Annotated in this window: 51 protein-coding genes and 1 pseudogene (2 of these 52 running past the window's edge); 20 read left to right on the top strand and 32 right to left on the bottom strand. The window is 64.8% G+C overall.

All coding sequences use genetic code 11. The features are described from left to right. The 3 genes in view from AB4Y36_RS15545 to AB4Y36_RS15535 are tightly spaced (at most 37 nt apart) and all read right to left on the bottom strand, a layout consistent with a single transcriptional unit that may run on beyond the window. Window positions 1-942, bottom strand: the 5' portion of a protein-coding gene (locus AB4Y36_RS15545; RefSeq protein ID WP_069265918.1) for an ABC transporter permease. Its footprint begins 39 nt before the window's first position; only the first 942 of its 981 coding nucleotides appear in the window; it begins with the start codon at window positions 940-942; its stop codon lies off the left edge, out of view. Continuing rightward, window positions 939-2,507, bottom strand: a complete 1,569-nt coding sequence (locus AB4Y36_RS15540; protein WP_368683462.1) for a sugar ABC transporter ATP-binding protein — start codon at window positions 2,505-2,507, stop codon at window positions 939-941. Before AB4Y36_RS15540 ends, AB4Y36_RS15545 begins: the two co-directional genes overlap by 4 nt. 37 nt (window positions 2,508-2,544) lie before the next feature. Further along, a complete protein-coding gene (locus tag AB4Y36_RS15535; RefSeq protein ID WP_368683461.1) occupies window positions 2,545-3,672 on the bottom strand; it encodes a sugar ABC transporter substrate-binding protein in 1,128 nt (375 codons plus the stop codon). A 389-nt stretch (window positions 3,673-4,061) separates the two neighbouring features. Here AB4Y36_RS15535 and AB4Y36_RS15530 point away from each other — a divergent pair, with 389 nt between their 5' ends. Next, window positions 4,062-4,805, top strand: coding sequence for a FadR/GntR family transcriptional regulator (locus AB4Y36_RS15530; protein WP_368683460.1), 744 nt, complete (start codon window positions 4,062-4,064; stop codon window positions 4,803-4,805). 4 nt (window positions 4,806-4,809) lie between these two features. Here AB4Y36_RS15530 and AB4Y36_RS15525 read toward each other — a convergent pair whose 3' ends face one another. Genes AB4Y36_RS15525 through AB4Y36_RS15515 form a run of 3 tightly spaced genes read right to left on the bottom strand, consistent with a single transcriptional unit; the run spans window position 4,810 to window position 9,358 of the window. After that, a complete protein-coding gene (locus AB4Y36_RS15525; protein ID WP_368683459.1) occupies window positions 4,810-6,444 on the bottom strand; it encodes a methyl-accepting chemotaxis protein in 1,635 nt (544 codons plus the stop codon). 15 nt (window positions 6,445-6,459) lie between these two features. Beyond that, the gene (locus AB4Y36_RS15520; protein ID WP_141710729.1) at window positions 6,460-6,768 is read right to left on the bottom strand and encodes a hypothetical protein; all 309 of its coding nucleotides are present in this window, start codon (window positions 6,766-6,768) and stop codon (window positions 6,460-6,462) included. Between the two features lie 46 nt (window positions 6,769-6,814). Continuing rightward, a complete protein-coding gene (locus AB4Y36_RS15515) occupies window positions 6,815-9,358 on the bottom strand; it encodes an EAL domain-containing protein (protein WP_368683458.1) in 2,544 nt (847 codons plus the stop codon). A 251-nt stretch (window positions 9,359-9,609) separates the two neighbouring features. On the opposite strand from AB4Y36_RS15515, the gene AB4Y36_RS15510 reads away from it, so the two are divergent. Both AB4Y36_RS15510 and AB4Y36_RS15505 read left to right on the top strand, forming a co-directional pair. Further along, complete coding sequence (locus AB4Y36_RS15510) at window positions 9,610-10,182, top strand: XRE family transcriptional regulator (protein WP_342948972.1); 573 nt, start codon at window positions 9,610-9,612, stop codon at window positions 10,180-10,182. Window positions 10,183-10,198: 16 nt separating this feature from the next. Beyond that, on the top strand, window positions 10,199-10,735 hold the full coding sequence (locus tag AB4Y36_RS15505) for an N-acetyltransferase family protein (RefSeq protein WP_368683457.1): 537 nt from the start codon (window positions 10,199-10,201) through the stop codon (window positions 10,733-10,735). 15 nt (window positions 10,736-10,750) lie between these two features. Here AB4Y36_RS15505 and AB4Y36_RS15500 read toward each other — a convergent pair whose 3' ends face one another. The 7 genes from AB4Y36_RS15500 to AB4Y36_RS15470 form a co-directional block, all read right to left on the bottom strand. Further along, on the bottom strand, window positions 10,751-11,533 hold the full coding sequence (locus AB4Y36_RS15500) for an alpha/beta fold hydrolase (RefSeq protein WP_368683456.1): 783 nt from the start codon (window positions 11,531-11,533) through the stop codon (window positions 10,751-10,753). Window positions 11,534-11,550: 17 nt separating this feature from the next. After that, window positions 11,551-12,567, bottom strand: coding sequence for a helix-turn-helix domain-containing protein (locus tag AB4Y36_RS15495; protein ID WP_368683455.1), 1,017 nt, complete (start codon window positions 12,565-12,567; stop codon window positions 11,551-11,553). A 218-nt stretch (window positions 12,568-12,785) separates the two neighbouring features. Beyond that, on the bottom strand, window positions 12,786-13,586 hold the full coding sequence (eutC, locus tag AB4Y36_RS15490) for an ethanolamine ammonia-lyase subunit EutC (RefSeq protein ID WP_368683454.1): 801 nt from the start codon (window positions 13,584-13,586) through the stop codon (window positions 12,786-12,788). Continuing rightward, window positions 13,583-14,980 carry an ethanolamine ammonia-lyase subunit EutB gene (locus AB4Y36_RS15485; protein WP_368683453.1) on the bottom strand — a complete coding sequence of 466 codons (1,398 nt, stop codon included), beginning with the start codon at window positions 14,978-14,980 and terminating at the stop codon, window positions 13,583-13,585. Before AB4Y36_RS15485 ends, eutC begins: the two co-directional genes overlap by 4 nt. Window positions 14,981-15,000: 20 nt before the next feature. Continuing rightward, entirely contained in the window at window positions 15,001-16,437 is a 1,437-nt protein-coding gene (gene eat, locus AB4Y36_RS15480) for an ethanolamine permease (protein ID WP_368683452.1), read from the bottom strand. Window positions 16,438-16,607: 170 nt separating this feature from the next. After that, complete coding sequence (locus tag AB4Y36_RS15475; RefSeq protein ID WP_368683451.1) at window positions 16,608-17,633, bottom strand: M23 family metallopeptidase; 1,026 nt, start codon at window positions 17,631-17,633, stop codon at window positions 16,608-16,610. Window positions 17,634-18,346: 713 nt separating this feature from the next. Then, window positions 18,347-18,475 (bottom strand): hypothetical protein, encoded by a 129-nt coding sequence (locus AB4Y36_RS15470; RefSeq protein ID WP_256094806.1) that lies wholly within the window; start codon window positions 18,473-18,475, stop codon window positions 18,347-18,349. Here AB4Y36_RS15470 and AB4Y36_RS15465 point away from each other — a divergent pair. The 6 genes from AB4Y36_RS15465 (at window position 18,474) to glgX (ending at window position 24,978) form a co-directional block, all read left to right on the top strand. Then, complete coding sequence (locus tag AB4Y36_RS15465; RefSeq protein ID WP_368683450.1) at window positions 18,474-19,190, top strand: ABC transporter permease; 717 nt, start codon at window positions 18,474-18,476, stop codon at window positions 19,188-19,190. The genes AB4Y36_RS15470 and AB4Y36_RS15465 overlap by 2 nt on opposite strands. Beyond that, complete coding sequence (locus AB4Y36_RS15460) at window positions 19,187-20,110, top strand: glycine betaine ABC transporter substrate-binding protein (RefSeq protein WP_256094805.1); 924 nt, start codon at window positions 19,187-19,189, stop codon at window positions 20,108-20,110. The genes AB4Y36_RS15465 and AB4Y36_RS15460 overlap by 4 nt, the downstream gene beginning before the upstream one ends. 15 nt (window positions 20,111-20,125) lie before the next feature. After that, window positions 20,126-20,779 carry an ABC transporter permease gene (locus tag AB4Y36_RS15455; RefSeq protein WP_069265903.1) on the top strand — a complete coding sequence of 218 codons (654 nt, stop codon included), beginning with the start codon at window positions 20,126-20,128 and terminating at the stop codon, window positions 20,777-20,779. Further along, entirely contained in the window at window positions 20,776-21,945 is a 1,170-nt protein-coding gene (locus AB4Y36_RS15450) for a betaine/proline/choline family ABC transporter ATP-binding protein (RefSeq protein WP_069265902.1), read from the top strand. The genes AB4Y36_RS15455 and AB4Y36_RS15450 overlap by 4 nt, the downstream gene beginning before the upstream one ends. A 304-nt stretch (window positions 21,946-22,249) precedes the next feature. Next, window positions 22,250-22,573: an antibiotic biosynthesis monooxygenase gene (locus tag AB4Y36_RS15445; protein ID WP_069265901.1), complete on the top strand. Its 324-nt coding sequence runs from the start codon at window positions 22,250-22,252 to the stop codon at window positions 22,571-22,573. Between the two features lie 227 nt (window positions 22,574-22,800). Continuing rightward, a complete protein-coding gene (glgX, locus tag AB4Y36_RS15440; RefSeq protein ID WP_069265900.1) occupies window positions 22,801-24,978 on the top strand; it encodes a glycogen debranching protein GlgX in 2,178 nt (725 codons plus the stop codon). A gap of 101 nt (window positions 24,979-25,079) precedes the next feature. Here the strand turns inward: glgX and AB4Y36_RS15435 are convergent, their stop codons facing one another. The 9 genes from AB4Y36_RS15435 to AB4Y36_RS15395 form a co-directional block, all read right to left on the bottom strand. Then, complete coding sequence (locus AB4Y36_RS15435) at window positions 25,080-25,913, bottom strand: M55 family metallopeptidase (RefSeq protein ID WP_368683449.1); 834 nt, start codon at window positions 25,911-25,913, stop codon at window positions 25,080-25,082. Beyond that, on the bottom strand, window positions 25,910-26,986 hold the full coding sequence (locus AB4Y36_RS15430) for a P1 family peptidase (protein WP_368683448.1): 1,077 nt from the start codon (window positions 26,984-26,986) through the stop codon (window positions 25,910-25,912). Before AB4Y36_RS15430 ends, AB4Y36_RS15435 begins: the two co-directional genes overlap by 4 nt. After that, window positions 26,983-27,876 (bottom strand): glutathione ABC transporter permease GsiD, encoded by an 894-nt coding sequence (gene gsiD, locus AB4Y36_RS15425; protein ID WP_342922102.1) that lies wholly within the window; start codon window positions 27,874-27,876, stop codon window positions 26,983-26,985. Before gsiD ends, AB4Y36_RS15430 begins: the two co-directional genes overlap by 4 nt. Window positions 27,877-27,883: 7 nt before the next feature. Continuing rightward, entirely contained in the window at window positions 27,884-28,804 is a 921-nt protein-coding gene (gene gsiC, locus AB4Y36_RS15420) for a glutathione ABC transporter permease GsiC (RefSeq protein ID WP_368683447.1), read from the bottom strand. A gap of 69 nt (window positions 28,805-28,873) precedes the next feature. Further along, a complete protein-coding gene (gene gsiB, locus AB4Y36_RS15415; protein WP_069265895.1) occupies window positions 28,874-30,418 on the bottom strand; it encodes a glutathione ABC transporter substrate-binding protein GsiB in 1,545 nt (514 codons plus the stop codon). 87 nt (window positions 30,419-30,505) lie between these two features. Then, window positions 30,506-32,407, bottom strand: a complete 1,902-nt coding sequence (locus tag AB4Y36_RS15410; protein ID WP_368683564.1) for a dipeptide ABC transporter ATP-binding protein — start codon at window positions 32,405-32,407, stop codon at window positions 30,506-30,508. Between the two features lie 47 nt (window positions 32,408-32,454). Further along, window positions 32,455-33,450 (bottom strand): isoaspartyl peptidase/L-asparaginase family protein, encoded by a 996-nt coding sequence (locus AB4Y36_RS15405; protein WP_368683446.1) that lies wholly within the window; start codon window positions 33,448-33,450, stop codon window positions 32,455-32,457. Continuing rightward, complete coding sequence (locus tag AB4Y36_RS15400) at window positions 33,447-34,388, bottom strand: MurR/RpiR family transcriptional regulator (protein ID WP_069265892.1); 942 nt, start codon at window positions 34,386-34,388, stop codon at window positions 33,447-33,449. The genes AB4Y36_RS15405 and AB4Y36_RS15400 overlap by 4 nt, the downstream gene beginning before the upstream one ends. A 342-nt stretch (window positions 34,389-34,730) precedes the next feature. Further along, window positions 34,731-36,638: a PAS domain S-box protein gene (locus tag AB4Y36_RS15395; RefSeq protein ID WP_368683445.1), complete on the bottom strand. Its 1,908-nt coding sequence runs from the start codon at window positions 36,636-36,638 to the stop codon at window positions 34,731-34,733. 282 nt (window positions 36,639-36,920) lie between these two features. On the opposite strand from AB4Y36_RS15395, the gene AB4Y36_RS15390 reads away from it, so the two are divergent. The 5 genes from AB4Y36_RS15390 (at window position 36,921) to AB4Y36_RS15370 (ending at window position 41,836) form a co-directional block, all read left to right on the top strand. Further along, window positions 36,921-37,307 (top strand): hypothetical protein, encoded by a 387-nt coding sequence (locus AB4Y36_RS15390; protein WP_368683444.1) that lies wholly within the window; start codon window positions 36,921-36,923, stop codon window positions 37,305-37,307. A 20-nt stretch (window positions 37,308-37,327) separates the two neighbouring features. Beyond that, window positions 37,328-39,280, top strand: coding sequence for a putative bifunctional diguanylate cyclase/phosphodiesterase (locus tag AB4Y36_RS15385; RefSeq protein ID WP_368683443.1), 1,953 nt, complete (start codon window positions 37,328-37,330; stop codon window positions 39,278-39,280). 43 nt (window positions 39,281-39,323) lie between these two features. Beyond that, complete coding sequence (gene motA / locus AB4Y36_RS15380; protein WP_069265888.1) at window positions 39,324-40,193, top strand: flagellar motor stator protein MotA; 870 nt, start codon at window positions 39,324-39,326, stop codon at window positions 40,191-40,193. Window positions 40,194-40,203: 10 nt separating this feature from the next. After that, window positions 40,204-41,142, top strand: coding sequence for a flagellar motor protein MotB (motB, locus tag AB4Y36_RS15375; protein ID WP_368683442.1), 939 nt, complete (start codon window positions 40,204-40,206; stop codon window positions 41,140-41,142). A gap of 235 nt (window positions 41,143-41,377) precedes the next feature. Continuing rightward, window positions 41,378-41,836, top strand: coding sequence for a PRC-barrel domain-containing protein (locus AB4Y36_RS15370; RefSeq protein WP_256094804.1), 459 nt, complete (start codon window positions 41,378-41,380; stop codon window positions 41,834-41,836). Between the two features lie 77 nt (window positions 41,837-41,913). Here the strand turns inward: AB4Y36_RS15370 and AB4Y36_RS15365 are convergent, their stop codons facing one another. Further along, window positions 41,914-42,300: a hypothetical protein gene (locus tag AB4Y36_RS15365; RefSeq protein ID WP_368683441.1), complete on the bottom strand. Its 387-nt coding sequence runs from the start codon at window positions 42,298-42,300 to the stop codon at window positions 41,914-41,916. Between the two features lie 135 nt (window positions 42,301-42,435). Between AB4Y36_RS15365 and AB4Y36_RS15360 the strand changes: the two genes are divergently transcribed. From AB4Y36_RS15360 to AB4Y36_RS15350, 3 genes are all read left to right on the top strand, one after another. Continuing rightward, window positions 42,436-43,287 carry an intradiol ring-cleavage dioxygenase gene (locus AB4Y36_RS15360; RefSeq protein WP_368683440.1) on the top strand — a complete coding sequence of 284 codons (852 nt, stop codon included), beginning with the start codon at window positions 42,436-42,438 and terminating at the stop codon, window positions 43,285-43,287. A 333-nt stretch (window positions 43,288-43,620) separates the two neighbouring features. Further along, window positions 43,621-43,890 carry a hypothetical protein gene (locus AB4Y36_RS15355; RefSeq protein WP_254315880.1) on the top strand — a complete coding sequence of 90 codons (270 nt, stop codon included), beginning with the start codon at window positions 43,621-43,623 and terminating at the stop codon, window positions 43,888-43,890. A gap of 404 nt (window positions 43,891-44,294) precedes the next feature. Then, window positions 44,295-45,842: a methyl-accepting chemotaxis protein gene (locus AB4Y36_RS15350; protein ID WP_368683439.1), complete on the top strand. Its 1,548-nt coding sequence runs from the start codon at window positions 44,295-44,297 to the stop codon at window positions 45,840-45,842. A 54-nt stretch (window positions 45,843-45,896) separates the two neighbouring features. Here AB4Y36_RS15350 and AB4Y36_RS15345 read toward each other — a convergent pair whose 3' ends face one another. From AB4Y36_RS15345 to AB4Y36_RS15315, 7 genes and pseudogenes are all read right to left on the bottom strand, one after another. Continuing rightward, window positions 45,897-47,444 carry a hypothetical protein gene (locus AB4Y36_RS15345; protein ID WP_368683438.1) on the bottom strand — a complete coding sequence of 516 codons (1,548 nt, stop codon included), beginning with the start codon at window positions 47,442-47,444 and terminating at the stop codon, window positions 45,897-45,899. A 181-nt stretch (window positions 47,445-47,625) separates the two neighbouring features. Beyond that, a complete protein-coding gene (locus tag AB4Y36_RS15340) occupies window positions 47,626-47,925 on the bottom strand; it encodes a hypothetical protein (protein ID WP_069265882.1) in 300 nt (99 codons plus the stop codon). 160 nt (window positions 47,926-48,085) lie between these two features. Then, the gene (locus AB4Y36_RS15335; RefSeq protein WP_368610295.1) at window positions 48,086-49,066 is read right to left on the bottom strand and encodes a helix-turn-helix domain-containing protein; all 981 of its coding nucleotides are present in this window, start codon (window positions 49,064-49,066) and stop codon (window positions 48,086-48,088) included. 400 nt (window positions 49,067-49,466) lie between these two features. Then, window positions 49,467-50,468 (bottom strand): NADP-dependent oxidoreductase, encoded by a 1,002-nt coding sequence (locus AB4Y36_RS15330; protein ID WP_368683563.1) that lies wholly within the window; start codon window positions 50,466-50,468, stop codon window positions 49,467-49,469. A gap of 43 nt (window positions 50,469-50,511) precedes the next feature. After that, a pseudogene (locus tag AB4Y36_RS15325) lies at window positions 50,512-50,715 on the bottom strand (short-chain dehydrogenase/reductase); the annotation flags it as partial. A gap of 80 nt (window positions 50,716-50,795) precedes the next feature. After that, on the bottom strand, window positions 50,796-51,404 hold the full coding sequence (locus tag AB4Y36_RS15320; RefSeq protein WP_368602417.1) for a TetR/AcrR family transcriptional regulator: 609 nt from the start codon (window positions 51,402-51,404) through the stop codon (window positions 50,796-50,798). Window positions 51,405-51,500: 96 nt separating this feature from the next. Continuing rightward, a complete protein-coding gene (locus AB4Y36_RS15315) occupies window positions 51,501-51,920 on the bottom strand; it encodes a helix-turn-helix domain-containing protein (RefSeq protein ID WP_069265879.1) in 420 nt (139 codons plus the stop codon). Between the two features lie 276 nt (window positions 51,921-52,196). Between AB4Y36_RS15315 and AB4Y36_RS15310 the strand changes: the two genes are divergently transcribed. Together AB4Y36_RS15310 and AB4Y36_RS15305 are read left to right on the top strand one after the other, a co-directional pair. Then, the gene (locus AB4Y36_RS15310; protein WP_368683437.1) at window positions 52,197-53,069 is read left to right on the top strand and encodes an NmrA family NAD(P)-binding protein; all 873 of its coding nucleotides are present in this window, start codon (window positions 52,197-52,199) and stop codon (window positions 53,067-53,069) included. A 90-nt stretch (window positions 53,070-53,159) separates the two neighbouring features. Further along, window positions 53,160-53,531, top strand: a complete 372-nt coding sequence (locus tag AB4Y36_RS15305; RefSeq protein ID WP_368683436.1) for a DoxX family protein — start codon at window positions 53,160-53,162, stop codon at window positions 53,529-53,531. Window positions 53,532-53,601: 70 nt separating this feature from the next. On the opposite strand, the gene AB4Y36_RS15300 is transcribed toward AB4Y36_RS15305, so the two are convergent. Further along, complete coding sequence (locus AB4Y36_RS15300; RefSeq protein WP_368683435.1) at window positions 53,602-54,702, bottom strand: YeiH family protein; 1,101 nt, start codon at window positions 54,700-54,702, stop codon at window positions 53,602-53,604. 294 nt (window positions 54,703-54,996) lie between these two features. Between AB4Y36_RS15300 and AB4Y36_RS15295 the strand changes: the two genes are divergently transcribed. Next, window positions 54,997-55,977, top strand: coding sequence for a LysR family transcriptional regulator (locus tag AB4Y36_RS15295; protein WP_368683434.1), 981 nt, complete (start codon window positions 54,997-54,999; stop codon window positions 55,975-55,977). Here the strand turns inward: AB4Y36_RS15295 and AB4Y36_RS15290 are convergent. Beyond that, window positions 55,954-56,863, bottom strand: partial view of a LysR family transcriptional regulator gene (locus tag AB4Y36_RS15290; RefSeq protein WP_368683433.1) — the 3' portion only. It continues 8 nt past the right edge of the window; the window shows 910 of its 918 coding nt (coding positions 9-918); its start codon lies off the right edge, out of view — the gene reads right to left on this strand; it ends in the stop codon at window positions 55,954-55,956. The genes AB4Y36_RS15295 and AB4Y36_RS15290 overlap by 24 nt on opposite strands.

Below are 56,863 nucleotides of genomic sequence, written 5' to 3'. Positions count from 1 at the left end.
CCCGCACGCGCCGATCGCGACGGCAAGCAGCAGAATCACGCCCTGGAATAGCGGCTGCCAGAGCGCATCGACGTTGAAGACGAACAGCAGGTCGCCGATGGAGCGGAACGCGAACGCGCCGAAGATCGCGCCGATCGCGCTGCCCTTGCCGCCGAGCAGCGACACGCCGCCGATCACCACGGCGGCAATCGAAAAGAGCGTGTACGAGTTCGCGCTGCCAAGGCTCGCTTCGCCGGTGTCGGTGAAGAAGGTCAGAAACAGGCCGCCGATTGCGGCGAGCAGGCCCGCCAGCGTATAGCTCGCGAACTTGGCGCGACGGATCGGCATGCCGGAGAGGAAGGCCGCGGGTTCGGAGGAGCCTGTCGCATACGCCGCGCGGCCCACCGCCGAGCGTTTGAAAGGAATCCAGACGATCACCACGGTCGCGATCAGGATCAGCAGACTCGCCGGCACGGCGCCCGCGACCTTGCCTGTCAGGGCGTCGGCGAGATCTTCGTTGATCGTGCCGCCGGGCACGGGGCGCAGCAGCAGCGCCAGCCCGTAAAACACGGCGCCGGTCGCGATCGTCGTCACGATCGGCTGCAGGCGGCCAAAAATGATGATCACGCCGTTGAGCGCGCCGCACAGCGCGCCCGCCGCGAGCACGCCGACGATACCGAGCGCGCTGTGCAGCGCGTCGCCCGTGACGATCCACGAGGCGATGCAATTCGTCAGCACGAGCATCATGCCGATCGAGAGGTCGATGCCGGCCGTGAGCACGACGAGCGCCTGCCCCATCGACACCAGCGCGAGCAGCACGGCCTTGTTCGCCGCGGTCTGAAACACGTTCGCCGATAAGCTCGACGGATAGTTGACGAGGTAAATCGCGAACATCAGCACGAACAGGCCGAACGCGAACACCGTTCCGCGATTTTCCGCATACCAGTAACGCAGCCCGCTCATGGCGCGACTCCCGTGGAAGGCGAATCCTGCGCAACCTGTCCGACTTGTCCAACCGGCAGGTCCAGTGCGCTCGCGATCAGGTTCTGTTCGGTGATCGCCGCCCCGGCGAGTTCCTTCTTGATCCTGCCTTCGTACAGCACGAGCACGCGGTCGCAGCAGCCGATCAGTTCGTCGTAGTCGGTCGAATAGAACAGGATCGCGGCGCCTTCGTCGGCGAGGCGCCTGAGCAGCTGATAAAGCTCCTGCTTGGTGCCCACGTCGATGCCGCGCGTCGGGTCGCTGAGGAGCAGGATTCTGGGCTTGCGCATCAGCCACTTCGCGATGACCACTTTCTGCTGATTGCCGCCCGATAAAGAGCCCACGGGCGCGTCGACGCCGTGCGATTTGATCGCGAGAAGCTCCATCATCCGATCGACGAAGGACTGCTGGCGGGTGCGATCGATTACGCCTGCGGTCGACATGCGATCGAGCGCGGCAAACGAGAGGTTCTCGCGCACCGACATCGGCAGCATCAGGCCTTCGGTCTTGCGGTCCTCCGGTATCAGCGCCATGCCGATTCCCTTTGCGCGCGCGGCAACGGGGCTGCCGATCGACACGGCCTTGCCGTCGATCTCGATCTTGCCCGCGCAGCCGCGCAGCACGCCGAACAGCGCGAGCAACAGTTCGCGCTGCCCTTGCCCGTCGAGACCTCCCAGCCCGAGAATTTCACCGGGCTGCAGCGAAAAGCTGATGCCCTGCAGCGTGTCGCTCCACGCGAGATCGTGACAGGCGAGCACCGGCGGGTGCTCGGCCTTTTCCGCGGGTTTGTCGGGGAAGACATGCTGGTACTTCCGCCCGATCATCATTTCGATGACCTCATTATCCGAGCGCGTGCCCGCCTCGAAGCTCATCACATGACGGCCATTGCGATACACCGTGCATTCGTCCGCGAGCGCCTTCACCTCGTGCATGCGGTGTGAAATGAAGAGCAGCGCGAGCCCCTCTTCGCGCAGCCGCTTGAGCACCTCGATCACGCGCGCCACGTCGGCGGCGGTCAGCGCCGAGGTGGCCTCGTCGAGAATCAGGACGCGCGGTTCGTGCGCGAGCCCCTTGGCCAGCTCGACCATCTGCTGGCGCGACAGCGGCAGGTCGCGCACTTTCGCGAGCGGGTTGATGTCGGCCGCGCCCGCGCGGGCCAGCGCTTCCTCGGCCTGGCGGCGCTGGGCCCGGCGGTCGATCATGCCGAAGCGGCGCGGCGGGTTCGACGCGAAGATGTTGTCGGCCACGCTCAGGTCGGGGATCAGCGACAGCTCCTGATACACGCAGACGATGCCCGCCGCATTCGCCTCGGCGGGCGAGGCGAACGCGACTTCACGGCCTTCGAGGTGCATCACGCCCTCGTCCGGCTGCACCACGCCGGACATCACCTTCAGCAGCGTCGACTTGCCCGCGCCGTTCTCGCCGAGGATCGCGTGAATGCGGCCTCGGCGCACCGCGAGGTCCGCATGATCCAGCGCCACCGCGCCGCCATAGCTTTTCGACACGCCAGACATCTGAAAGAACGGCTGCCCTGCATCCTGCTGCATGCTTCGCCTCCCGTCACGTCACGTGGCAATCACGCGGTCACTGGTTGCCCTGGCTCTGCTTCATGATTGCCTGGGCGGAGAAGTTGATGCCGCAAGTGGGAAACGAGTTGCCCACGAAGAAGTTGTCCGACTCGTTCGGGAAATAGTTGGTGCCCGCCTTCAGCATCGAATCGTCGGTGACGTCCAGCGGCAGCTTGATCGCCACGGGAATGGTCTGCCCATCGAGCGCCGCGAGCGCCGTCTTGATCGCCACGGCCACCTGCGCGGGACCGGTGCCCGCCGACGTGCACTTCAGACCCTGGGCGCCGTACTGCGCGCAGAACTTGCGAAAGCCGTTCTCCGTCTCGCCGCCGAACGGCACGAACGGATGTTTCGCATCGATCATCGCGCGCACCACCCCCGTGTCGCCGCCCTGCGCCGAAATACCGTCGAAATGGCCCTGCACGGCGATGGCGTCGGCGGTGGCCTTCTGCGCGACCGCGTCGTCCCACTTGCCGTAGACCTGCACGACGTTCCACTTCTTGCCGGTCTCGTCGAGCGTCTTCGTGAAGCCGTTGTGCCGATCGGTGTCGACCGAGGTGCCAGCCACGCCGCGGACTTCCAGCACCTTGCCGCCGTTGGGCACATGAGTCGCGAGCCACTTGGCCCACAGCACGCCGAGCCCGTACTGGTCGACGTCCACGTTGATCGCGTCTTCGCTGTCGAGCGTATTGTCGAACGCGACCAGCACGACGCCCGCCTTCTTCGCGCGGCGGATCGCGGGTCCGAACGAGGCGGGATTCTGCGCGTCGACGATGATCGCGTCGTAGCCGGCGTCGATGAAGTTGTTGACGGCCGAGATCTGCGCGGGCACGTCCTCGCCCGTCGAGACGACCTTGAACTCCTTGAGCTTGGCGGCGACGGCCGGTTCCGCCGTATAGGCCTTGGCCGTCTTGATCATCTGGATGCGCCAGGTGTTGGCGATGTAGCCGTTCACGAGCGCGACGCGATACGGCCCGCCCTTCTTCGGATACTTGATGAATTTGGTGTCGGTCTTCCAGGGGACCATGCACGTTGGGTCGCTGGACGGGCCGGAAACGATCGATGCCTGCGCGAAAGCCGCGCCTGCGCACAGCGCCATTGCCGCGGTCGCCGCCGCTCGAAGCACCTGGATTCCTGAAAGCATGTTGTCTCCTTTTTGTCGGATAGAACTTACTGATTGCCGGCACACCGGGTTCGTCGGGAATGGCCGACACCGTGTGCGTGACGCAGGGAATCTTGCTGGATGTGCTGCAGCGGGACTGGACCGGACGCGCCGGACCAGCGGAATGACCTCTTCAAAGGCGTCCCCTCGAAGCAAAACGACGGGCATGCGTGAACGCCTCCCCGTTTGACAGTACTGGCATACCAATCCGCGCGCGATAGTGGTTTACCACTGGACCCAGCGCAGGCCCGATTGGCCGGCAATCGGGCGGAAACCCGCGCCATCCGTAAGCTTGGCGGCGCGGCAACTGGTGTACCATTCTGCGAACTTCAATCGCCGCCCGGCGGCTTCGACGCTTTCGAGAATCCTGGATGGCCGATCTTTCGCACACGCCAACCGGTCGTGCCGCCGATGCGGACGCAACCGACCGCTCCTACGTCGGCCTCGCGAAACAGATCTACGACCTGATCGCGGCAGGCGACGTCGGGCGCGCGCCGGGCGCGCCTCGCGCCCGTCTGCCCTCGGAGCGCACGCTCGCCGAGCGTTTCGGCGTGAGCCGCACACAGGTGAGAGAGGCGATCATTGCGCTCGAAGTGCAGGGCGTGGTCGAGGTGCGCGTGGGGTCGGGCATCTATGTGGCCGACGCGCAGGAGGCGCGCGCCATCGCGTTCGAACTGCCGCGCGGGCCGGGCCCGATCGAGACGCTGCGCGCGCGCGAAGTGATCGAGAGCGGGATCGCGGCGCTCGCCGCGACCGAACGCAAGGATTCGGACCTCGACCGCCTGTTCGCCGCGTTGCGCGCGATGCGCGAAAACATGGACGACAAGGCCGCGTACGAGGCCGCCGACCGCGAGTTCCATCTGGCGATTGCGGGCGCGACCGGCAACGACATGCTGCGGCACGTGGTGAGCGCGATGTGGGACAACTCGCGCGCCGACCCGTTGTGGAAAAAGATCGAGGAGCACTTCCATACTCCCGCGTTACGCGCGGCGTCGCAGGAAGATCATCAGCGCATTTTTTCGGCCATCATGGCGCGCGACGCAGAGGCCGCGCGTGCGGCGATGCAGGCGCATCTCGCACGCGTGATCGGCGAGTTCACGCAGGCCTGGCGTTAGCCGCTTATGCCGCCGCAGGCAGCGCGCTTTCCTCGTGCGCAACCGCCAACGGTGTGACGGGCGGCGTCACGGGCAGTGTGTCCGCCGTCTCGCTCACGCGGAACGTCGCCACGGCCTCGGCCATCTGGCTCGCCTGCTGCTCGAGCGACTCGGCGGCCGCCGCCGCCTGTTCCACGAGCGCCGCGTTCTGCTGCGTGACCTGATCCATCTGGCTCACCGCTGTCTCGACCTGCTCGATGCCGGCGCTCTGCTCCACAGTAGCCGAGGCGATCTCCTTCATGAGGCCCGACACCTTGCCCACCGATGCGACGATCTCCGCCATCGTCGCGCCCGCCTCGCCGACGAGCGAGCGGCCGTTGCGCACGTCGTGCACCGAGGCGTCGATCAGCGACTTGATCTCGCGCGCCGCGGAGGCACTGCGCTGCGCGAGCATGCGCACCTCGCCCGCGACGACGGCGAAGCCACGCCCCTGCTCGCCCGCGCGCGCGGCCTCGACCGAAGCGTTGAGCGCGAGAATATTGGTCTGAAACGCAATGCCGTCGATGATGCCCGTGATGTCCGCGATCTTGCCCGAGCTGCGGCTGATCTCCTCCATCGTGTCGATCACCTGCTCGACCACGCGTCCGCCGCGCTGCGCGACATCCGCGGCCCCGGTGGCGAGTGCGCTCGCGGCGTTCGCATGCTGGGCGTTCTGGCGCACGCTCGACGTAAGCTGCTCCATGCTCGACGCCGTCTGCTCGAGCGACGCAGACTGCTGTTCCGTGCGGCTCGACAGATCGAGATTGCCCGCGGCGATTTCGCGTGCGCCCGTGTTGATCGCATCGCAGCTCGAACGCACGCTGCGCACCGTGTGGCTCAGGCCTCCCTGCATGCGCCGCATCGCGCCGAGCAACTGGCCGATTTCGTTGCGCCCGCCACCTTCGATGTGGACCGAGAGATCGTTCGCGGCGATCTGGTTCAGCACTTCCACCGCCTCTTTGAGCGGTGCCGTCACGAGGCGGCGCAGCGCCATGTGGGTCGCAACGACGAGCGCCAGCGCACCCAGCAGGCCCACCGCCACCATCGCCATCACCCAGTTGTGCTCGCGCACGGACTGGTCGAGCGTCGCGCGCGTGGCAGCATCGGCGTTCGCGCGCAATGCGGCCACGCTCGCCGAAAACTGCGTGTTCGCATTGGCGACATCCCCGGCGGCCAGCGTGGCATAGGTTGTCGTGTCGCCCGATTCGAGCGCCGTGGCCGCACGCTGCAGCGACTGCGCGAGTGCGCTCCACGCGCCGAGCAAGGTGTCGCGCTGCTGGGCCGCATGAGCGTCGAACGGTGCGCTCTCGCGCAGCGCATTGCTGCGCGTCGAGGCTTGATCGAGGAGATCGCGTGCTTCCTGCTGCGCGTGCTGTTGTGCTTCGGCGGCGCCTTTCTCCTTCTCGGCCTGATAAGCACGCGCCAGCGCCGTTTGCGCAAGCGCCGCGTCCTCGCGCAAGGCGAGCGCGAGCGCGTCCTGGCGCGCAACTTCGTGGATGAAGCGCGCCGAATCGTCGGCGCGGCCGATCATGAGGACACCTACCGCTGCACCCACCACAAGCATCGCCGCAAAGGTGCAGAGCACGAGCAGCAGCCCTTTTCGAATCGTCAGATTTCGCATTACCTTATTCCCGCGTCAGGGCCTCAACATGGTTGGCACTGCATCGCTGCCCAGCCGGGCCAGCAGCATGTTCGCCTGTTCGATCAGCGTGGCGCGGTATTCGCTGGGCAACAGCACGTCGTCGGCCACGGCCATCGCTTCGGCAAGCTGCGCGCGAAATGCGAGGAGGGTGCGGTCGATCTGCGCCGTGGACAGTTGCGGCAGCACCGCTTCAACGAACTTTGTCATCACCACCACACTCGCGCCGAAGCGCGAGATGGCCTTGCCATGCGCGCTCACTAGCGCGGTCATCGAGTTCAACAACATCTCGTCACTGGTGCTCACGGAACTCTCCAGATACTTCGGCTAAAGGGAAAAGAGAAGGCGGCCTTCAGCCAGCCACGCACGCTTCGAGCGCGCGCGGCATCAATTCAGCCGGCGCGGGACGCGCAAGCAGGAAACCTTGTGCGCGGTCGCAGCCGATCTCGCGCAGGAACTCGAGTTGCCGCGGCGTCTCGACGCCCTCGGCTACCACCGTGACACCGAGCGTGCGCGCCATCGCGACGATAGCGCGCACGATCGAGCGGTCTCGCGCGGCGCTTTTCTTCACACGCGGCGACATCCCCGGCCCCGGTTCGGCCATGTCCGCGAGGAACGACCGGTCCACCTTGAGCGTGTCGACCGGCAAGGACTGCAGATACTTGAACGACGAATAGCCCGTGCCGAAGTCGTCGATCGCGAGGCTGATGCCGCGCGCCGCGAGTTCTTGCAGCAACGCTTCGATACCGCCGCGGCCCGACGTCATCGCCATGCTCTCCACGAGTTCGAGCTGCAGGCGCGTGGCCGGCAGGCCCGTTTCGCTGAGTAGGGTCGTGAGCTGATGCAGAAAGCCGTCGTGCAGGCATTGCCGCGCCGAAAGATTCACGCTGATACGGCCGAAGTCGAAGCCCTCGTCCAGCCAGTCGCGCGCCTGCCGGCAGGCCTCGCGCAGCACCCACGCGCCGAGCGGCACGATCAATGAGGATTCCTCGGCAATCGGTATGAACTGGTCGGGCGGCACGAGCCCGCGGCGCGGGTGCTGCCAGCGCACGAGCGCCTCGATGTTGACGAGCGCCCCGCTCGCCACATCGAATTCAGGCTGATAGTGGAGCACGAGTTCGCCAGCTTCCAGCGCGTGGTGCAGCTCGCTTTCGAGCACGATGCGCTCCATTGCCGACGACGTCATCGGCGCAGCGAAGAAGCGGAAGTTGTTCTTGCCCGCGTCCTTGGCCTCGTACATCGCGCGGTCGGCCTGCATGAGCAGTTGCCGAGGATCGTGCGCGTCGTCCGGATACATGCTGATGCCGATGCTCGGCGTGACGAACAGCAGTTGCTCGCCGATGTGCATCGCGGCGCCCACGCGGGCGAGCAGCCCTTGGGCGATCTGCCCGACATGGCGAACGTCTTCGATATCCTCGATCAGCAGCGTGAACTCGTCGCCGCCGAGGCGCGCCACCGTATCGGTCTCGCGTACCGCTTCACGCAGGCGCGTGGCGATCACGGTGAGCGCCTCGTCGCCCACGCCGTGGCCCATCGTGTCGTTGATGAGCTTGAAGCGGTCGAGGTCGAGGAACATCACGGCGACGCGCTTGCCCGAGCGGCGTGCGCGAGCGAGCGAGAGCGTGAGGCGCTCCGTGAAGAGCGTGCGATTGGGCAGGCCCGTCAAGGCGTCGTGCGTCGCGAGGTAGCTCAGGCGCTCCTCGGTCTCGCGGCGCTGCGTGATGTCCGCGAAGATCGCGGCGTAATGTGTGCAGCGGCCGCTCGGGTCGCAGATGCTGGAAATCGTCAGGTATTCCAGGTAAAGCGCACCGTCCTTGCGCCGGTTCCAGATTTCGCCCTTCCAGTGGCCGTTCTGCTGCAGGCTGCGCCAGAGCGCGCTGTAGAACGCCGCGCCCTGGCGGCCCGAGTTGAGCAGGCTCGCGTTGCGCCCGAGCGCCTCGTGCTCCGTATAGCCCGTGAGCCGTGTAAAAGCGGGATTCACGCGCTCGATGGTGCCGTCGAGGTCGGTGATCATCACACCATCGAGCGTCGATTCCACCACCTGGTCGGCGAGGCGCAGGTTCGCGCGCGAGGCGAGCAGCGCGTCGTCGCGCTCGCGCAGCGCCAGCTGCAGCTCGCGCACGAAGCCGTCTTCGATGTCGTGCAGGATATGCGAGAGGTCGAGCAGGCCCGCGAGACGCCCGTCTTCACCGATCACGCCCACGTGGCGCATGCGGTGTTCGACGAGATACTGACGCGCCGCATAGAGGCTTTGCGAGTGCGCAAGCGAGCGCAGCGGCCGGCTCGCGCGCGCGCCGACCGTACCGTCGAGCGCGCCGGCGGCAGCGAGGCGCACCACGTCGCGCTCGGTCACGATGCCGAAGTCGCCTTCGGCATAGCTCACGACGAGCGCGCTCAGACGCCGCGCACGCATGCGCTGCATGGCCTCGTGCATGGACATGCGCGCGTCGACCACGAGCGGCAACGCCGCGTTGACCGAGCCGACCGTCTTCAGCCGCAGAAAGCACTCGAGCCCCTGGTTCATGACCAGGTCGGTTTGCGTGACGATGCCGAGCGAGCGGCCCGCCTGGTCCACGACGAGACAATGGCGGATGCCCTCGCGCTTGAAGCGCAAGGCGGCGTCGCGCAGGCGCGTGCTCGCAGGCAGCGCGCGCACTGGATGGCTCATGGCATGGCGGATGGGTAGCGCGAGCGCGGCGGCGTCTTCGCCCAACGCGAGCGCGTCGTGCTCGGTCCAGATGCCAACGGGCCGCCCCATTTCGGTAATCACGATGGCGCTATAGCGCCGCTCGCTCATCATCCGCGCCGCTTCGCGAATAGGCAGGTCTGGCCCGCAGGCAAGCGGCGGCCCTGAAAGTAGCTGCCCGATTTCCAGGTCCAGCGTGTGGTGTTGCATTTGCGCCCCGAACCGCACTGCGATGTCTTTTGAGATAGCGGGAAGCTAACAGCGGGCTGGAGGCCGTCAATTGACGCAAATCAAGGTTTTGGCCGCCGAGGATGACGCAAACGTTTGCGCATCGACTAACCGGAATATCAGGGCAGCATCATGTGTCGCACGCCTGCGACAAACTTGATGCGCATAAACTTTTCTATGTGCAATCGCATAATCTAGTTTACTGGACTAATTAATCCATTAAACTGGACAACATGGATATCCACACCAACATCGCCCGCCGTCTGCGCGAACTGCGCGACGCCAAAGGCTGGTCACTCGAAGCGCTGGCCGAACGCAGTTCGGTGAGCCGCTCGAACATCTCGCTCATCGAACGCGGCCAAAGCAGCCCCACGGCCGTCGTGCTCGACAAACTCGCTACGGCACTCGGCGTCTCGCTCGCGTCGCTCTTCGAGGCGCCGGGCGACGAAGTGCTGCAGGCCCCTTCCCCGCACGCCGCGGCCCGCGATCAAGCGTTCTGGACCGATCCCGAGTCGGGCTATGTGCGGCGCAATCTCTCGCCGCCCGCATGGTCGCCCATCCAGCTCGTGGAAGTGCACTTTCCGCCCGGCCAGCGCGTGGCCTACGACACGAGCCTGCGCGACGCGGAGATTCATCAGCAGGTTTGGGTGGTGGAAGGCGTGATGGAGATGACGGTGGGCGAGCGCCTGTGGCGGCTCGAAACCGGCGACTGCCTCGCGATGCGCCTTGATTGCCCTGTCGTTTATCGCAATCCCACGAAGGAGCCGGCGCGTTATGTCGTCGCGCTCTGCAGGATCACTAATTAACCGGGTTCACCTTCACATGAGCGAAGCCATCAAGGTACGCCGCCTCACCGCCGAACAGGCGCAAACCTGCGCGAGCGCGCTTGCAGACCTACTCATCGACTGCGTCGAAGGGGGCGCCTCGGTGAGCTTCATGCTGCCGATTGCGCGCGAGACGGCGCTCGCGTTCTGGCTCGGCGTGGCGCAAAACGTGGTGCGCGGCGAACGCATTCTGCTCACGGCCGAAGACGCGCAGCAGCGCATCGTGGGCACGGCGCAGCTCGTGACGGCGCAGCCGGAAAACCAGCCGCATCGCGCCGATGTCGCCAAGGTGCTGGTGCACCGCACCGCGCGCGGACAAGGTGTGGGACTGCGCCTCATGCTCGCGATCGACGAGGCGGCAAGGCAGGCCGGAAAATCGGTGCTCGTGCTCGACACCGTGACGGGCGGCGCGGCCGAACGGCTCTATGTGCGTGCGGGGTGGGAGCGGGTGGGCGCCGTGCCGAATTACGCGCTGATGCCGGACGGCGCATTCTGCGGCACCACGTTCTATCACAAGCAACTGCTGAGTCGGTGAGGCGCCGCCGCTTCCTCAAGCGCCTCGTTCGAGAATGTTGCTGATGGCGAGCGCCAGGCCATCGGGATTGTCGTACGCCATCATGTGCTCGGTATTGGCAACGAGTTCGACGGCGCAGCCGGCTTGCTCGAACTGGGCAATTTCCTCACTCGCAGCCGTATCCGGGAGAATCACCCCTTTATTCGAACTCAGCCTCGCGAAATCTTCGAGCCAGTTTTCCGCGTTGTCGTCCAGCGCGGATGTTGCCCATTGGTAAATGGCATGAGGCGATGCGACGGCAAACGGCCCCAGCCAGGCGCCGTTGCCGCCCGCCGCTTTTAACTGCGCCAGAAGCTGCGAAAACCCTTCGGCGACGAATTGCGCTTCGGTCATCGACGTGATTTCCGACAACATCGCTTTGCCGTACTCGTTCAGACCGGGCGCACATAAAATCACGCTGCCCACGGGGACCGCCAGGCGCTTTGCGAGCTTCAGTGCGATGAACGCCCCAGCGCTATGACCGAAGATATTCGCCCGCGTGAAATGCTCGCTCGTGACGAGGTTTGAGATGACATTCGCCTGGGCATCCGAAGTATAGGTTCCGTCCTCTGGCTTATCGCTGAACCCCGCTCCGATGAGATCGATGAGGAGCGATCGGCGTTTCGAGTACGAATGTGAACCCACTACCAGTGGGTAATCGCTGCTGGACGCACAACCCAAACCATGAACGAAGAGAAGCGGCTCGGACGAGTTCGTGGCGGAATATAAATCCACGTAGCGAAGGACGTTCTCCCTGTCATCGATGGCGAATGAATTCATAGTCTCGTCCAGGAAATTCAGGGCATTGCCACCGCGCGCAATGCCTCCGAAGGCCGCATGCCGAACATGCGCCGGTAATCGGTGGCGAACTGGCTCAGATGCCAGAAGCCCCAGGCCGCCGCAACGTCCTGCACCGAACCGGCCGCGCGCCCGCACAGGTCGCGGCGAGCGCCGTTCAGACGCAGCGCGCGCAGGTAGGTTGCGGGCGCCATGCCAAGCACGTCCTGAAAGCAGTACTGGAGCGTGCGCCGGCTCACATGCAACTGCTCGCAAAGCTCCGGCACCCCGACTGGCCGTCCGCGATGCGCGAGCACATAGTCTCGCGCCTGCGCCACGATCCAGCGGCGTCGCGATGCGGGTTCGGCAACCGCATCCTCACTGCCCGCGCAGGCGTCGAATATCGCGGCGAGCACTTCCGCCTGCAATGCATTGCGCTCGACGTTCGAAAGCGGTGAGACCGGCACGTTCTCATGCGCCTGGCCGCCATCGTCGAGACACCTCGCGAGCCGTGCACAAAGGCGCTCGATGCACGCAGCGGCCGCCTGCACGACAGGCGCACCCGTGAGACGTTCCTCGAGCGCCGTACGCTCGACCGTGGCCGCGTAGTGGCGCAGCACGTCGCCGCGCACGACCACGCCGTAGATCGAAAATTGCGCCGGTGTGAGAAGCTCGAACTCGACGTTGCCCGGGCGCAGCGCAAACGCCTGCGCGCCAAAGGCCTGCGCGTCGATACGCGCCTCGCCTTCGCGCGCGACCGGTATGCCGAACCACCAGGCGTCGCCGCGCACTTCGCACGCCTGGCGCAGCGTATGGCTCGTGGTCTCGCGAAACACCTTCATGGTGTCGAGCGGCAGCTCCGTGAGCGTGCCGACGAAGCGGCCCGCCGCGAGCTGGTCGTAGGTCTGCCGCCAGCCCACGAGGTTGCGCGCCTGCTCGTCGGCGTCGTGCGCCACGCTAACGACGGTGCGGGCGCCATGCGCGCTGCATTGTGCTTGGCCGGCCGTCGCTTCGGTTCGCTCTGCCGTTTCGTTCATGATTGCCTCCCAGCACGCACTTGCTTCGATCGATCGTCGAGTGACGCAAGAGTCGGGCCAGCGAAAACGGTATGCGCAATGGCCATGCCGGGCGCCGCGCTGCTCCACGGCGGCACAATGGCGGTTAGCGAAGTGCTCAATCCCTGCACAGGCGGCAGCACCGCCGCGGTGCGTCGCCGGCTTCGATGGTTGCAGCCGATGCAGCCGCGTGTGGCCCGTCACGCAGACGTGATCTGCCCACGCGCACCGATGCCCGGCAGCGTCGCGTCGCTATCGTCCTTCAGCCCGACGCCGGTCAGCCCGAGCCGCCGCGCGTGCGTGAGGAGGTAATGGAGCTTGTGCGCGGCCGCCTCATACGGCAGCCCCTCGGGACGCACGTTCGAGATGCAGTTGCGCTGCGCGTCATGACAGCCCACCTTCGGCGCGTAGGTGAGATAGACACCGAGGCTGTCTGGCGAACTCAGCCCAGGCCGCTCGCCGATCAGCATGGCCACGAGCTTCGCGCCCAGCAGCTCGCCGATCTCGTCGCCGAGCGCCACACGTGCCTGGCGCGCGACCACCACCGGGCCGATGCGCCAGTCCGCAAGGCGCGCGCGAACCGCGAGGAGCAGCGGCGCAGCCTGTTTCGCGGCAGCGATCGCCGAAAGGCCGTCGCCGATCACGAATACGACTTCAGGCGGCTCCTCATGCGCTGCGATGGCCGGACCCGCCGCTTCGACCAACGCTGCCCGGCTCGCCTCCGACAAGCGCCGCCCGAGGTCCGGCCTGCGCAAATAATGCTGCCGGTCCGGCGCCGCGCTTTCCACGCCGAGCGTGGCGAACCCTTCGGCTTCGAGGGTGCGCCGCAATGCTTCGGCGTCGAGCGGGTGATGCACGGCGTCGCGCGCCTGCGCGTGCGAGAGATTGAACGCGAGCAGCGGCGCCGTGGGCAAGCCGCTGCCCGCGCGCCCGAGCGCGATGCGCGCGTTCGTGAACGCCTTGAGACCGCCCCATGGGTTCTTTTCGACGGCGTCGCTCATGCGTCGATCCCCATCCATTCGTGCGCGCCCGCGAGCAGCGGCACGCGCGCGGAGCCTGGCAGGAGCGCGCCTTTCGCGTCGACGATCGCCATGGTCTCCAGCCACTCCTCGAACTCCGGCGCGCGGCGCAGGCCGAGCAGATCGCGCACATAGAGCGCGTCGTGAAATGAGGTGCTCTGGTAGTTGAGCATCACGTCGTCAGCGCCCGGAATGCCCATGATGAAGTTGACGCCGGCCGCGCCCAGCAGCGTGAGCAGCGTGTCCATGTCGTCCTGGTCGGCTTCGGCGTGGTTCGTATAGCAAATGTCGCAACCCATCGGCACGCCTAGCAGCTTGCCGCAGAAGTGATCTTCGAGACCCGCGCGAATGATCTGCTTTCCATCGTACAAATATTCGGGGCCGATGAAACCGACCACCGTATTGACGAGAAACGGCTCGAACTTGCGCGCGACCGCATAGGCACGCACCTCGCAGGTTTGCTGGTCCACGCCGTAGTGCGCATTCGCCGACAGCGCACTGCCCTGCCCGGTCTCGAAGTACATGAGATTGTTGCCGACCGTGCCGCGCTTGAGCGAGAGCGCCGCCTCGCGCGCCTCGTTTAAAAGCGCCAGCGAAATGCCGAAGCTCGCGTTCGCCTTTTCCGTGCCCGCGATCGACTGGAACACGAGATCGACAGGGGCGCCCTTTTCGATCGCCGCGATCGTGTTGGTCACGTGCGTAAGCACGCACGATTGCGTGGGCACGCGGTAGCGCTCGCGAAATCCGTCGATCATCGCGAGCAGCTTCACGATGGCCGCCAGGCTGTCCGTGGCGGGATTGATGCCGATCATCGCGTCGCCGCAGCCGTACATCAGGCCGTCGAGCATCGAGGCGGCGATGCCCTTCACGTCGTCGGTGGGGTGGTTAGGCTGCAGGCGCACCGACATGCGGCCCGGCAGCCCCACGGTGTTGCGAAAGCGCGTGACCACGGGGCGCTTTTTCGCCACGGCGATCAGGTCCTGATTGCGCATGAGCTTCGACACCGCCGCGACCATCTCGGGCGTGAGGCCCGGCGCCAGGCATTCAAGCGCCTCGGTCGTTGCCGCGCCGGAAAGCAACCAGTCGCGAAAGTCGCCCACGGTGAGGTGCGCGACGGCTGCGAACGCGGCTGCGTCGTGATCGTCGACGATCAGGCGCGTGACCTCGTCGTCTTCATACGGCACGAGCGCTTCGGAAAGAAACACCTTGAGCGGCACCGCGGCGAGCGCCATTTTCGCGGCCACGCGTTCCTCTTCGCTCGCCGCCGCCACGCCCGCGAGCTGGTCGCCCGAGCGCAGCGGGCTGGCTTTGGCGAGCAGCGTCTTGAGGTCCGCGAAGCGGTAGGTGCGCGCGCCGATCGACTCCGTATAGTTCATGTGCTGGACTCCTGCAAAGCTCACTCCTCGAGCAGCCCCTCGGCGGCTACCCCCCCTTCGCGCTGCGTGCGCGTGGCGAGGAAATACGCGTAGCCGAGCGCGAGAAACACTACGAACACCCCCGCAACCAGCGCGTTGAAATACACCATCGTGCCGAGGCAAACGAGCGCGGCGACGAGTGCGAACGCCGGGAAAAACGGGTACAGCGGTGCGCGAAACGGCCGGTCCATGGCCGGCTGCACGCGGCGCAGCCTGAAGAGCGCCGCCATGCTGACAATGTACATCACGATCGCGCCGAACACCGACATCGTGACGATGTTGGCCGTGAGCGTCTGCCCGCCGAACTGGATCAGCTCGTCGCTATAGATCGCGGCGATACCGACCGCGCCACCCGCGAGAATCGCGCGATACGGCGTCTTGAAGCGCGGATGGATTTTCGCGAGCCACGCGGGCAGATAGCCTTCGCGGGCCAGCGCGAAGATCTGCCGCGAATAGCCGAGGATGATGCCGTGAAACGAGGCCACGAGACCGAACAACCCGAGCCAGACGAGCATGTGCATCCAGCCGCTGTGCTCGCCGACGATGAACTTCATGGCCTGCGGCAGCGGGTCGTTGATGTTGGCGAGCGTGGTCCAGTCACCCGCGCCGCCCGCGAACACCATCACGCCCACGGCGAGCGCGACGAGCGTGAGAATGCCGGCCACGTAGGCGATGGGAATCGAGCGGCGCGGGTTCTTCGCTTCCTCGGCGGCCATGGCCACGCCTTCGATCGCGAGGAAAAACCAGATCGCGAACGGGATCGCGGCGAACATGCCATGAAACGAACCCAGCGAAAAGTGATCGTTGCCCGACCAGCCGCCCTTCATGAAGTGGGTCCATGCGAAGCCCGGCGACACCACGCCCATAAACACGAGCAGTTCGAAGATGGCGAGCAGCGTGACAATCAGCTCGAAAGTCGCGGCGATCTGCACGCCCACGATATTGAGCGCCATGAACACGAGATACGCGCCCATGGCCGCGTGTTTGGGCTCGAGGCCGGGGAACTGCACATGCAGGTACGCGCCGATGGCGAGCGCGATGGCGGGCGGCGCGAACACGAATTCCACGAGCGTGGCCGCACCCGCCAGATACCCGCCGGTCGGCCCGAACGCGCGGCGGGCGTAGGCGAAAGGACCGCCCGCATGCGGAATGGAGGTGGTGAGTTCGGTAAAGCTGAAGATGAACGTGGTGTACATCGCCGCGACGAACAGTGCCGTGACGACGAAGCCGAGCGTGCCGGCGCTGGCCCAGCCGTAGCTCCAGCCGAAGTACTCGCCCGATATCACGAGGCCGACTGCGATGCCCCACAACTGCCACGTGCCGAGCGTTTGATTGAGCGCCGGCGCACCTGGCTTGCCCGGTGATGTACCAACTGTCGTGCCAATTGCAGCGGGGCGTGCGTTCGACTCGCCTTGCATGGTTGTCTCCCTCTGGGTGGCCCGGGCGGCCGGCCCTGGCCGCCACGGTTGAGTGGAACCATGCTATTGAGTCATTAATCGACGTGTTATCGAAAATCGGCAAATCGTGGCTGCGGCGCAGCACAGGCCGTTTTGCCCGCTTCCTTGCGGCAGCCTTTCGCGCGTTGCGCCTAGAGCAGCGGGTCGATCAGCGCGACCTGCTGGGCGAAGCGTTGCTTGTCCTCGCCCAGCAAGGGATCGCGATGCGGAAGGTCGACGGTGAGCGGATCCTGCGCGACCTGATCCACGTGCACCTCATAGTGCAGATGCGGGCCCGTCGCCCAACCCGTCGCGCCTACGTATCCGATCACCTGTCCCTTGCTCACCGTCTGCCCGACCTTCAAATGCTTCGCAAAGCGCGAAAGGTGGGCGAAGGTCGTGGAGTACGGGCCGAAGTTCTCGAGCTTCACGACCTTGCCGTAGCCGGTCTGCCAGCCGGCGAACGTCACGGTGCCGCGCGCGGTCGCGTGAACGGGCGTGCCGACGGGCGCCGCGAGATCGACACCTTCGTGCGGCTGCACGCGATGCGTGACCGGATCGAGCCGTCGCAGCGAGAAATACGAAGACACGCGCGTAAACTTCACGGGATAGCGCAAGAACGACGGCGCGGCGGCGTGACCGTCTGCGCAATAGTAGAACGCCTTGCCCGCAAGGTTCCGGTAGAGAAAGAGATCGTGCGAGACGTTGCCGTTCGAAATGCGGATCGCGACAGGCGTGTCGTCCGAAGACGATGCGTTTTGTGACGCGCCGGCGTTCGCAGGGCTCAAATCGTCTGTATCTCTTGCGTCGCTCGCGCCATTCGCGCCATCCGCGCCGTTTGTGTCATTGCGAAACACGAAGCGGATCTCGCTGCCACGCTGCAGATCGCGCCGGAAATCGAGCCGGCCCGAGAATGCGCGCGCAAGCCTCGCCGTCGTCGCTGCATCCACGCCGAGACGCTGGGCGGCTTCGGAAAAGCTGTGTTCGACCACAGCGGTCTCCACGCGAAACGCGGGCTCGCTTTCGCTCGCAGGCGTCGCGCTGGCCGCCTGCGACGCCGCATCTTGCGCCGGCGCCGCGGACGTCGCAGTCGCCGCGTCGGCAAGCGGATCGTCGGTCGCAATGTTCGCGTGCCGATGGGCGAGCCACGCGGCGCTCGTCAAACCGATTGCGGACACAACGATGAGTTTTCCCGCGAGGCCGGGGGAGGCCGCTATTGCACGAAATGCCATGAATCGAATGACGGATTGCAGAGCAGAGAAATGCGAACGCGCGCCGCGCTTCTCGAGGTGAATTCGGAAGTGAGATCGATGGCCGCATCGCTGAATCGGCGAGCATCGATGATGCGAAGGGGTTCAAAATAAATGGCGTTTCTTAAACGAAACTTAAGAAAGCCAATGAGCGCCCAATGAGCGGAACATTCTGCCGCAGTGACTATTTCTGTCACTTTTTAAACGGGAAATACTACCGAAATTTTTTAATCGGATACCTGATTAATTCCCGGAAATGACATACCGAATAAAGCAAGCGATTGCCCGTCAACTCGCGATCGTTCCCCACGGTAGACGCACCTAATCGAATGATCTATACTCATCTCGTTTCGATCACCACGAAGTCGTTCTCGTGCGCATTGAGATACAGGGTCCACGCTAAAGGTCCACTGCGTCGCAAGCGCCATTCAAGCGGGCCTCCGGCCCTCGCGTAGCGGCCCAAAACCGCCGCATCCAAGCCGCCAAAAGGCGGTTTCCTGCTCCAGCGCGCATCGATCTGCTCGGTGCCGTTGAGCTGAACATGACAACCAGAAGAACGCGAGAAGCGCGTTCATATCACTGCCGCCACGTAGCTAACGTGCGCGGGCGGACTGGTTTTCGTTCGTTTCTGGTCCGTAGTTTTAGTCGGTTCCAATCGCGGCCATGCCGGGATCACGAACTTCCTTCGCGGCGCCTTGAGCATCCTCATCGGCGTCCCCGCTGCGCAGCGTTGCGCCGCGCGGCACAAAAACAAGGAGGCGTACCTTCATGACTCGACGCTCTGCCCTGCTCGCGGGCAGCCTGATCGCCCTTGCCGTCATCGCGTGGGCACTCTCACGCGCCATCGGCGCCGATACGTGGCACAGCCACGCAGGCGACCTCGCCTACTACACTGGGCGGCACCTGCTGCTCGTCGGCTATTCGATGGCGCTCGCCATCGTGGTCGGCGTACCCGCCGGTGTGCTGCTGAGCCGGCCGCGCTTCGTGCGACAGGCCGAACGCTTCATGCAGATCTTCAACGTGGGCAACACGATCCCCTCGCTCGCGGTGCTCGCCATTGCACTCGGCGTGTTCGGCATCGGCGACGTTCCCGCGATCGTCGCGCTCTTTCTCGCGTCGCTGCTGCCCATCACGCGCAATACGTATGAAGGCCTGAAGAACGTGCCGGCCGCGCTGCGCGAAGCCGCGCGCGGCATCGGCATGACGGGCTGGCAGTCGCTCACGCGCGTGGAATTGCCGGGCGCGCTGCCCATCATCGTGGGCGGTGTGCGCACCGCGCTCGCGATCAACGTGGGCACGGCGCCGCTCGCCTATCTGATCGGCGCCGACAGCCTCGGCTCGCTCATTTTCCCCGGCATCTATCTGAACGATCAGCCCTTGCTGCTGCTCGGCGCCGCGTTCACGGCCGCGCTCGCACTGGTGCTCGACGGCGTGGTTGCCGCCGGCAGCCATCAGTGGCTCGCGCGTCACGGAGGGCTCGCATGATGCTCGCGTCACCGTTCAAATCTCTGCGCCGCTTCGTTCAGGCCTGCCTGATCGGCACGGCGCTCGTCGCCGCCGCCACACCCGCATTCGCACAGCCCAAGCTCGTACTGGGCGCGAAGAACTTCACCGAGCAATACGTGCTAGCCGAAGTCACAGCGCAATACCTGCGCTCGCGCGGCTATTCCGTGGAGGTGCGCTCCGGCCTTGGCAGCACGCTCATGCGCAGTGCGCTGGAGAACGGCCAGTTCGACCTCGTTTGGGACTACACGGGCACGGCGGCACTCGTCTACGACAAGCTGACGGAGAAGCTTTCGCCCGAAGCGATGTACGAGCGCGTGAAGGCGCTCGATGCGCCGCGCGGTCTCGTCTGGCTCAATGCCTCGCCGCTTAACGACACGTATGCATTAGGCCTGCCAAGCAAATTCGCCGAGGAAACCGGCATCACCACGGTCTCGCAGCTTGCGCAAAAGTTGAAGACGGACCCCGACGCGAAGCGCTACGTGTTCGGCATGGACGCCGAGTTCGCGAATCGTCCGGATGGTCTCAAGCCCCTGCTCGCCACCTACGACATGAGCTTTGACCGCTCGCAGATGAAGCAGATGGACCCCGGCCTCGTCTACACGGCGCTGCATAACAACCAGTTGAAGATCGGCCTCGTCTACACGACCGATGGCCGCGTGAAGGGCTTCGGCATCGTGCCGCTCGAAGACGACAAGCACTTCTTCCCGCCGTACAACGCCACGCCCGTGGTACGCAAGGAAGTGCTGGAGCGCGATCCCAAACTGGCCGCGCAGCTCAACGCGCTGTCCGCCGCCCTCAACAACGACGCGATGCAAGACATGAACAAGGCCGTCGATCTCGACGGCAAGTCCGCCCAGCAAGTCGCGGCGGAGTTCCTGCGCACGCATACGCTCCCCTGAAGGAGGCCAGGCCCTATGAACGTGTTCGACTATCTCGCTTCGAGCTGGCCCGAGCTGCTGCAACTCACGCTCCAGCACCTCTACCTCGTGGGCATCGCCGTGGGCTGCGCGATCATCGCGGGCGTGCCGCTCGGCGTGCTCATCAGCCGCCATGACTGGCTCGCCGCACCGCTGCTGGGACTGGCGACCATCATCCTCACGCTGCCCTCCATCGCGCTGTTCGGCCTGATGATCCCGGTATTCTCGCGCTTCGGTCAGGGCATTGGCGCGGTGCCCGCCATTACGGCTGTGTTTCTCTACTCGCTGCTGCCGATCATGCGCAACACCTACCTCGCGCTACGCAACGTGGATGCGGGCATCAAGGAAGCCGGCACCGGCATCGGCATGACGTCGTGGCAGCGGCTGCGTCTCGTCGATCTGCCGCTGGCCGTGCCCGTGATTCTCGCGGGCGTGCGCACGGCGGTCGTGATGAACATCGGCGTGATGACCATTGCCGCCGTGATCGGCGCGGGCGGCCTCGGCACCTTGATCATTCGCGCCATTGGCCAGAGCAGCATGATGAAGCTGCTCGTGGGCGCCGTGCTCGTGAGCGTGCTCGCGATCGTCGCCGACCTGTTGTTGCAGATGCTGCAGCGCGCTTTGACACCGAAAGGAGTACAGAAGACATGATCGAACTCGACCAACTGACGAAGACCTTCACGCAGAAAGACGGCCAGGCCGTGCGCGCCGTCGATTCGGTGAGCCTTTCGGTGGCCGAAGGCGAGATCTGCGTGTTCCTCGGCCCCTCGGGCTGCGGCAAGACCACCACGCTGAAGATGATCAACCGGCTGATCGAGCCGACCTCGGGCCGCGTGCTCATCAACGGCGAAGACACGACGGGCCTGAACGAAGTGGATCTGCGCCGCCGCATCGGCTATGTGATCCAGCAGATCGGCCTCTTTCCGAACATGACGATCGCGGAGAACATCACAGTCGTGCCGCGGCTGCTCGGCTGGGACAAGAAGCGCTGCGCCGAACGCGCGGCAGAGCTGATGTCGATGGTCGCGCTCGACCCGAAGCTGTATTTGAAGCGTTATCCGCGCGAGCTTTCGGGCGGGCAGCAGCAGCGTATCGGCGTGATTCGCGCGCTTGCTGCCGATCCGCCCGTGCTGCTCATGGACGAGCCGTTCGGCGCGGTCGATCCGATCAATCGCGAGGCCATCCAGAACGAGTTCTTCCAGATGCAGCGGCAACTGAAGAAGACCGTCATCATGGTGAGCCACGATATCGACGAGGCGATCAAGCTGGGCGACCGCATCGCGGTCTTCCGGCGCGGCAGGCTCGTGCAATACGACCACCCCGATACGCTGCTCGCGCGCCCGCATGACGACTTCGTCGCGCAGTTCGTGGGTCAGGACAGCACACTCAAGCGCCTGTTGCTCGTGAAGGCCGGCGACGCCGCCACGCAACCCGAAACGGCGCGCGCCGAAACGCCGCTCTCCCACGCGTTCGCCGCGATGGACGAAAGCGATTCTCGCTATCTCACCGTGCTCGACGACGCGCAGCACGCGCTCGGCTTCGTGGCGCGCCGCGCCGCGCGCGGGGTCGAAGGCGTCTGCGGCGATCGCATCACGCCCTTCCCGGCTACGGTTTCTGTCGACGACAACCTGCGCATCGTGCTCTCCAAGATGTACCAGTTCCGCGCCTCGTGGATGCCGGTGCTCGACGCCGACGGCGCCTACGTGGGCGAGATCACACAGGATTCGATCGCCGACTATCTCAGCTCGGGCCGCTCGCGGCAGCAGACCGGACAGCCGCCGAGCGCGGCGGTGCGTCCGGCGGCCGCGATCGCGTGAGCGGCGGGTCAGGCTCAGCCCTAAATCCCGGCGGCTAGTCAAGAAGCACCTCTGCAACGACGCGAAGATACGTTATGGCGAAGCCGAAGCGCCATCATCGAAGGCATCGCGTTTCAAACCAATATCCTCGCGCTCAACGCGGCGGCGCTGGCACCGTACAAGTGTTCCGTGTTGGCTGAGGCCGACGGACCGACGCGGCGCGAGCGCCTTCGCGGCCTCTTATAATCGGATCTCGAAGCGGCGGCGGGCGCAGTCACCCGCCGCCTTGCCTATCGTTTTTTCGTACGCGAAGAGGAACGCCGCAATGTACATCGCCATGAATCGCTTCAAGGTTGCGCCGGGCTCCGAGGCCGCATTCGAGGAAGTCTGGGCCACGCGCGACACGCACTTGAAGCAAGTGCCCGGCTTCATCGAATTTCATCTGCTCAAAGGCCCGCAGCGCGAAGACCACGTGCTCTACGCGAGCCACACGATCTGGGCGAGCCACGCGCACTTCGAAGACTGGACGCGTTCCGACGCCTTTCGCGCGGCGCATCGAAACGCGGGCAATGCGGGCGGGGCAAACCGTCCGGTCTATTTGAGCCATCCCGAGTTCGAAGGCTTCGAAGTCGTGCAAACCGTGAAGTAGGCGCTGCACGCGAAGTCTGGGTCGACATCGGTAAATCTGGGCACGCGCTGCGCCAAAGCTACACGCGCGCAGCGCGCACCACCGCGGGGCCCCCTGTATCCGGCCCCTCTCTTCTCGTCTATCCGCTGCGCTGCGGGCTCTGGGCCCAAACCTTGCTTGACACAAGCCCGCCCTCGCGCGCAACGGCATTGGTGGCGCGCGCCATCGCGTCCCCAACCGACGAGCCCATGAAGAAAAAAACCGCCACCCGTATCGTAGAAGGACAGCCGTTCCCGCTCGGCGCCACCTGGAACGGCCGCGGCGTGAACTTCGCGCTCTTCTCCGCGAACGCTGCCAAGGTCGAGTTGTGTCTCTTCGACAAGAGCGGCCTGCGCGAACTCGAACGCATCGAGTTGCCCGAATACACCGACGAGGTGTGGCACGTCTATCTGCCCGACCTCGCACCGGGCGCCATCTACGGCTATCGCGTGCACGGGCCCTACGAGCCGCAGGCGGGCCATCGCTTCAATCCGCACAAGCTGTTGCTCGATCCGTATGCGAAGGCGCACGTGGGCGCGCTGCGCTGGCATCCCGCCGTGTTCGGCTACACGATCGGGAGCCCCGACGGCGATCTCTCGTTCGACACGCGAGACAGCGCGCGTTATGTGCCGCGCTGCCGCGTGGTCGATCAGGGCTTCACATGGCACCACCCGATGCGCGAACGTGTGCCGCGCGAGCGCACGATCATCTACGAAACGCATGTGCGCGGCTTCACGATCCGCCACCCCGACGTGCCGCACGAAGAGCGCGGCACCTTCGCGGGGCTCGCGCAGACGCCGGTGCTCGAATATATCCGCGGGCTCGGCGTGACATCCGTGGAGTTGCTGCCCATCCACACCTTCGTGAATGACTCGCACCTGCTCGAACGCGGTCTCACGAACTACTGGGGCTACAACACCATCGGCTTCTTCGCGCCGGACCCGCGGTACTCGGTGGGCGCGCACGGCTCGATCGACGAGTTCAAGAACATGGTGGACCGCCTGCACCAGGCGGGTCTCGAAGTGATACTCGACGTGGTCTACAACCACACCGCTGAAGGCAGCGAACTCGGTCCGACGCTCTCGTTTCGAGGCATCGACAATGCTTCGTACTACCGGCTACCCGAAGACCGGCGCTACTACATCAACGACACAGGCACGGGCAATACGCTCAACCTCTCGCACCCGCGCGTGCTGCAGATGGTCACGGACAGCCTGCGCTACTGGGTGCTCGAAATGGGCGTGGACGGTTTTCGCTTCGACCTCGCGACGATCCTCGGGCGCGAGCCCTATGGCTTCGACGAAGGCGGCGGCTTTCTCGACAGCTGCCGCCAGGACCCGATTCTCGCGAGCGTGAAGCTGATTGCCGAGCCGTGGGACTGCGGGCCGGGCGGCTACCAGGTGGGCGGCTTCCCGCCCGGCTGGATGGAATGGAACGACCGCTTTCGCGACACCGCGCGCGCCTGGTGGAAAGGCGACGAGGGCAAGGCGCCCGAACTCGCCACGCGCCTGTGCGCTTCGGGCGACAGCTTCAACCGGCGCGGACGGCGGCCATGGTCGAGCGTGAACTTCGTCACTGCGCACGACGGATTCACGCTGAACGATCTCGTTTCGTACAACGACCGTCACAACGAAGCCAACGGCGAAGAGAACCGCGACGGCCACGGCGACAATCTCTCGTGGAACTGCGGCGCGGAAGGCCCGACCGATGACCCCGAGATCCGCGCGCTGCGCGAGCGCCAGAAGCGCAACTTCCTCGCCACGCTGCTGCTCTCGCAGGGCACGCCGATGCTGCTCGCGGGCGACGAGTTCGGTCGCACGCAGCGAGGCAACAACAACGCGTACTGCCAGGACAACGACGTGAGCTGGGTGGACTGGGACGGCATCGACGACACGGGCCGCGCGCTCGCCGACTTCGTGCGCAAGCTTACCGCGCTGCGCCATGCGCTGCCGGTGCTGCGACGCAACCGGTTTCTCATCGGCGAGCACAACGCGACGCTCGACGTCACCGACGTCGAATGGCTCTCGCCCGCAGGCGTACCGCTCGCTCAGGAGCAGTGGGACGATGCGGCCATGCGTTGCTTCGGCATGCTGATCGATGGACGATCGCAAACGAGTGGCATCATGCGCCTCGCCTCGGATGCGACCATGCTCATCGTGTTCAACGCCTATCACGACGTGGTAGATTTCACGCTTCCTTCGGTGCCGGGCAACGACCAGTGGAACTGCCTCATCGACACGAACATGCCCGTGCGCGACGAACTGCCCGAATTCGAAGCGGGCGATATCTACCAGGTGACGGGCCGTTCGCTGCTGCTGTTCGCGCTGCATGCGCGTGGCGCGACACAGCGGGTGTTCGACCGGCTGGAGGAAGACCTGACGGGTTGAACGGCAGGCTTTTGGCGGATTGGCGGCGAGGCCGCCAGTCCGTTTTGTTGGGTGTGACGGGGCTGACAGTTAGTTGCACAATACCGAGACCAGCGGCCGCCTCATCGCAGCACCGCCGACATCGCCGACAAGCTATTGAGCGTGCGCACGAGAAACTCGGCCGTTGGCGCCGCAAACCGGATCACGCAGCCCGCCGTGCGCTCGACATCCGGCCACTGCGCAAAGAGATCCGCCAGCGCAGTCGTCTGCGTGTGCAGCTCGCACGTGCGCATACGCGGCGCCGCACACGCGCGGTCCCACCATTCGCCGTCGCGTGCGACGAGCCCGGCGGCTTCGCGCGCCGCGTCGCGAACCCGTTCGCGGCTCGCGGCGGGCGTCAGCAGATCGCCGCTCGCGTGGCCGCGGGCGCGCTTCACCACGACGAACTTCGCATCGGGAAAAGCGGGCCGCGTTTCGTCTTCGAATACATCGTCACCGCTGAGCAGCGCCACGCGTGCGCCGTATTCCTGCGCGAGCGCGCCATACAGCCCCGCCTCGCCCGTCGCCACGCCGTCCACGAGCACGCGCGCGAACGCAAAGCTGTTGATGGTGTGCGCAAGCATGCCGCGGCTTTGCGCCATGGCGTGATAGCCGATCATGAAAACAAGCGCGGGCCGGTGCTCGAGCCCCGCCATCATGCCAAGCGTGCGCGGCTTGCCGAGTATCACGCGTGCGCGCGCGTCGATCTCGTCGAGCAGCAGGTTGTTGAAACCGCCATGCGAGTCGTTGACCCACACTTCGCTCGCGCCGCCCGAGAATGCGCCTTCCACGGCCGCGTTCGCCTCGAGCGTCATCCAGCGGCGGGCCTGTTCGTACTCGGCGTTTCCCGCGCGCGTTTGCTGAACGTTGAAGACGCCGCCTATGCCTTCGATATCGACCGAAATGAGTACCTTCACGCGTGCACTCCGCCTGAACGAAGATCGGCGAGATCGGGCGCCGCTTCGCGCAGCGCGAGACGCACGTGGCCATCGCGGCCCTGCACAGTGCGTGCGCTCCACAAGGCGTCGAGAATCGCCTGCTCGACGCAATCGGCGCCTGCCTGAAACAGCGGATCGAGTTGCGAGTCGGCGAGCAAGGGCGGCAACGCGTGGGTCGATGCGTCGTGCGCCAATGTGTACGCGGTGCTGAACGCCATGGCGATATCGCCGCTGCCGTGTCCATAGACGGACCCCGTGCGCGCAAGACCTGCTGCCGCGCGCAGCGCAACGCGTCGAAGCTGCCGCGCGTCGAGCGGCGCGTCCGTGGCGATCAGCATGATGATCGAGCCCTTCTCCGGCGCCTGCGTCGCGTGGTTCGACGCCGCGCGCGCAGCAAGCTCGCGCCCCACGGGCACGCCGCTGATCGTCAGCATCGGCAAGCGGCCGAAGTTCGCCAGCACGAGCGCGCCCACGGTGTACTGCATGCCCGCCGCCTGCACGACGCGCGACGCCGTGCCGATGCCGCCTTTCAGATCGAAGCTCGACATGCCGCGCCCCGCGCCTACGCTGCCGCGTGCGAAGTCGGCGCTCGCGGCGGCGCAGGCCGCGAGATAGTGTTCCTCCTGAACGGCCAGCGCCTGAATGTCGTTCAGGTAACCGTCGTTGCACTCGAACACGAGCGGATTGACGGTCGGCAGGTCGCGCCCGATTTGCGGATTCGCCGCGACCGCCGCGCGAACCTGCGCCTGTGCGAGCGTGCCCACCGCAAACGTGTTGCTCAGCGCAACCGGCGTTTCGAGCACGCCCAACTCTTCGAGCTGCATGAGCCCGATGCTCTTGCCGAATCCGTTGATCACACAAGCGCTCGCCGGCACCTTCTCGCGAAAGAGGTCGCCTGCATGCGGCAGCAGCACGGTCACGCCCGTTTGCACGTCGCCCGCGTCGAGCGTGCAGTGCCCGACGCGCACACCGCTGACGTCGGCAATCGTTCCCGTTGCGCCGCTCGCCAGTGTGCCGATATGCGGCGCAGTATCTCCACGATCGATGCTCATGCGCGGTCCAGCTTCGGGTCGAGTGCGTCGCGCAAGCCGTCACCCAGCAGATTGAACGCGAGCACGGTGAGGAAGATGGCGAGGCTCGGGAACAGCGCGATATGCGGCGCCGTCACCATATCGGCGCGCGCCTCGTTGAGCATGGCGCCCCACTCCGGCGTGGGCGGCTGCGCGCCGAGGCCGATGAACGACAGGCTCGCGGCCGTGATGATCGACGTGCCGATACGCATGGTCAGATAAACGATCACGGACGACACGGTGCCCGGCAGGATATGCCGCATGATGATCGTCCAGTCCGACGCGCCAATGCTGCGCGCGGCCTCCACATACGTGAGGTGCTTGAGCATGAGCGTATTGCCGCGCACGAGCCGCGCGAACGCCGGAATGCTGAACACCGCCACCGCGCAGACCACGTTGATCATGCCGTTGCCGAGGATCGCCACCACGCCGATGGCGAGCAGAATGCCTGGGAATGCGAACAGCACGTCGGCTACACGCATGGTGATGCGATCCCACCAGCCTTCATAGTAGCCCGCGAGCAAGCCGAAGAAGGTGCCGACTACAGCGCCCAGCGCCACCGAAAGAAAACCAGCGGCCAGCGAAATGCGCGTGCCCGCGAGAATGCGGCTGAAAATATCGCGGCCCAGCGCGTCCACGCCGAACCAGTGGGCCGCCGAGGGACCCGCGTTGAGCGAGTCGTAATCGAAGTAATTTTCCGGGTCGTAAGGCACGAGATGCGGTGCGAACACCGCGATCACCACCAGCAGCAGCACGAACGCGCCCGCGCCGAGCGCGACGTGCTGCTTGCGGAACTTGCGCCAGAATTCGCGCCACGGCGTGCGGATCGCTTCGTCCTCTGCGCGTACGGCTTCGTTTAGGGTCGTGCTCATGGCGGGCTCACCTGAATCGAATTGTCGGATTGATGACCGCGTACAACACGTCCACGATCAGATTGATGACGATGAACTCGAGCGAGAACAACAGCACTTCGGCCTGAATCACGGGGTAATCGCGCATCGCAACGGAATCGACGAGCAGCCGCCCGAGGCCCGGCCAGTTGAACACCACCTCCACGACGATCGAGCCGCCCAGCAGGAAGCCGAACTGCAGGCCCATCATCGTGACCACGGGAATCATCGCGTTGCGCAGGCAATGCCTGATCACCACCCATTGTTCGGCGACGCCCTTCGCGCGCGCCGTGCGAACGAAGTCCTCGTTGAGCACCTCGACGAAAGAAGCCCGCGTGAAGCGCGCCATCACCGCCGCCACGGCTGCGCCGAGCGTGACCGACGGCAGCACGTAGCTGCGCCACGAACCGTCGCTCACCACGGGCAGCCAGCCCAGGTGCACCGAGAACAGCTCCATGAGCGCCATGCCGAGCGCGAAAGCCGGAAACGAAATGCCCGATACCGCGAGCGCCATGCCGATGCGATCGGGCCAGCGATTGCGCCACACGGCCGAGACGATGCCGATCGCCATGCCGAACACCACGGCCCAGACCATGCTGGTGAGCGTGAGCAGCAGCGTGGGCATGAAACGCTCGCCGATTTCGGTGACGACGGGGCGCTTGCTGCGCATCGAAACACCGAAATCGCCGTGAGCGATGCGCACGAAGAAGTGGAGGAACTGCTGCAGCAGCGGCTGGTCAAGGCCGAGATCGGCGCGCACGAGCGCAACCGTGGCGTCGTCCGCTTCGGGACCCGCTGCGAGGCGCGCCGGGTCGCCCGGCAGCAGGTGCACGAACAGGAACACGAGGACCGCGACGATCAGGAGCGTCGGCAGCAGACCCAGCGAGCGTTTGACAATGAAATTCAGCATGAGCGCGTTACTGCATCGGGGCGTGCGCGCCGCGCCGGACACTAGCGATCCGGCGCGGCGCGCAACGCATTAGCGAATCGAGATCTCGTCGAAGTTGAACGAGCCGTCCGGCGCCACATACGCGCCGGCCAGGCGCTTGCTGCGGGCGTACACGACCTTCTCCTTCACGAGGAATACCCACGGGGCGTCGGCCCAGATGCGCTTTTGCGCGTCGGTGTAGAGCGCCGTCTTTTGCGCGCGGTCCGTCGTTTCGAGCGCCTTCGCGAGGTCCTCATCGACCGCCGGGTTCTTGTAGTACGCCGTGTTCATGAGCTTGGGCGGCCACGATGCCGAAGCGAGCAGCGGCGAGATGCCCCAGTCCGCCTCACCCGTGGACGACGACCAGCCGATGTAATACATGCGCACGCCGGCCGTTGCCGGGTCCTGCGCGCTTTCCACGCGCGCGACCGCCGTGCCCGTTTCAAGCGCTTCGACGTTCGCCTTCACGCCCACTTGCGCGAGCTGTTGCTGCACGAACTGAATCGCCTTTTGCGCGGTCGAGTTGTTATACGCCGACCACAGCGTCGTTTCGAAGCCGTTCGGGTAACCGGCCTGCTTGAGCAGTTCGCGCGCCTTGGCCGGATCGTACGGCCAGGGGCCGAGCTTGATCGAGTAGTCCACACCTTGCGGCAGTACGCCGTCCGAAGGCAGCGCGTAGCCCCCGAATGCCACCTTCGCCAGCGCGTCCTTGTTGATCGCGTAGTTCAGCGCCTGGCGCACGAGCGGGTTGTCGAACGGTTTCTTCGCGGTGTTCAGGCTGATGTAGCGCTGGATGATCGAGGGGGTGGCGATCAGGTCCACCTTCGGGTTCGACTGGAACGCGCTCGCCTGCTCGAACGGAATGCGGAAGGCAAAGTCCGCTTCGCCGGTGCGCATGAGCGCTGCGCGCGTGTTGTTGTCGGCCACCGGCTTCCAGTCGATCTCGTCGATCTTCGGGTAGCCCTTCTTCCAGTAGCCGTCGAACTTGTGCACGACGAGGTCGCCGGCCGGGTCCCACTTCACGAACGCGAACGGGCCCGTGCCCACCGGATGCAGGCCGATGTCCTTGCCCCACTTCTTCATGGCCGCCGGCGAAATCATCACCGCCGACGGGTGCGCGAGCACGTTCACGAACGCCGAGAACGGCGCGTTCAGCGTGACCTTTACCGTGTACGGATCGACCGCTTCGGTCTTCGCGATGCGGCGGAACATGTTGTAGCGCTTCAGGTGATTCGCCGGGTCCGTCACACGGTCGAAGTTCGCCTTCACGGCCGCCGCGTTGAAGTCGGTGCCGTCCTGGAACTTGACGCCTTCGCGCAGCTTGAAGGTGTAGACGAGACCGTCGCCGCTGACTTCATAGCTCGTGGCGAGCACGTTGGTGAGCTTGAGGTCCTTGTCGAAACCGAACAGGCCCTGGTAGAACGACTTCGAAACCGCCTGCGAAAGCGTATCGTTGGCGTCGTACGGGTCGAGCGTCGAGAAGGTCGAATCGACGGCCATCACCGCGCGCTGTTCGGCGGCATGTACGGCAGTCGCGCCGGCGATCAGCGCGAGTGCGAGCGCGCTGCCCTTCATCCATGTTTTGACTTCTTTCATCAATCAGGTCTCCATAGCAATGAATCTTGACGACTCGGCGAAATATTCCAGCTAAACAGTGAACGATTGCGTGGCATGCGGGCGTGTTCAGTACGCGCCGCCCACCCGATGCTTTGCAACGAAGTGGCCGGGGCCGACCGACACGAGCGGCAGGACCTGCGGCTCGTCGCCGGGTGCGCGAATCGGGCTCGGCAGTTCGTCGGCGGCGAGCACGCGCTTCGCGTGGCGGCGCGCCGGATCGGCGATCGGCACCGCGCCCATGAGCTTCCTTGTATAGGCGTGCTGCGGGTTCTCGAACACGGCGCGGCGCGGGCCGATCTCGACGATCTGCCCCAGGTACATCACCGCGACGCGATGGCTCACGCGTTCCACCACGGCCATATCGTGCGAGATGAAGAGATACGCCACACCAAGCTCCTGCTGCAGGTCGAGCATCAGGTTGACGATCTGCGCCTGCACGGAAACGTCGAGCGCCGACACCGATTCGTCGGCGATCACGACTTTCGGGTTCATCGACAGCGCTCGTGCGATGGCAATGCGCTGACGCTGGCCGCCCGAGAATTCGTGCGGATAGCGGCCCGCCGCCGACTTCGGCAAGCCCACGCGATCGAGCAGCCATTCCACGCGGGCCTGCGCCTCTGCGCCCTTCGCGATGCCGTGCACGAGCAATGGCTCCATGATCGAGAAGCCCACCGTGAGGCGCGGGTTGAGCGAGGCGAACGGGTCCTGAAAAATGAACTGGATATCGCGGCGCAACGTCTGTAGCGCGGGGCCCGTGAGGGTGCTGATATTCCGGCCGCCGAATTCGATCGTGCCGCTCTGGCTCTCGACGAGCCGCAGCAGCGAGCGGCCCGTGGTCGATTTACCGCAACCGGACTCGCCCACCAGCGCGAGCGTTTCGCCGGCGTGAAGATCGAAGCTGACTTTTTCGACCGCATGCACGCGGCCTGTGACCTTGCCGAACAATCCGCTGCGCACGGGAAAGCGCGTGACGAGGTCGCGCACGCGCAGGACCGGCGGCGCGTTCGTTTCTGGCGCGTTCGCCGGAGGGTTCGACGTGGCGACCGGGCGCGCCGCTTCGCTCATCGACAGCGGCGGGAACTTCTCCGGCAAGTCCGTGCCCTGCATTGCGCCAAGCCTCGGCACCGCGGCGAGCAACGCCTGCGTGTAACGGTGCGAAGGCGCGGCGAACAGCGCATCGGATGCGCCCTCTTCCACCTTTTCCCCGCGATACATCACGAGAATGCGGTCCGCCACTTCGGCGACCACGCCCATGTCGTGCGTGATGAAGACCACGCCCATATCCATCTCGTCCTGCAGGCCGCGAATGAGTTGCAGGATCTGCGCCTGGATCGTCACGTCGAGTGCCGTGGTCGGTTCGTCGGCAATCAGGAGCGCGGGCTTGCACGAAAGCGCCATCGCAATCATCACGCGCTGGCGCATGCCGCCCGAAAGCTGATGCGGGAAGCGGTCCATCACGCGGCGCGCCTCGGGAATGCGCACGAGGTCGAGCAGGCGCAGCGTTTCGGCGCGCGCCTGCGCGGCGTTCATCTGCTGATGCAACGCGATCGCCTCGCTGATCTGGTTGCCCACCGTGAACACCGGGTTCAGCGAAGTCATCGGCTCCTGGAAGATCATCGCGATGTCCGCGCCGCGCACCGAGCGCATGGTCGAGCTACTCGCACGCGTGAGATCGAGCACGCTGCCGTTGCGACGGCGCAGGTCGATGCTCCCGCCCGTAATGCGGCCGCCGCCGTGCTCGGCGAGCCGCATCAGCGAAAGCGATGTGACCGACTTGCCCGAACCCGATTCGCCGACGATGGCGAGCGTCTCGCCCCGGTCGACGTGGAACGACAGATTGCGCACGGCTTCGAATGCGCCCGCGCCGCGCCTGAACGACACGGAAAGGTTACGGACGTCGATCACGCGGTTCGGCGGCAGCGCGGCCTTTCCGCTGGCCGGCGCGATATCAGGACGGTTCGAGGACATCTGCACGATGAGGATTCCTTCGTTTGGTGCGCAAAACGATGCGCCGCTTAAGCGTAGATCGACGCAACGGGCGCTTCGCCCACGCGCGCGTAGCCACGGTACATGCCTTCGGTATTGAACGGCAGGACCACGTTGCCTTGTGCATCCACGGCGATCAGGCCGCCGCGGCCGTCGATGCGCGGCAACTGCTCCATCACGACGTTCGTGGCTGCTTCGGATAGCGAAACACCGCGATATTTCATTTGCGCCGCCACGTCGTAGGCCGCGACCATGCGCATGAACATTTCGCCCGATCCCGTGGTGGACACCGCACAGGTGGCGTCGTCGGCATAGCAGCCCGCACCGATCAGCGGCGCGTCGCCCACGCGGCCAACCTGCTTGTTCGTAATGCCGCCCGTCGAAGTCGCCGCCGCGACGTGGCCGTGCGCGTCGAGCGCCACCGCGCCCACCGTGCCGAACTTGCGGTTCGGGTCGATCGGCTCGTGCGGCAGGCTGTCCGCCGATGCGTTTGCAGCTGCCTTTGCTTCGAGCGTTGCCCCGTCGTGATCGAGCATCGCGCGCGCTTCACCGCGGGCGAGCTGCCACTGGCGGTAGCGCGCATCGGTGTGGAAGTAGGAGGAATCGACAAATTCGAGGCCCTGGGCCGCTGCAAACGCTTCCGCGCCTTCGCCCGTGAACAGCACGTGTTCGCTCTGCTCCAGCACGCGGCGCGCCGCCAGCACCGGATTGCGCACGCGCGTCACGCAGCACACGGCGCCCGCTTCGAGCGTACGGCCGTCCATGATCGAGGCGTCGAGTTCATGCGTGCCCGCGGACGTGAACACCGCGCCGTGGCCCGCGTTGAATAGCGGACAGTCTTCGAGCAGGCGCACCGCTTCTTCGACGGCGTCGAGCGCGCTGCCGCCTTCCGAGAGGATGCGCTGGCCAGCCGCGAGAATGCGGTTCAGCGCATCGAGATACTGGGTTTCGACTTCGGGCGCCATCGATGCGCGCAGGATCGTGCCGGCGCCGCCGTGAATGGCAATGACTGCGTTCGATTTCATGACTTCTTTTTCGTTGGGGAAGACGGAGCGGCTGGCGCGACAGACGCCTGCGCCGGGGCCGAAGTGAGCCACGGCAGCACCGATTCGGTGATGGCCGCCGCAGCGACGACGGAATCCTTCGCGCGCAACGCCACGGCGTCGCAAAGCGCTTCGATGACGGCCAGCACCGCGGCCTCCGAGTTCGCCGCAAGGCGACGTTCGGAACGGATCGGCAGCGTGAGATCGGCGAAGCGCGCGAGCGGCGAGTCGATGCTGTCGGTGAGCGCGAGCACGCGCGCGCCCAGCTTCGCGGCGTGGCGCGAGAGCTTGATCGTGTCGTCCACGTAGCGCGGAAACGCGATGCCGATCACCAGATCGTCCCTGTTCGCGCCGAGCAGCCTGCGCGCCGAATGCGTGGGGCCGCCGACCGAGGCGAGCGCCTGCACGTTGTCGAGATACGGCAGCAGGGCGTTCTCCATGAGTCCGGCGAGAAACGCGCTCGTGCCCGAGCCGATTATGTAGACGCGGCGCGCAGAGAGAATCGCGTCCACGGCTGCGGCAGCCGCTGCGCTGTCGATCGACTGGCGCGACAAACGCAGGTTCGACTCGGCCTGCTCCAGTGAGGCGCCGAATAGCTCGGCGCCGCTGGTCGGCGATTCCTGCGCGCTGCGCAGCCGCTCGACCGGCGCGAGCGTGGCCTCGAAGCCGCGCACGAGCGCCTCGCGAAACTGCGGATAGCCGTCGAACCCGAGCGAGCGCGCAAAGCGGTTGGCCGTGGCCACCGAAGCGCCCACCGCGTCCGCCAGTTCGTCGATGCGCATGGTCGCGGCATGGAACAGGTTTGCGAGCACATACTCGGCCATGCGCCGGTGGCCCGGTGTGAGAACGGGCATCGCGGCGGTGATGCGCGCGACGATCTCGGCTTCGGGCGTGTCGGGAGTCGACGGTCGGGTTGGCATACGTGAACGGGAGTCGGGACGCTGAGGGGAACGGCACATGCCGTAAATGAAATTACATGGGCGGATCTTAGTGAAAATTAATTTTCATCGCGCCCGGGGTTTACCCTATTCGAGCAAAGCGCGGGAGAAATTGGCTTGATCGGGCGCAACGAGGAGCGAAGCTGCGCGCGTCGAACACGTTGCTGGAACCTGGAACGAGAAGCCGGCAGGGGCGGATGCCGGAAAGCATTTCGCCCGCAGGCGAGATAAGGCGCGGCTACGCGTGGAGAGTGGCGCCGCACTTGCCGACAGCCAGACGCTAGCGGCAATCGAATCAGTCACATGAGAACGGAGCGTGCAGCTTCACGACGCCACCATCGCTTCAGCGCTCGGCGCCAACCGCCACGTGTTGCGCCCCGCGCGCTTCGCTTCGTACATGGCCGCATCGGCGAGACACAGCGCATCGTCGGCCAGCGCCCTGTTCCCGGCTTCGGTCGAGAGCGTCGCGCTCGTTGCGTCCACCACACCGGCCGCGCCTGTCACGCCCGTCAGCACGACGCCCACGCTCGCGCTCGTCTCGATCACGCGGCCCGCGACGATGAACGCCTTCGACACTTCACGGCAAATGGCCGCTGCGATGCGCTCGCCGGTGCGCGCGTCGCTCACGCCGCGGCTCGCCACCACGAATTCGTCGCCGCCCAGGCGGCTCACCACGTCGCCCGTGCGCACGGTGGCGACGAGCCTGCGCGCGACCTCCCTGAGCAAAGCGTCGCCCACGTCGTGGCCGTAACGGTCGTTGATGGACTTGAAGCCGTCCATGTCCATGAAGAAGAGTGCGAAGGGCTCACCGCTCGTGCGCAGTTCGCGCAGCGTCTCCTGCAGCGCGCGCCGGTTCGCGAGCCCCGTGAGCGGGTCGATCAGCGCGCCCTCGCGCAGGCGTTGCTCGGTGCGGCGCTGCTCGGTCACGTCGTGCGCCATCACGTAAAAGCCCGTCACCTTGCCTTCGCGCTTGGCCGGAATGTAGGTGGCCGACCACACGCGGTCGGCATCGGCCCGATACCGCACCTCGTCGCAGGTCACGCGTTCACCGGCCAGCGCGCGCGCAAAGAGCGGCTGCAACTGCTCGAACACTTCGGGGCGCAGCGTCTCGCTCAGGCTGCGTCCGCGCAGCGCCGCCGGCTCCGCGCCGAAAACGCGCTTGAACGTCTCGTTGTTGAACTGGTAGCACAGATCGCGATCGACCACGGCGATGAGCGCCGGCACGTTGTCGGTGATGGTCTGCAGCGCGTCGCGGCTGCGCCGCAGCTCTCCCGTGCGTTCGCGCACGCGCTCTTCGAGCTCGACGTGATAGTTGCGCAATGCCTCTTCGCTCTTCTTGCGGCTCGTAATGTCCTGCACCGCCGCGATGAAATGCAGCGGCGTGCCCGACACGTCGCGCACGAGCGACACCGCGAGATTGACCCACACAGCCTGGCCGTCGCGCCGCAGATAGCGCTTTTCGATCGCATACGTGGCCTGGCGGCCCGCGAGCAGCTCGGCCACTTGCGCGAGATCGGCGGCAATGTCGGCCGGGTGCGTGACCGAGGCGAACGTGCGGCGGCGCAGTTCGCTCTCCTCGTAGCCGATGATCTCCGAGAACTTCTGGTTCACGTCGAGAAAGCGGCCGTCGAGATCGACCACGGCCTTGCCGATCGGCGTTTGCTGGAACACGGTCCGAAAACGCGCCTCGCTGATGGCGAGCGAACGGCGGTCGCGCTCGTGCGCCGTGCGCGAGCGGTTCAACTGCCGGCGCAATTCCAGCTCGCGCTCGACGAGATGCGCGAAATCCGCGAGCATGGCGGCCTGGGCCGCGTCGAACGTGCGCGGCTTTTCGTCGATCAGGCACAGTGTGCCGACCACCTGGCCGTCGGCGAGGCACAGCGGCGAACCTGCATAGAAGCGGATGTTCGGCGCGCCCGTGACGAGCGGATTGTCGAGAAAGCGCTCGTCGTCGAGCGCGTCTTCCACCACGAGCATGCACTTGCTCAGCACGGCGTGCGCGCAGAACGACACGCTGCGCGGCGTTTCGCACGCGGCCAGCCCATGGTGCGACTTGAACCATTGGCGGTCTTCGTCCACGAGCGAGATCAGCACGATCGGCATGTCGAACGCGAAGGCGGCGAGCCGCGAGATGCGATCGAACGCCTCTTCGGGATCGGTGTCGAGTATGTCGAGTTGCCGCAGCGCCCGAAGGCGGACGTCCTCATCCAGAGGAAGCGGAGCAGTGATCATCGTGTGGGGGGCCCGGCAGGACGGATACGGTTTGCGTGGCGCTTTCCGCACCGGCGCGCCTCACCTGGGTTTACGGCCGGATCAAGCGAAAACTGAAGCGTGGGAATGCCCGCACCGCATATCGCGCCAGCCTTGCGCGCCAGGCATTTCCCTTATGCAGGAATCGCAATATAAGCGCACGAACGTTCGGCATACGCGTTGTCGCGCAATCATCGAGCGCCACGGCCGTCACACCCGCGCTGCTCGCGTAGCCCGGCCCAACGGACGTTGCGCACTTTCTGCATGAAATGTCACAGCGGTCCAATTACTTCGATATCCGAAATACAGGCGGTTTTTAACCGGCTGGCTAACGCGTTGCGAAATCGATCAAGCCCTCAAAAAAAACTTGTCTGGCGACTTCAGCAACGCTTTTTCAAGGCCGTAAAAAGGGCAAAGCTCCACCCTTCCGGTGTCACCATGAGAACCCTCGCGCAAACCCTGCGTCTGAAACAGACTACCCGCATCGCCACCGCAGCGCGTATTGCCGCCGGCCGCGGCGCCGGCGCGCGCATGAGCGCCGCGCCGCGTGCGCGCCGCGCGCCGTCGCGCAGCGCTCATGAGCAGACCGGCACGTCGTGTCACTACGCCGTGCGCCGCCTCGCGGCGCAGGTGCGCACACGCAGAATCTAATGCCACACGGACATCGAGACATGAGACAGGAAACCGTGGCGGCCATGCCCGATCCCGCCGCTGCCTTGAATCCCTCAGCGGCGCTTCCCTGGTTAGTGCGTGCGCGCGCAACGTTGCGCGCCTCGATCCGCGCACGCACGAAGTTTTTCATCGGCCTGTTCTTTGCATTGTTCGCCACGCAAACCACACTGCTTGCGAGCCAGTTGATCGCGTTTGGCCACGCCTTCGAACGCGTGGATACGAGCTGGCACGATGAAAGCGCCGGGCAGGAAACCGAAGCACCACCGAGGCAAGCCGTCTCCGCCGCGCCGCGCGAACTCGCGGTCGAGAAGCTGCACAACCAGGTCCAGCGCGGCATCCTGCGCGTGCGTCACACGCTCGAAGCCGCCTTTGCGATTGCGCTCGCCACGCTCGCCTTTGGCCTCGTGCTGCTGCACTACCTCGAGCGTACGCTGCTGCGTCCGCTGCATACCTTGACCGATTCGCTCGTGCGCCTCGCGCACGGCGAAGACATGCGCGCATTGCCCGACATGAACCGCACCGACGAGATCGGCGCGATGGCGCATGCCTTCGATACGTTGTGCGAGAAGTCCCGCGAGCTGCATCTCGCCCACGAAGCCACGCGCGCCGCCGAGGCCCATGCCCAGGCGCTGGCGCGCCACGACCCGCTCACGGGCCTGCCCAACCGGCGTCTGCTCGCGGCGGAGATGAGCGCGGCGCTGGAGCGCACGCAGCACCGCTCGCCCGATTACCTCGTGTTCGTGATCGACCTCGACCGCTTCAAGCCCGTGAATGACTTGCACGGTCACGCCGCGGGCGACACGGTACTGTGCGAGATTGCCGCGCGTCTGCGTCGCGTGGTGCGTGACGGCGACACCGTTGCGCGCCTGGGCGGCGACGAGTTCGCCGTGCTCGCCCGCGTGCACCGCGACGACCACATCGAGGCCGCGAGCGAGCTGGCGCAGCGCCTGCTTGCCGCCACACGCGCGCCCATCGACATCGGCAAGCTGCGCATCAACGTGGACGCGAGCATCGGCATCGCATGCTGCCCGCGCGACGGCGGCGACCCGGACGCGCTGCTGCGCGCCGCCGATATCGCCATGTACCGCGCCAAATGCGAAGGCAAGGGCACGTACCGCTTCTTCGAGCAGAAGATGGACGACGAGCTGCGCCTGCAGGCCTCGCTCGAATCGGACCTGCGCCGCGCGCTCGCGGGCGGCGAGATCCGGCCGTTCTACCAGCCGCTCGTGCGCCTCGCCGACGGGCAGACCACCGGCTTCGAGATTCTCGCGCGCTGGCATCACGAGCAGCGCGGCTGGATCTCGCCCGAGGTGTTCGTGCCGCTCATCGAGCAGATGGGCATTTCGCCCGCGTTCACGGCTTCGATCCTGCGGCGCGCGTGCCGCGACGCGCTGGGCTGGCCCTCGCGCTACCACCTCGCGCTCAATCTCTCGCCCGCGCAGTTCAAGGACACGCAACTCGCGGCGCTGCTGCTCAGGATCCTCGCCGACGAGGGCATGCCGCCCGAGCGCATGGAGATCGAGATCACCGAATCGGCGCTGATGTACGACTTCGACGCGGCGCGCGCCGTGCTCGCGGACTTCCGCAACGCGGGGCTGCGCATGTCGCTCGACGACTTCGGCACCGGCTATTCGAGCCTGCAGCACCTGCGCGAGCTGAAGGTGGACAAGCTGAAGATCGACCGCTCCTTCGTGCTCTCGATGTCCTCGTGCAACGAGAGCGTCAAGATCGTCGACGCGATCATCGCGCTCTCCTCGAACCTGGGCATGAGCACCGTAGCCGAGGGCGTGGAGACCGCGGAACTCGCGCGCACGCTGGCGGCGAAGGGCTGCGACTACGCGCAGGGCTATTTCTTCGGCAAGGCGATGGCGGCGCGTGAAATCGACGCTTTGCTCAACGTGGATCGTGCGGCGAACGAGGCGCGGCCCAAGCGTCTCGTCGAGCCGGCCTGACCAGATTGACCCGTAGTACTTTGAGAAAGAGAAGGTAGACATCATGTTTGTAGCAATTGGCTGGATCGTCGTGCTCGGATCCGTGATCGGGAGCTTCGTGGGCGTGGGGGGACACCTGCCCGCGCTCGTTCAACCGTTCGAACTCCTGTGCATTTTCGGCGCGGCGCTGGGCGCGTTCGTGGTGAGCAACCCCACCGCCACGCTCGGCAAGACGCTCAAGGCGCTACCCACTTGCTTCAAGGGCGGCGGCTACACGAAGGCGCAATACCTGGAGCTGATCGCCCTCCTCTACGAGCTGCTGCAAAAGGCGCGCAAGGAAGGCATGATGGCGCTCGAAGCCGACATCGAAGCGCCCGAGAACAGCCCGATTTTCCAGAAGTACGCACGCGTGCTCGACGACCATCATCTGCTCGACTTCATCGTCGACTATCTGCGCATGATGTCGAGCGGCAACGTCAATCCCATGGAAATGCAGGACCTCATGGACGAAGAACTCGACACGCATCACTCGGAGGTGTCGATTGCGCCCAACGCGATCCAGAAGATGGCCGACGGCCTGCCCGCCTTCGGCATCGTGGCCGCCGTGATGGGCGTGGTGCATACGATGGGCTCGGTCGGCAAGCCGCCGGCCGTGCTCGGCGAGATGATCGCGGGCGCGCTCGTGGGCACGTTCCTCGGCATTCTGCTCGCCTATGGCTTCGTCGGTCCGATCGCCGACCTGCTCAACGCCAAGGGCCGCGCCGCCAGCAAGCCGTTTCAGTGCGTGAAGGCCGTGCTGCTCGCGTCGCTCGCCGGCTACGCGCCGCCCGTGGCCGTGGAATTCGGCCGCAAGGTGCTGTTCACCGCCGACCGCCCGAGCTTCCAGGAGCTCGACGAAGCGGTGCGCGCCACCAGGACGCCGAAGGCCGCTTAGGAGTCCAGAGATGGCCGAACGTACTCCAGGCTCGCGCGCCGCGCGCGACACCGAGAGCAGCAAGACCACGCTGGTGGTGCGCCGCGTGAAGAAAGGCGGCCACGAGGGTCACCATGGCGGCGCATGGAAGATCGCCTACGCCGACTTCGTGACCGCGATGATGGCGTTTTTCCTCTTGATGTGGCTGCTTGGGTCGACGTCGCAGTACGACCGCGACGGCATCGAGAAGTATTTCAACACGCCGCTTTCGGCCATGCTCGGCAGCAAGCCCGACGCCGCGAACCCCAACCCGAGCGTGGTGCAAGGCGGCGGCCGTGACCTGTCGAGCAAGACGCCGGCCGTGGGCGGCTCGAACGCGCAGCCCACGCTGTCGCACGCCGTACCCGTGGAAGCGGTCGACAAGTCGCGCCTTTCGCAGCTCAAGGAAAAACTCTCGGCGCTCATCGAGCGCAGGCCGGAGCTGCGCGCGTACCGCGACCAGATCCGCATGTCGATCACGGACGAAGGCCTGCGCATCGAGCTGGTCGATTCGCTCAAACGCCCCATGTTCGCGACCGGCAGCGCCAGGCTCGAGGACTACGCGTACGAGATCCTCGTGCAGATCGGCGGCGCGCTGAACGACGTGGACAGCGGCGAGTCGATCGCGGGGCACACCGACTCGGTGCCCTACTCGGGCGGCCTCGCCGGCTACACGAACTGGGAGCTTTCGAGCGAGCGCGCCAACGCCGCGCGCCGCGCGCTGGTGGCCGGCCATCTGAGCGAGGAGAAACTGCTCCAGGTACGCGGCCTCGCGGACGTCCTGCCGCTCGACCACGACACGGCGGACAGCCCGCTGAACCGGCGCATCAGCATTCTGGTGATGAACAAGGCCGCCGAACGCGCGTTCTTCGAGCAGGCCAAACGCTACGACGTGGACACCCCTCAAAAGGCGGCCACGCCGGCTTCGTAAGGCATCGACGGCGCGTCCCGGAGTGGGTCTCCAGAGCGGGTCTCCAGACAGGCAGGCACGCCACCGATGCGCCTCGCGCCGGCGCATCGAATCGAGGGGCGGGACCGCGGTACGCCGCTTGCTGTATCTCGCGACAGGCGGCCAGAACCGCCGCGGCATCGCCTGCCGCCTGATACGGGAATCGTCGGGAGTCTGGCCGGACTCAACATTGTTCCCTTCATATCTGGAGACCAGCATGCCCACCTTCATTCCTCCGCCCATGCCAACTGGCAATGGCGTGCGCATCGTCGGCAAGGGCCGCGTGAGCGCCGCGGGGCCGGGCCCCGACGTGATGGCCGCCAGCACGCTCGACAGCGACCGCGTGCTGAGCTCGGACGGCCAGGAAGTCGGCAAGATCAAGGAAATCATGCTCGACGTGCAGAGCGGCCGCGTAGCCTACGTGGTGATGTCGAGCGGCGGCTTTCTCGGCATCGGCGACAAGCTGCTCGCCATCCCCTGGAGCGCGCTCATGCTCGACACGAGCCGCAAGTGCTTCCTGCTCAACGTCTCGTCCGAGCGCGTGAAGGAAGCGCCGGGCTTCGACCGGGACAGCTGGCCCTCCATGGCCGACGCGAGCTGGGGCAGCACGCTGCACGCGTACTACGGCGCCGAGCCTTACTGGGCCGCGGTCGAGCCGGTGACGCCGCGTCACTGAGCGTAGTCGTCCAGCACACGGCTCCGAGCGGGTAAGCTGGCGTTCGGAGCCGCGCATCGCATCGAGCGCGCCGGCGTTCAGCGCGGCGTGGTCCCGGTGTTCGCGGCGATTGGCGGTGCCTCGCGGGGCTCGGCCGCCTCCAGCGCCCACGTGTTCACCGTGCGCCGCATCGGGCAGGCAATCACCGTGGCCACGCGGCTCGCCTGCGACGCCTCCGGCACACTCCAGCCGTCCTCCGCCAGCGCCCGCGCGCGCTGCCTGAACGCGATCTGCAAGGCATCCGACTTCACCGACACCTCGTTCTGCCAAGTCGCCGGGACGCGAACCGGCCGGATGCGCCGCAGCACGGCGTGGTCTTCCTCGAAAACGCGCAGATTGCGCGCGCGAAAGCGTCCATCGAACAGCGGATTGCGCAGGAAACTCCGGCCCATCATGAAGGGGCACGGCTGATCGAATCGGCTCATTGGGCCAGATTTTGGTTCCCGATGGCGACAGGCGCACAATACGCGCTGTTACAGCACGACGTCGATGTCACTGCGATCAGAGAACACGAGGCAACACCAGGTAACGCCTGGCAACCCTACAGGTAACCCCGAACCATGACCCAGTTCTTCAGCGAAGCCGCCTCCGCCGAGGCCGTCAATGCGCGTATCGGCGAAAACGCCGACGAGCGTCTGCGCGAGGTGATGAGCGCGCTCGTGCGCCATCTGCACGCATTCGCGAAAGAAGTGCAGCTCACGCAGCCGGAATGGGAAACCGCCATCGACTTCCTCACTACGGCGGGCCAGCTCTGCAGCGCCGAGCGCCAGGAGTTCATCCTGCTCTCGGACACACTGGGGTTTTCCATGCTCGTGGACGCCATCAACAACCGCCGCCCGGGCGCCGCCACCGAAAACACCGTGTTCGGCCCGTTCCACGTGGCCGGCGCGCCCGAGCGCGAGATGGGCGCGTGCATCACCGCCGACGGCAAGGGCGAGCGCTGCCTGTTCGAAGGCCGCGTGCTCGATCTCGAAGGCCGTCCGGTGGAGGGCGCGCGCATCGACGTGTGGTCCGACAACGCCGACGGCTACTACGACGTGCAGCAGCCCGGCGTGCAGCCCAGGTGGAACAACCGTGGCATCTTCACGACCGGCGCGGACGGCGCCTATCGCTTCGTCGGCATCAAGCCGGTCTCGTACCCGATCCCACACGACGGCCCGGTGGGCAAGATGCTCGCAAACCTCGGCCGCCACCCCTACCGTCCCGCGCACATGCATTTCCTCATCACCGCGCCGGGCTTCCAGAAGGTCGTCACGCATACCTTCGTGGGCGACGATCCCTACCTGCAGTCGGACGCTGTGTTCGGCGTGAAAGCATCGCTCGTCGCGCCGTACGAGCGGGTGGCAGACAGCGCCACGCCCTGGCGCTCCACGTTCGACTTCGTGCTCATGCCGCTCGCGGCGCCCGCCTGATCCGGCAATGCGGCGAACTGGATGCGATATCGCGCCTTGCTCGCCGCATTGTCCGCCGCTCCCGGGTCATAGACTGGTCTCGCAGTCGAACGAACAACCGGGAACACCTTTGGGGGCGGCGATGCGGGTCACGAACTGGATTCTGGTGCTGGAATGCGCGTATATGGAGTTTTCCAGCTGGCGCGGCAAGAACGTGTATCGCCGTACCGTGGCATACGACAGCGTGGTGTGGTGCTAACCCCTTCCGCAACCCGCTAGCCATCGACGCAACGGCATTCCTCTACTACAGTCGAAGACTTTACCGTCATCACTGCTGGAATCGAGGATTCGAATATGCTGTTCCCCGCCGTTGCCACCGCCGCCCTGCTGATCGTCGTGTATGTCCACGCGAACATTCCGCGCTTCACCGAGCGCGGCCCGAAGCGCCTCATCGCCCACGCCACGCTGTTGCTGGCCGGCCTGTGCTTCGGCGTGGTCGGCGCGATGATGTCCGGCACGATCGCGCCGCCGTGGGCGGTGATTGCGTGTGGCATGGGCGTCGTGCATTTGCCGGCGCTCTGCGTGCTCGTGCTCAAGCGCCTGAGGCATTCGGGGCGCAGCTAAAATGCCGTGCCCAGGCGCCTCACTGGCACTGCAACACGACGACGCCATCCATGCCCTGCTCGTTCGTCAACGTGGCCGAGCGACCAACGGCAACCAGCGGCTTCGTCGCGTCGTGCCGCACGACAACCGACTGAACGGACAACCGCCCGGTCGTCGAAATGCCATCAGCGGCGACTGAGAGTTCGTCAGCGCATACTGGGTAGCTCCGCGGCGCACTGAGGCGCTTGCAATTTTCCCCGATTGACTGGGGAAAACCACCATTGCGCAAGAGGTCCAGCGGGCTCCCGCGCCGACCTTCAGTTCCCTCGCCCAGCGCCGTAAACATGTTCAGTGCTTTGCCGTCTCACGCGCAAAGCACGATCGTTTTTCTGCTACGTAGCCCCTCGCGTTCTGGAGCCCTCTTCGTGTTTGCACGACTCTCTATCTCTGTCCGTCTGCGCATCGCGGTCGGAGTGCTGGCCTTGCTGATCGTGGCAGCCGGCGTTTCCGGCCTTGCGGGCATGTCGCGCACCAATACGGCGCTCGGCTATGCCTATTCGAACCAGTTGGTCGCCGCCATCAACATCGGCAAGGCCAACCTGAATCTGACGATCGCGCGCACGACGCTCGACCGCATCCTCCTGCACCCCGACGCGCCCGACATTCAGCCGTTGCTCGACAAGGCGCAGAACTATGTCGACACCTCGAACAAGGCCTGGGAGGTCTACCGCTCGCTGCCGCACACGCCCGAAGAACAAGCGCTCGCCGACGGCGTTCAAGCCGCCCTCACCGGCATGCTGGAGCAAGGCATCCAGCCGCTCATGGCCGCGATCAAGCAAGGCGACCGCCAGGCTCAGGATGACATCGCGATGAAGCAGATTCCGCCGCTCTCGGTCGCGCTCACCAAGGCCTCGACCGCGCTCGAGGCATGGCAGAAGGCGCACGGCGAGCAGGCGTTCGACCGCGCGCAGGACCGCTATTCATGGCTGCGGGCCGGCAGCATCGCGCTGATCGTGCTCGGACTCGCGGTGGCGGGCGTATGCGCCGCGGGACTGCACCGTGCGATCGCCGCGCCGCTCGAGAACGTGCAGGGCGCGCTCCAGCGCATCGCGGACGGCGACCTGACCGCCAACCTCGAAACGCGTTCCAGCGACGAAATGGGCCGCCTCGTGGCGAGCCTCAAGGCCATGCAGGACGCGCTCGCGCACACGGTGCGCAAGGTCAGCCACAGCTCCGAGTCCATTTCCACGGCGACGCGGCAGATCGCCGCCGGCAACGACGACCTCTCGCAGCGCACCGAAGAACAGGCGGCCTCGCTGCAGGAAACGGCCGCGAGCATGGAGCAGCTCACCGCCACGGTCAAGCAGAACGCCGAAAACGCGCGTACCGCTCAGACGCTCGCCAACAGCGCGCAGGAAGTCGCCGATCGAGGCTCGCAAGTCGTGAGCAACGCGGTGCAGACGATGGAGCGCATCGACGGCAGCTCGCAGAAGATTGCCGATATCACCGGCATCATCGAAGGCATTGCTTTCCAGACCAACATCCTCGCGCTCAACGCGGCGGTGGAAGCCGCGCGCGCGGGCGAACAGGGCCGCGGCTTCGCCGTGGTCGCGAGCGAGGTGCGCTCGCTTGCACAGCGTTCGGCGGCGGCCGCCAAAGAGATCAAGACGCTGATCGCCGAATCGGTCGAGCACGTGTCGTCGGGTTCGGAATATGTGCGCTCGGCCGGCGAGACGATGAACGAGATCGGCGAGTCCATTGGCCGCGTGACGACCATCATGCACGAGATCGCGAACGCGTCCGAAGAGCAGCGCGACGGCATCGAGCAAGTGAATCTCGCGGTCTCGCAGATGGACCAGGTCTCACAGCAGAACGCGGCGCTCGTGGAAGAAGCGGCCGCGGCCGCGATGGCGCTCAGCGAGCAGGCCGACTCGCTGCGCGACGCCGTCGGGGCGTTCAGGCTCGCGAACTGAGCGCAGCGCAGGGCGATCGATCGAGGCGTTGCCGGCGAACCGGCCGCCTCGATGCTATGCGTTGTTTAACAAGATCATCGCGTGGATCTTTGAAAGCGCCTGCTGCCATGCGGCGGTGTCGCGCGTGGCGTCGCCTTTGTTGATCAGCGGTTCGAGCATTGAAAGCAGGTCTGTAGAGCGCGAGGTGTCTTTCGGCGTGTTCATGTCGGAGACGAGCACACCTCGTTCGTACTTCGAATCACGCGTATCCTGCGCCGACGACTGACTCAGCGTGGCATTCAACAGTACGCCGCGCGACGTCGCCATCTGCACCGTGCTCTCGGCGCTATCGTCGATCCGCACGTAATCGTAGTTTTGCGAATCTCTCGACGATGTGAGGACAGGCGCGCCCCCACCCTGCAGCGCCTGATGGTAGCTCGCGCTCAAATGCGATTGCTGGGTCTGCGAGATCTTGCCCTCGCGCGCCGTGCCTTCGAGCTGCGTGCTCTGCGCAACCTGATACGAGAATGAATCGACTTCACCGGGGCGCATCGGATTGGGCGACGTGCTCGCGTCCGTGATCGACGCGCTGAAGTCTGCGAGCCCCGTGAGCATCGCCTGATCCGACTGCTGCAGCGTCGGCGAGTACGCGGCGCCCGGCAATGTCCCGCCCGAAGGCGTGCCATAGTCCTCGTTCATTTGCGTAAAGCCGTCTTCGAACATCGACATCAGCGCGGCATTGCCTTGTCCGCGCGAATTCGCATGGTCGAACTGCTGCAGATAGCTCGCAATCGAAGCCGCGCGCTGCGCGCCCGTTCCCCACAACGCGGAATGACTCGTGTCGACCTTGAGGTTCATCGTGCCTGCGGCGCTCGTGACGCTCAGGCTGCGCGCCGAGTTGTCCTGCGCGTAGCTGGCCGAAATATTCGCGTTGCCGTTGGCCGTCACGCTGTACTGAAAGTTCACCGATGCGAGCGCCGACGTGTCGAACTGCGCGAGGCCGCTCAAATCGAGTTTGGGCGGCACGGCGCCCAGGCCGTCGATGGCCTGCTGGAAACCGTCCGAGAGCTTCGCCAGCGCGTTGCGTTCGCTTTCGCTCAGCGTGCCGCTGCTCTTGATACTCACCGCGAGGCCGCCGTCTTCGCTGCCCAGTTCGATGTCGACCGCCACGCCGCTCGTCGTACGAATCGTCAGACCGATCTGACCACTTGCGCCATGTGATCCTTGTCCTACTGTCGCCAGGCCGCTTGCGGACGAAACGCTCACCGACTGCGCGTAGTCGCTGCCCGTGGTCTTGAAGCGATCGAGCAGCGCACTGCCCAGTCCGGCGAAATGACCCGCCATCGTCTGCGCGGCGTAGTCGCCCATCATCCTGAGCGACACGATATCGCTGGTATCGCTCGCCCAGCTCAACACCGGCGTCGTGCCAGTGAGCGTGCCTTCGGGCGTGTAGGTCTGAAGCACGGCAATGCCATCTGCCGAAGGAATCGTGACGATGGTCGAGGGCGCGAGCGCAGCGAGACTGGACACGTCGGTGTCGGCCTCGGCGGTGGGATTCATGCTGCTCACGAGGGGCGTGAGCGCAAGGGTCGTGGCGGCATTCAGGGACGATAGCGTGGTCATGGCTCGATGCGTTCTTGTTGTTTGCCAGGCTGCACGCCTGGCCGTTCGCAAAAAGGCGCCGCGCGCCAGCATGCCGGCGCGGCCAACTGCTCTATCGCTCTATCGTCAGGTATTACGAAATCTTTAGGTTGACCTTACACCTGCCCATACGGGCACGTGTGCGTATCGAGCCGTTTGCGGCTCAGCTTGCGCAGGCCAACGCGGGCATCCGGCGGGACGCGTCGAAGTCCCGGGCCTTCATGGCAGCCGCAGCGCAGCCACGCTTGTCCAGCCGCTCGGCCAGCAGCCAGCTAAACACGTCCAGCGCGGTCCTGCCGTGCGTCGCAATGAATTCGCGCATCACTTCCTGCACGGCACCTTCCTGTGTCGCCGTCGACAGCATGCTGGAAATATGCGACGCGCCACGCGCGAGTTCGAGCGAATATGCCGCTTCGTAGTAGTACAGGCCGCCTTGACGCGGCTTTTTGTGGGCCTTTTTCATGTTTCCCCCGTTTGCCCGTATCTGGCAGGCGCCTGCATCTTTGCAGGCGGCGCATGACGCGGCAATGAATCGGCAGTGCCTGGGGCCAAATCTGTCGCTATGTCTCAAATACTTGTTGTTTTGTCTCACATGCGGCTTGCACGACCCACGTGTTTCATGCTCAACGCATCAAGGCCATCCAGTAGCGCCAGTCGTCCGCCCCGGACTCTTTCGCCAGTTCGGTCTCGCCATTGAGCGCCAGCATGCGTACCGCGCGCGGCGAGAGACCAATCGAACGGCGAAACGCGCGCGTGAAATTCGCGGCGTCGGTGAATCCGTGTGCGGCGGCAATGTCGGCAATCGACATGCCGCGTCGCGCCGGGTCGGCGAGCATCTCGCGGCAGCGCCGCAAGCGGCGCTCGCGCACATAAGTCGCGAAACCGCCCTCCTGTTCGAATAGCCGGTAAAGCGTGGCGCGCGACATGTCGAATGCACGCGTTACGAATTCCGCGTTCAGTTGCGGATCGGTCAGGCGCTTCTCCACATAGCGGCAGATCGATACGAACACACATTCCTGAACAGCCGGCCAGTGTTCCGGGCTCACGCTCGCGTTGAGCGCGCTGGCCGCAAGTTGAAGCGTGGCGGGCATGACGGCCTGGGCGTGGGTGAGCGTCAACTGCGGGGCATGTCGGTAAAGCGCACCCAGATGCTCGCGCAGCAGCGCGACCGTGGGATCGGTGCCGCGAATGACACGCATGCTCTGCTGGTCGGGAGCAGTCAGCAAAGGGGCGAGCAAGCGCCGCGGCACCGCCAGGTTAAGGAATTCGCTCTGCGTGGTGTCGGTCGCGAGCGGTTGGGCCGCGTCCACGATGAACATGTCGCCCGGCTGCGTACACGCTTCCGGGCCGCCGTCGCGCGCCCGGCAGTGGCCACCTAGATAGAACTGCAGAACATATTGATCGTGACCGTCACGGCCGATCTTCGCGTTCGAGCGGTCGTAGCGCTGCGCGCCCGTGCGTATCGAGCCCAGCACCACGTCGCCGACCAGATAGCCGCTCACGCTGGTGCCGAATCCCGCGTCGCGCGATTCTGCGGTCTGCGTGTCGAAAATCACGCTCACTGCCTCGCGCCACGCGGAAAACTGCTGGTCGCGAGGCAGCACGCTGGTATCGAACGTGGAATGAGGCAGGGAATTCGGCGTTGGGCTCATAGGCCACCTTGGTATGCGTAATGACTACGGGATGGGCAACCTCCACTCGACTACTGGGCTATCGGTTGCGCGCGCAAATTCTTTAGAGCAGGCGGCGCAAGGAAAAACGAGTAAGGGGAATCCGCCTTGCTGCGCGCTGGACGGGCGGCCATTCGATGCCCCGGAAAGGCTGAAATGCACAACGCGCGGCGCCGTCTTCGACAAAGAGGAGGAAGGTCCGATGAGCCCGCTTCATTGCATCGGCTACCCGTGCTGCTGCGGACTGTTACAAGGTGTATTCAAGTTCACGAAGTGAATACCGCCCCAGCAAGGGCCGTTGCCTCTGCCAGGAAGCCAACACAGATCCCTCCTTTTATCGAATCTTGATAACGACCTTACCCTTAGCACGTCCGGTTTCAACATAAGCCAAAGCCTCTCGCGTTGACTCGAACGGGAATATACGATCGATCACAGGCTTTATCGCAGCAGAGTCGAAGAGCCCGGCTATCTGGGTTAGCTGATCTCCGTCGGCACGCATAAAGAGGAATGAATAGTCGACATTCCGACGTCTTGCCGCCTTTCGGATGCGATAGCTTAGAAGGTGCATCGCCGCTCTCAGGAACCAGGCGGCACCCATCTGCCTGGCAAATTCAGGATCGGGCGGACCGGCGATTCCGATCAGCTTGCCACCCGACTTGAGCACTTGCAATGATTTTTCGAGGGTCTTTCCGCCCTGCGTATCCAGCACTACGTCATAGTCTTTCAATACGGCGGCAAAGTCGTCCTTCCTGTAATCGATGACGATGTCCGCACCGAGTTGCTTCATCAATCCCGCATTCGCGGCGCTCGCTGTCGTCGCGACGGTTGCGCCCAGATGCTTCGCCAGTTGAATGGCGAAGGTGCCGACACCGCCCGAGCCAGCGTGTATGAGCACCTTCTGCCCTTTCTTCAGTTGTGCTCGTTCGACCAGCGCCTGCCACGCAGTCAGGCCCACCAACGGGATCGAAGCCGCTTCTTCCATACTTAGCGCTTTGGGCTTGAGCGCCACGGCGTCTTCCGTGATCGCGATGAATTCCGCGAAAGTGCCGATCCGGTCTTTGGGCGGTCGCGCATACACCTCATCGCCCGGTTTCAATCGCCTCACGTGTGATCCGACGCGGACAATGGTCCCAGCGAGGTCGTTGCCCAGAATCAGCGGCAAGCGGTAGGGCAAAATAAGCTTGAACTCTCCGTCCCTGATCTTCGAATCAAGCGGGTTCACGCCAGCGGCGTGAATCTGGATGAGTACGTCGTCCTCACGCAGTTCCGGATCCGGCATTTCGCCGGCTCGTATGCCATTCTCGCGTCCATATCGATCGACGACGAATGCCTTCATCATGGTTCGTTGTTCCTTGCCAGTTTCTTGTTGCGTGAATCATCTACGCTGTGAGCCGCAGGTCCTTGCGAATGCCGGCGTCCGCCAGGCCCACAGGGGCAAATCTGCGTAGCAATCGGAGACGGCCGGCGAGTCCGCCCGCCGCATAGCGGAGTTTCGGGCGCGCCGCGAGAGCGGCCCGCAATACGGTTTCGGCCACAACCTCAGGACCGTCAGCGCTTTCGACTACCTCCTTGACTCGCCGATCGTGCGCGCCTGGTCGTTGGATCAAAAATATGATAGACGTCATATTTTTGATCCAACGAAAGCCGATACCGGGCACACGGATTACTCATCAGCGGGTGCGAATGTATTCAGTGCGGCTTCGAGAAGACTATCCGACAGTTTGGGGTCGTCGACGGCGCGCGCCAGCACCATGGTGCCGACCATGGTAGCAACAGTCAGAAGTGCCTGCTCATGCGCGCCCGGCTGCCCCCAGTCGGGCAATTGGCGCGCGACGACATCGATCATCTCCTTGATGCGGCGGGTGGCCGCGCGACGCACGACTGGCGCCTGACGCGGCATCTCCGAGCCAAGGGCAGAGACCGGGCAGCCCGTTTCTATGGCGTCACGGTGCTCCTTCGACAGATAGGCGCGCACCATCGACGGCAATGCCTGCTCCTGCGGCACGGAGGCGGCGATTTGCTCCGACAATGCCACGGCCTCGGCACCGGCGCGGTCGGCCGCTTCCGCAAGCAGCACTTCCCGCGATGGAAAGTGCGCGTAGAAGCCGCCATGTGTCAGGCCAGCCTCTTTCATGATGTCGGCCACTCCCGTCCCGTCGTAGCCACTGCGTCGAATCGCGCGGGCGGCAACCTCGACGATGCGCTCGTGCGTGATTTCCTTGCGGCTGGCCGGTTTTCGATTGGATGATGGTTTTTGCATGATGGTCATCATATACCACTTCAGCGCAATTTGCTGCACGAAGCAATCTCGGTTGGGATCACCCGAACGTTCGTTCTGGCACCGACGACCTCGCATCGGCTCGAGCATCTAGCGCGGGACGTCACCGGATGCGCCGTCAAAGCGCACGCGCGCGGCATGGATGTCGGGATAACGACGATCGGCCCAATCGATGAGGGCCGCCATCGGGTCCAACAGGGACTGGCCTAGCGGAGCCAGACGATATTCCACGCTGGGTGGGCTGGTGGGAAAAACATGGCGAGTGATGAGTCCGTCGCGCTCCAGATCGCGCAGTGTCTGGGTAAGCATGCGCTTGGAAATGTCAGGGATGGCCCGGTGAAGCTCACTGAAGCGCCGCGATCGCGTCGCCAGCTCCATGATCATGAGCATGCTCCATTTGTCGCCGATGCGGTCGAGCACGTCGCGAATCGCGCAGTGTGCAGGCTGGGCGGCGCCCAGTTCACGTTGATAACGGCTGAATCTCTCGATCGCCTTCTGGACAGTGCTCATTCGGGTTCCCCTAAACTCCTCTGGTAACAAAAAACTGCCTCCTTCCGGCGCGAGGCATTGGTCTCTATGATAGACCTACCCTCAAACAAAGACTGCTCCACAGGGAGCTCGAATGTCAAACCCTGTTCCCGGCCGCCTTCCGTAGCTGACTCCGGCGGGCATCTGGGCCGGCGCGTTGAGTCGCAGGCGGAAGCCGAAGATTCCACCATTACCGCATCCAGCAGTAGCCGCAGAAGAGTTGGCATTTAAGGGCAATTTTAATTTCAGGAGAACTACATGATTTTGGTAATGGGAATTACCGGACGCGTAGGTGGCGCAACGGCCCAACATCTATTGGCGCAAGGCCGGCAAGTACGGGCGCTGGTCCGCAATCGCGAGAAGGCGGCGAATTGGGTGGATCGAGGCGTGGAACTCGTCGACGGCGACTGGAATGATGCGGCCACCGTGGAGAGGGCGCTCGATGGAGTCGACGGCGCATTTGTCATGTTGCCGGCTGTCTGGGCACCCTCGCCTGATTTCAGGGAAGCAAAGGGCGTGATCGCGAACTATGTCGAGGCGCTGACCAGAGCAGCGCCGCCGCGGGTGGTCGTGCTCTCGTCGATGGGGGCGAACAGAACCAGCGGGCTGGGAATGATCACGGCCCTGTCGCTTCTCGAGCAAGGACTACGCGATCTGACGTTGCCGATCGCCTATGTGCGAGCCGGCGGGTTTTTCGAAAACTTCCTTTACGGCCTGCACGTCGCCCAGAGCGGCACGCTACCTGTCTACTACAACCCGACGAGTCGGAAGTCGACCATGGTCGCGACCGACGATATCGGTGCCGAAGTGGCGGCGCTGCTGACCGGGCAGCCGTGGTCCGGGCATCGCGTCGTCGAGCTTGGCTCGATGGTCAGCGCGGACGAAGTCGCGGCCCAACTGGGCGAAGTCTTGCAGCGCGACGTCAAGGCCCTTTCCATCCCGCGGGCCGGCTGGCCAGCAGCGTTCGAACAGTTCGGCGTCCCGAGGGGACAGACCGGGGCCGCCGAAGCGATGTTCGATGCCGTCAACGCGGGCTGGATGGATCTCGGCGTCGCGGGTACGGAACATATCGCGGGCACGACGTCTCCTCGCGATGTCTTTGCGGCGGCCTACAAGGCCAATACGGCATGAACTCGGCATGAACAACGGAGACCGGCCGTCTCGTCGAACGGGCGGCCGCACTAGTCCTCGGCTGTGCACTCAACAGAGTAGGTAGAACGAATGTCCAAGATTTCCTGGCGCCAGGTATTACCTTTGGTTCTTGCCGCTTTTTTCGTCGTCGGGTCGCTCAGCAACATCGTCGCCCCGCGATCCATCTTTGAGGAGTACCTGAAGTGGGGATATCCGCAGTGGTTCCATTTCGTAACTGGTTCGCTGGAACTCATGACTGCCCTTCTGCTCGCGCGACCACGGACGCGGCTGTGGGGCTCGGCGCTCGGCTGCACCGTAATGTTGGCCGCGCTGGCAACCGTCGCAGTGCACGGCGAATACGGACACGGGGTGGCGCCGCTTGTCGCGGCGACACTATCGATTGTTGTGGGCTGGATTGCCTGGCGCGAGCGGCTCACTACCGGTTCTTTGGCTCGGGCCTAAACCAGCAGGAGCAGGAGCATTCGCTCGAAGCTTCCCACATGACGTCTATCTGAAGCGTTTAACGGCAACATCACGCAATCCGTATTAGGTGGATCAGAACCAGACTCATCGCCGCCAACACCAGTATCGAAAGAATCACCGCCGACGTGACGCGCGGACCAGCCTTTGCGACGGTACGCAGATCGGTACCTACACCCAAAGCAGCCATTGAAACAACCGTGAGCGCGCTGCCTAGCTCGCTCGCCGGCTGCAAAAGCGGCATGGGAATCATCTCCGTCGCTCGAGCCGCGCACAGGAGAACGAAGCCGACGATAAACCATGGCACCAGCTTCGTCAGACGAACCTTGCCGGGCAGCATCGTCGTACCGTCGCCCGGCTCCGGCGTACCTGGGTTCGCAGCACGTACAGGCAGAAGCGTGGACAGGAGCAGCATCACCGGTCCGAGCATGAGCACACGCACCAGTTTAACCAGCGTGCCAATATGCACACTGACGGGTGAAACGGGTATGGTCGCTGCAAGCACCTGTGGCACCGCATAGACGGTCATACCTGCCAATGTCCCATACTGCACGGCGTTCAGATGAAGAGCCGCAGATAGCAGCGGCAAGCCAAGCACTACCGCAACGCCAAGCACCGCGGTGAAGGCGATCGATGCAGTGACATCGTCGCGGCTGGCGCCGATCACGGGCGCAACCGCTGCGATGGCTGAATTTCCGCAGATCGAATTTCCGCACGCGATCAGGACCGCCATGCGCCGTGGCAACTTCAGTGCGCGTCCTGTTCCGTAACTCACCAGGATGGCCGCGATGACGATCACAACGATGCCCGACAGCAGCTTGAGGCCGGTCGCCTGCAATGCGGCGGCGCTAAAGGATACGCCGAGCAGCACGACGGAGATTTCCAGCAAGGCTTTGGCGCTGAACGTAATCCCGCTTGTCCAACGCTCACCCGGCGTCCATATCATACGGACCAGCGCCCCAACGACGATCGCGAGCACGAGCGATTCGAGCCACACATGACCAAATAGACGCGCTTGCAGCGTTTGCAGCAGCCATGCGATCAGGCATACGCCGGCACAGAGCGCAACACCGGGAATCAGTCCAATAAGGTAACAGGGCCCAACCGCATACTTGCTACGGGATGTTCGGCGATTCGGCGAAAGAGACGACATTTCGACACCAGTCGGTTAAACGGAGTGACTAGGCTATGCGTCGTTCGGTGTCGTGAAAAATACAAAATAGGCAGCTGTTGCCTGACTTTGAGTTATGCCACCTCATCTCCAGGTTCTGGCAGCCCCCTGCAGGCTGATCACGGCGATCGTTTCCCACAGGAAACGGTGTTGCACTTGCGGCATCCTTTAATGGCGGATGAAACGGCGCTACCATCGTGGCCGTCTCGTGGGAAATCGTGGGTCGCCGGATTTCGGACCATGAATCGGCCACGGCGATTCTCGCGGGCCTTGCCAATGAATTTCACTCATCTGTTTGCTTTCTATGAAGTTGCCCGCGCCGGCAGCTTGAGCGGCGGCGCCTTGCGTCTGCGGGTAAGCCAGCCCGCCGTTAGCCGCGAAGTCAAGGAACTGGAAGATCGCCTGGGTATCCTACTGTTCGACAGGCTGCCCCGAGGCGTGGCGCTCACCTATGCGGGAAAACTGCTATTCGATTACGCAGAACGGATATTCACCCTGGCCGAGGCGGCCCGATCCGAATTGAAGGAAATCGCAGGTCTTGACTCAGGGCACCTTCAAATAGGCGCGAGCGCAACACTCGGTGTCTACCTCGTGCCGAAGATGATCGCCACATTCACGACGCGCTATCCAAAGGTCAGCATCGAACTGACTGTGACCAATACACAGGAGGTCGTGCGCGGCCTCGGTAACGGCAACTACACGCTCGGTTTCATCGAGGGTCCATACGACGAAGCACGCCTGCACGCGCAATATGTTGGCTCCGACGAAATCGTACTCGCAGCCGCGCCGGGGTTGCGTCAAAGCAACGGGCAACTACTGTTGGCGCGCAATCTTGCAGAACGGAGGGTGATCCTGCGCGAACCGGGTTCGGGTACGCGCGCGGTGGTCGAATCCGCGTATCAGCGCGCCGGGTTCGAGATGGTACCTTCCATGTCGGTGAGCGATACGGAGGCCATCAAGCGCATGCTTGTTTCGCAACCGAGCATGGCCTACCTGTCCTCACTCACTATCGAGACGGAAATCGCCCGTGGCGAAATCCGCACCCTGGAGGTGGCTGACATGCGAATAGAACGCGCGCTGCATCTGGTCTGGCTCAAGAGGCGTTCGCTTTCACCATGCGCTCGGGCCTTCTTCGAACTAGCCCTTGAGCATACCGCGCATGCGGGCGGTCCTTTTCCCATCGCTGGGGGTCACGTTTGCGACGCTCCGGCAATGCAAAGCGACCAAGCCCGGCTAGCCCCCCGCGGCCATCCCTGACTTGGCTATGCGTGCGACTCGACCGCCCTCCCCGCTTTGAAACTGTTGAACGATCATATCGACGACGACACGCACGCGTGCCGTCCGGTGAAAATCGGCATGCATGCCGAGCCAGACATCGTAGGCACTTTGTACATCGGGCAGCACGCGCACAAGATCAGGAATGGCATCACCGATATAGGTCGGCAATTCTCCGATACCCAGCGCGCCTTGCAAGGAGGCGACGAGCGCGAGAATCGAGTTCACCTGTACGCCCGGCACCCGCAGGCTGGTTCTCAACGCTTGCAGCGGCGGGAACCAGCGGATCCCGTCGCCCGCGACAAGCGCGACGAACTCGTGCGCAACGAGATCGCCAATATCACGCGGCGTCGGGAAGTTCGCGAGGTATGCCGGACTCGCGTACAGCGCGGTCGTCAGACCGGGAAGACGACGCACGATAGCTGACGCCTGCTGCGGTCGTACGTTGCGCGCGACGATATCGTTCTCGCGTTGTGCGAGCCTGGAAAACGCTGAAGCGATATCCACCTCGATGCGAATCTCCGGGTACTTGCGACGCACCGATGCAATGGCCGGTATGACATACCCGGTGCCCAGCACATCCGACGTGCCAACACGGACCACACCGCGCGGCGACATATCTGCACCACCCGCGCGCCGCTCGAGTTCCAGCGCACTGCGCTCCATCTCCGTCGCGACGTCGACCAGTGCTTCGGCCGTGTCTGTCGGCAAATAGCCGCGGGGCGTGCGCAGAAACAGCCTGGCCTTCAGTTCATGCTCCAGCGCGGCCAGTTGACGGCTGACCGTAGGCGGATTGCTGTTCAATTCGCGCGAAGCGCCGGCAAGCGTCCGATGCCGATAGACGGCAATGAAAAACCGCAATCTGTTC

Origin of the sequence: Paraburkholderia sp. BR10936 (assembly GCF_040965735.1) — a bacterium.
GTDB classification, from domain to species: Bacteria; Pseudomonadota; Gammaproteobacteria; order Burkholderiales; family Burkholderiaceae; genus Paraburkholderia; species Paraburkholderia nodosa_A.
This window is presented reverse-complemented; position numbering and strand designations above follow the sequence as displayed.

Coding starts and splice junctions, on each gene's coding strand:
- AB4Y36_RS15510 (WP_342948972.1), top strand. CDS start 9,610: ATGGATATCCACACCAACATCGCCCGCCGTCTGCGCGAACTGCGCGAC.
- motB (WP_368683442.1), top strand. CDS start 40,204: ATGGCCGAACGTACTCCAGGCTCGCGCGCCGCGCGCGACACCGAGAGC.
- AB4Y36_RS15400 (WP_069265892.1), bottom strand. CDS start 34,388: ATGCCAACCCGACCGTCGACTCCCGACACGCCCGAAGCCGAGATCGTC.
- AB4Y36_RS15495 (WP_368683455.1), bottom strand. CDS start 12,567: ATGAACGAAACGGCAGAGCGAACCGAAGCGACGGCCGGCCAAGCACAA.
- AB4Y36_RS15525 (WP_368683459.1), bottom strand. CDS start 6,444: ATGCGAAATCTGACGATTCGAAAAGGGCTGCTGCTCGTGCTCTGCACC.
- AB4Y36_RS15485 (WP_368683453.1), bottom strand. CDS start 14,980: ATGAACTATACGGAGTCGATCGGCGCGCGCACCTACCGCTTCGCGGAC.
- AB4Y36_RS15295 (WP_368683434.1), top strand. CDS start 54,997: ATGAATTTCACTCATCTGTTTGCTTTCTATGAAGTTGCCCGCGCCGGC.
- AB4Y36_RS15430 (WP_368683448.1), bottom strand. CDS start 26,986: ATGAGCATCGATCGTGGAGATACTGCGCCGCATATCGGCACACTGGCG.
- AB4Y36_RS15320 (WP_368602417.1), bottom strand. CDS start 51,404: ATGATGACCATCATGCAAAAACCATCATCCAATCGAAAACCGGCCAGC.
- AB4Y36_RS15500 (WP_368683456.1), bottom strand. CDS start 11,533: ATGAATTCATTCGCCATCGATGACAGGGAGAACGTCCTTCGCTACGTG.
- gsiD (WP_342922102.1), bottom strand. CDS start 27,876: ATGAGCACGACCCTAAACGAAGCCGTACGCGCAGAGGACGAAGCGATC.
- AB4Y36_RS15505 (WP_368683457.1), top strand. CDS start 10,199: ATGAGCGAAGCCATCAAGGTACGCCGCCTCACCGCCGAACAGGCGCAA.
- AB4Y36_RS15315 (WP_069265879.1), bottom strand. CDS start 51,920: ATGAGCACTGTCCAGAAGGCGATCGAGAGATTCAGCCGTTATCAACGT.
- AB4Y36_RS15445 (WP_069265901.1), top strand. CDS start 22,250: ATGTACATCGCCATGAATCGCTTCAAGGTTGCGCCGGGCTCCGAGGCC.
- gsiC (WP_368683447.1), bottom strand. CDS start 28,804: ATGCTGAATTTCATTGTCAAACGCTCGCTGGGTCTGCTGCCGACGCTC.
- eutC (WP_368683454.1), bottom strand. CDS start 13,586: ATGAGCGACGCCGTCGAAAAGAACCCATGGGGCGGTCTCAAGGCGTTC.
- AB4Y36_RS15395 (WP_368683445.1), bottom strand. CDS start 36,638: ATGATCACTGCTCCGCTTCCTCTGGATGAGGACGTCCGCCTTCGGGCG.
- AB4Y36_RS15455 (WP_069265903.1), top strand. CDS start 20,126: ATGAACGTGTTCGACTATCTCGCTTCGAGCTGGCCCGAGCTGCTGCAA.
- AB4Y36_RS15305 (WP_368683436.1), top strand. CDS start 53,160: ATGTCCAAGATTTCCTGGCGCCAGGTATTACCTTTGGTTCTTGCCGCT.
- AB4Y36_RS15410 (WP_368683564.1), bottom strand. CDS start 32,407: ATGTCCTCGAACCGTCCTGATATCGCGCCGGCCAGCGGAAAGGCCGCG.
- AB4Y36_RS15405 (WP_368683446.1), bottom strand. CDS start 33,450: ATGAAATCGAACGCAGTCATTGCCATTCACGGCGGCGCCGGCACGATC.
- AB4Y36_RS15370 (WP_256094804.1), top strand. CDS start 41,378: ATGCCCACCTTCATTCCTCCGCCCATGCCAACTGGCAATGGCGTGCGC.
- AB4Y36_RS15450 (WP_069265902.1), top strand. CDS start 20,776: ATGATCGAACTCGACCAACTGACGAAGACCTTCACGCAGAAAGACGGC.
- AB4Y36_RS15460 (WP_256094805.1), top strand. CDS start 19,187: ATGATGCTCGCGTCACCGTTCAAATCTCTGCGCCGCTTCGTTCAGGCC.
- AB4Y36_RS15365 (WP_368683441.1), bottom strand. CDS start 42,300: ATGAGCCGATTCGATCAGCCGTGCCCCTTCATGATGGGCCGGAGTTTC.
- eat (WP_368683452.1), bottom strand. CDS start 16,437: ATGCAAGGCGAGTCGAACGCACGCCCCGCTGCAATTGGCACGACAGTT.
- motA (WP_069265888.1), top strand. CDS start 39,324: ATGTTTGTAGCAATTGGCTGGATCGTCGTGCTCGGATCCGTGATCGGG.
- AB4Y36_RS15390 (WP_368683444.1), top strand. CDS start 36,921: ATGAAATGTCACAGCGGTCCAATTACTTCGATATCCGAAATACAGGCG.
- glgX (WP_069265900.1), top strand. CDS start 22,801: ATGAAGAAAAAAACCGCCACCCGTATCGTAGAAGGACAGCCGTTCCCG.
- AB4Y36_RS15330 (WP_368683563.1), bottom strand. CDS start 50,468: ATGAAGGCATTCGTCGTCGATCGATATGGACGCGAGAATGGCATACGA.
- AB4Y36_RS15360 (WP_368683440.1), top strand. CDS start 42,436: ATGACCCAGTTCTTCAGCGAAGCCGCCTCCGCCGAGGCCGTCAATGCG.
- AB4Y36_RS15355 (WP_254315880.1), top strand. CDS start 43,621: ATGCTGTTCCCCGCCGTTGCCACCGCCGCCCTGCTGATCGTCGTGTAT.
- AB4Y36_RS15540 (WP_368683462.1), bottom strand. CDS start 2,507: ATGCAGCAGGATGCAGGGCAGCCGTTCTTTCAGATGTCTGGCGTGTCG.
- AB4Y36_RS15310 (WP_368683437.1), top strand. CDS start 52,197: ATGATTTTGGTAATGGGAATTACCGGACGCGTAGGTGGCGCAACGGCC.
- AB4Y36_RS15535 (WP_368683461.1), bottom strand. CDS start 3,672: ATGCTTTCAGGAATCCAGGTGCTTCGAGCGGCGGCGACCGCGGCAATG.
- AB4Y36_RS15530 (WP_368683460.1), top strand. CDS start 4,062: ATGGCCGATCTTTCGCACACGCCAACCGGTCGTGCCGCCGATGCGGAC.
- AB4Y36_RS15300 (WP_368683435.1), bottom strand. CDS start 54,702: ATGTCGTCTCTTTCGCCGAATCGCCGAACATCCCGTAGCAAGTATGCG.
- AB4Y36_RS15465 (WP_368683450.1), top strand. CDS start 18,474: ATGACTCGACGCTCTGCCCTGCTCGCGGGCAGCCTGATCGCCCTTGCC.
- AB4Y36_RS15470 (WP_256094806.1), bottom strand. CDS start 18,475: ATGAAGGTACGCCTCCTTGTTTTTGTGCCGCGCGGCGCAACGCTGCGC.
- gsiB (WP_069265895.1), bottom strand. CDS start 30,418: ATGAAAGAAGTCAAAACATGGATGAAGGGCAGCGCGCTCGCACTCGCG.
- AB4Y36_RS15340 (WP_069265882.1), bottom strand. CDS start 47,925: ATGAAAAAGGCCCACAAAAAGCCGCGTCAAGGCGGCCTGTACTACTAC.
- AB4Y36_RS15385 (WP_368683443.1), top strand. CDS start 37,328: ATGAGACAGGAAACCGTGGCGGCCATGCCCGATCCCGCCGCTGCCTTG.
- AB4Y36_RS15515 (WP_368683458.1), bottom strand. CDS start 9,358: ATGCAACACCACACGCTGGACCTGGAAATCGGGCAGCTACTTTCAGGG.
- AB4Y36_RS15345 (WP_368683438.1), bottom strand. CDS start 47,444: ATGACCACGCTATCGTCCCTGAATGCCGCCACGACCCTTGCGCTCACG.